The organism is Pseudoalteromonas sp. 2CM32C (genome assembly GCF_023161925.1).
In the GTDB taxonomy this organism is placed as follows: Bacteria; Pseudomonadota; Gammaproteobacteria; order Enterobacterales; family Alteromonadaceae; genus Pseudoalteromonas; species Pseudoalteromonas marina.
Genome location: NZ_JALNTI010000007.1, coordinates 115,344 through 173,014 on the forward strand (window position 1 = coordinate 115,344; position 57,671 = coordinate 173,014).

58 protein-coding genes (2 of these 58 cut by a window edge) are annotated in these 57,671 nt (G+C 39.2%); 27 read left to right on the forward strand and 31 right to left on the reverse strand.

Annotated elements, in window-relative coordinates:
• From msrA to MTF67_RS13730, 3 genes are all read left to right on the forward strand, one after another.
• A protein-coding gene (gene msrA / locus MTF67_RS13720) for a peptide-methionine (S)-S-oxide reductase MsrA (protein WP_138740961.1) crosses the window boundary here: on the forward strand, window positions 1–129 show its 3' portion. Its footprint begins 471 nt before the window's first position; 129 of the gene's 600 nt are visible here — the last part of the coding sequence; the start codon falls outside the window, past its left edge; it ends in the stop codon at window positions 127–129.
• A 177-nt stretch (window positions 130–306) separates the two neighbouring features.
• Window positions 307–1,221, forward strand: coding sequence for a 2OG-Fe(II) oxygenase family protein (locus tag MTF67_RS13725; protein WP_008133048.1), 915 nt, complete (start codon window positions 307–309; stop codon window positions 1,219–1,221).
• A gap of 134 nt (window positions 1,222–1,355) precedes the next feature.
• Window positions 1,356–2,099 carry a transporter substrate-binding domain-containing protein gene (locus tag MTF67_RS13730; protein ID WP_248519830.1) on the forward strand — a complete coding sequence of 248 codons (744 nt, stop codon included), beginning with the start codon at window positions 1,356–1,358 and terminating at the stop codon, window positions 2,097–2,099.
• A 68-nt stretch (window positions 2,100–2,167) separates the two neighbouring features.
• Here the strand turns inward: MTF67_RS13730 and MTF67_RS13735 are convergent, their stop codons facing one another.
• From MTF67_RS13735 to MTF67_RS13750, 4 genes are all read right to left on the reverse strand, one after another.
• A complete protein-coding gene (locus MTF67_RS13735; protein ID WP_248519831.1) occupies window positions 2,168–4,279 on the reverse strand; it encodes a TonB-dependent siderophore receptor in 2,112 nt (703 codons plus the stop codon).
• An 84-nt stretch (window positions 4,280–4,363) separates the two neighbouring features.
• Window positions 4,364–5,635, reverse strand: coding sequence for a DUF3526 domain-containing protein (locus tag MTF67_RS13740; protein WP_248519832.1), 1,272 nt, complete (start codon window positions 5,633–5,635; stop codon window positions 4,364–4,366).
• Window positions 5,632–7,080, reverse strand: a complete 1,449-nt coding sequence (locus MTF67_RS13745; RefSeq protein WP_248519833.1) for a DUF3526 domain-containing protein — start codon at window positions 7,078–7,080, stop codon at window positions 5,632–5,634. Before MTF67_RS13745 ends, MTF67_RS13740 begins: the two co-directional genes overlap by 4 nt.
• Window positions 7,080–7,895, reverse strand: a complete 816-nt coding sequence (locus tag MTF67_RS13750) for an ATP-binding cassette domain-containing protein (RefSeq protein ID WP_248519834.1) — start codon at window positions 7,893–7,895, stop codon at window positions 7,080–7,082. Before MTF67_RS13750 ends, MTF67_RS13745 begins: the two co-directional genes overlap by 1 nt.
• Window positions 7,896–8,129: 234 nt before the next feature.
• Between MTF67_RS13750 and MTF67_RS13755 the strand changes: the two genes are divergently transcribed.
• From MTF67_RS13755 to MTF67_RS13765, 3 genes are read left to right on the forward strand one after another with little or no spacing between them, the layout of a single operon-like run.
• A complete protein-coding gene (locus MTF67_RS13755; RefSeq protein WP_248519835.1) occupies window positions 8,130–9,392 on the forward strand; it encodes a hypothetical protein in 1,263 nt (420 codons plus the stop codon).
• A 2-nt stretch (window positions 9,393–9,394) separates the two neighbouring features.
• The gene (locus tag MTF67_RS13760; RefSeq protein ID WP_248519836.1) at window positions 9,395–9,835 is read left to right on the forward strand and encodes a hypothetical protein; all 441 of its coding nucleotides are present in this window, start codon (window positions 9,395–9,397) and stop codon (window positions 9,833–9,835) included.
• On the forward strand, window positions 9,828–11,459 hold the full coding sequence (locus tag MTF67_RS13765; RefSeq protein ID WP_248519837.1) for a sensor domain-containing diguanylate cyclase: 1,632 nt from the start codon (window positions 9,828–9,830) through the stop codon (window positions 11,457–11,459). The genes MTF67_RS13760 and MTF67_RS13765 overlap by 8 nt, the downstream gene beginning before the upstream one ends.
• A gap of 31 nt (window positions 11,460–11,490) precedes the next feature.
• On the opposite strand, the gene MTF67_RS13770 is transcribed toward MTF67_RS13765, so the two are convergent.
• Window positions 11,491–11,913, reverse strand: coding sequence for a hypothetical protein (locus tag MTF67_RS13770; protein ID WP_010556482.1), 423 nt, complete (start codon window positions 11,911–11,913; stop codon window positions 11,491–11,493).
• Between the two features lie 225 nt (window positions 11,914–12,138).
• Here MTF67_RS13770 and MTF67_RS13775 point away from each other — a divergent pair, with 225 nt between their 5' ends.
• The 3 genes from MTF67_RS13775 to bktB all read left to right on the forward strand — a co-directional run bounded on the left by MTF67_RS13775 (window position 12,139) and on the right by bktB (window position 15,223).
• Entirely contained in the window at window positions 12,139–12,843 is a 705-nt protein-coding gene (locus tag MTF67_RS13775) for a metal-dependent hydrolase (protein ID WP_248519838.1), read from the forward strand.
• Window positions 12,844–13,039: 196 nt separating this feature from the next.
• On the forward strand, window positions 13,040–13,642 hold the full coding sequence (locus MTF67_RS13780) for a thiamine biosynthesis protein ThiC (RefSeq protein ID WP_248519839.1): 603 nt from the start codon (window positions 13,040–13,042) through the stop codon (window positions 13,640–13,642).
• Window positions 13,643–14,032: 390 nt separating this feature from the next.
• Entirely contained in the window at window positions 14,033–15,223 is a 1,191-nt protein-coding gene (gene bktB, locus MTF67_RS13785; RefSeq protein WP_248519840.1) for a beta-ketothiolase BktB, read from the forward strand.
• Window positions 15,224–15,426: 203 nt separating this feature from the next.
• Here bktB and MTF67_RS13790 read toward each other — a convergent pair whose 3' ends face one another.
• From MTF67_RS13790 to MTF67_RS13825, 8 genes are all read right to left on the reverse strand, one after another.
• Window positions 15,427–15,735, reverse strand: coding sequence for a DUF6419 family natural product biosynthesis protein (locus MTF67_RS13790; RefSeq protein ID WP_248519841.1), 309 nt, complete (start codon window positions 15,733–15,735; stop codon window positions 15,427–15,429).
• Window positions 15,736–15,843: 108 nt separating this feature from the next.
• The gene (locus MTF67_RS13795) at window positions 15,844–16,077 is read right to left on the reverse strand and encodes a hypothetical protein (RefSeq protein ID WP_248519842.1); all 234 of its coding nucleotides are present in this window, start codon (window positions 16,075–16,077) and stop codon (window positions 15,844–15,846) included.
• Window positions 16,078–16,274: 197 nt separating this feature from the next.
• Window positions 16,275–16,823 carry a GNAT family protein gene (locus tag MTF67_RS13800; protein WP_248519843.1) on the reverse strand — a complete coding sequence of 183 codons (549 nt, stop codon included), beginning with the start codon at window positions 16,821–16,823 and terminating at the stop codon, window positions 16,275–16,277.
• Between the two features lie 18 nt (window positions 16,824–16,841).
• On the reverse strand, window positions 16,842–17,162 hold the full coding sequence (locus MTF67_RS13805; RefSeq protein WP_248519844.1) for a hypothetical protein: 321 nt from the start codon (window positions 17,160–17,162) through the stop codon (window positions 16,842–16,844).
• 184 nt (window positions 17,163–17,346) lie between these two features.
• On the reverse strand, window positions 17,347–17,658 hold the full coding sequence (locus MTF67_RS13810; RefSeq protein ID WP_248519845.1) for a hypothetical protein: 312 nt from the start codon (window positions 17,656–17,658) through the stop codon (window positions 17,347–17,349).
• Window positions 17,659–17,892: 234 nt separating this feature from the next.
• The gene (locus MTF67_RS13815; protein WP_248519846.1) at window positions 17,893–18,291 is read right to left on the reverse strand and encodes a hypothetical protein; all 399 of its coding nucleotides are present in this window, start codon (window positions 18,289–18,291) and stop codon (window positions 17,893–17,895) included.
• Between the two features lie 22 nt (window positions 18,292–18,313).
• Window positions 18,314–18,763 (reverse strand): cytochrome c oxidase assembly factor Coa1 family protein, encoded by a 450-nt coding sequence (locus MTF67_RS13820; protein ID WP_248519847.1) that lies wholly within the window; start codon window positions 18,761–18,763, stop codon window positions 18,314–18,316.
• A gap of 99 nt (window positions 18,764–18,862) precedes the next feature.
• The gene (locus MTF67_RS13825) at window positions 18,863–19,081 is read right to left on the reverse strand and encodes a hypothetical protein (RefSeq protein WP_006792994.1); all 219 of its coding nucleotides are present in this window, start codon (window positions 19,079–19,081) and stop codon (window positions 18,863–18,865) included.
• Between the two features lie 338 nt (window positions 19,082–19,419).
• Here MTF67_RS13825 and gloA point away from each other — a divergent pair, with 338 nt between their 5' ends.
• Window positions 19,420–19,947 (forward strand): lactoylglutathione lyase, encoded by a 528-nt coding sequence (gene gloA, locus MTF67_RS13830; protein ID WP_248519848.1) that lies wholly within the window; start codon window positions 19,420–19,422, stop codon window positions 19,945–19,947.
• Between the two features lie 76 nt (window positions 19,948–20,023).
• Here the strand turns inward: gloA and htpX are convergent, their stop codons facing one another.
• The 5 genes from htpX to bioB all read right to left on the reverse strand — a co-directional run bounded on the left by htpX (window position 20,024) and on the right by bioB (window position 24,772).
• Window positions 20,024–20,887, reverse strand: coding sequence for a protease HtpX (htpX, locus tag MTF67_RS13835; RefSeq protein WP_006792996.1), 864 nt, complete (start codon window positions 20,885–20,887; stop codon window positions 20,024–20,026).
• A 140-nt stretch (window positions 20,888–21,027) separates the two neighbouring features.
• Window positions 21,028–21,711, reverse strand: a complete 684-nt coding sequence (bioD, locus tag MTF67_RS13840; RefSeq protein ID WP_006792997.1) for a dethiobiotin synthase — start codon at window positions 21,709–21,711, stop codon at window positions 21,028–21,030.
• A gap of 25 nt (window positions 21,712–21,736) precedes the next feature.
• On the reverse strand, window positions 21,737–22,570 hold the full coding sequence (locus MTF67_RS13845) for a methyltransferase domain-containing protein (RefSeq protein WP_248519849.1): 834 nt from the start codon (window positions 22,568–22,570) through the stop codon (window positions 21,737–21,739).
• Window positions 22,567–23,718 carry an 8-amino-7-oxononanoate synthase gene (locus tag MTF67_RS13850; protein WP_248519850.1) on the reverse strand — a complete coding sequence of 384 codons (1,152 nt, stop codon included), beginning with the start codon at window positions 23,716–23,718 and terminating at the stop codon, window positions 22,567–22,569. The genes MTF67_RS13845 and MTF67_RS13850 overlap by 4 nt, the downstream gene beginning before the upstream one ends.
• Before the next feature lie 13 nt (window positions 23,719–23,731).
• Window positions 23,732–24,772: a biotin synthase BioB gene (bioB, locus tag MTF67_RS13855; protein ID WP_006793000.1), complete on the reverse strand. Its 1,041-nt coding sequence runs from the start codon at window positions 24,770–24,772 to the stop codon at window positions 23,732–23,734.
• Window positions 24,773–24,867: 95 nt separating this feature from the next.
• Between bioB and bioA the strand changes: the two genes are divergently transcribed.
• From bioA to MTF67_RS13885, 6 genes are all read left to right on the forward strand, one after another.
• Entirely contained in the window at window positions 24,868–26,175 is a 1,308-nt protein-coding gene (gene bioA, locus MTF67_RS13860) for an adenosylmethionine--8-amino-7-oxononanoate transaminase (RefSeq protein ID WP_248519851.1), read from the forward strand.
• Between the two features lie 214 nt (window positions 26,176–26,389).
• Window positions 26,390–27,202 carry a hypothetical protein gene (locus MTF67_RS13865; protein WP_248519852.1) on the forward strand — a complete coding sequence of 271 codons (813 nt, stop codon included), beginning with the start codon at window positions 26,390–26,392 and terminating at the stop codon, window positions 27,200–27,202.
• Window positions 27,202–28,242 carry an extracellular solute-binding protein gene (locus tag MTF67_RS13870; protein ID WP_248519853.1) on the forward strand — a complete coding sequence of 347 codons (1,041 nt, stop codon included), beginning with the start codon at window positions 27,202–27,204 and terminating at the stop codon, window positions 28,240–28,242. The genes MTF67_RS13865 and MTF67_RS13870 overlap by 1 nt, the downstream gene beginning before the upstream one ends.
• Complete coding sequence (locus MTF67_RS13875; protein ID WP_248519854.1) at window positions 28,242–29,741, forward strand: iron ABC transporter permease; 1,500 nt, start codon at window positions 28,242–28,244, stop codon at window positions 29,739–29,741. The genes MTF67_RS13870 and MTF67_RS13875 overlap by 1 nt, the downstream gene beginning before the upstream one ends.
• A 13-nt stretch (window positions 29,742–29,754) precedes the next feature.
• On the forward strand, window positions 29,755–30,765 hold the full coding sequence (locus MTF67_RS13880) for an ABC transporter ATP-binding protein (RefSeq protein ID WP_039037058.1): 1,011 nt from the start codon (window positions 29,755–29,757) through the stop codon (window positions 30,763–30,765).
• A 30-nt stretch (window positions 30,766–30,795) separates the two neighbouring features.
• On the forward strand, window positions 30,796–31,425 hold the full coding sequence (locus tag MTF67_RS13885) for a Vat family streptogramin A O-acetyltransferase (RefSeq protein WP_248519855.1): 630 nt from the start codon (window positions 30,796–30,798) through the stop codon (window positions 31,423–31,425).
• A 2-nt stretch (window positions 31,426–31,427) separates the two neighbouring features.
• Here MTF67_RS13885 and MTF67_RS13890 read toward each other — a convergent pair whose 3' ends face one another.
• Window positions 31,428–31,862, reverse strand: a complete 435-nt coding sequence (locus tag MTF67_RS13890; protein ID WP_008131176.1) for an ATP-binding protein — start codon at window positions 31,860–31,862, stop codon at window positions 31,428–31,430.
• Between the two features lie 297 nt (window positions 31,863–32,159).
• Between MTF67_RS13890 and asnS the strand changes: the two genes are divergently transcribed.
• The gene (asnS, locus tag MTF67_RS13895) at window positions 32,160–33,557 is read left to right on the forward strand and encodes an asparagine--tRNA ligase (protein ID WP_006793019.1); all 1,398 of its coding nucleotides are present in this window, start codon (window positions 32,160–32,162) and stop codon (window positions 33,555–33,557) included.
• Between the two features lie 140 nt (window positions 33,558–33,697).
• Here the strand turns inward: asnS and MTF67_RS13900 are convergent, their stop codons facing one another.
• Both MTF67_RS13900 and MTF67_RS13905 read right to left on the reverse strand, forming a co-directional pair.
• On the reverse strand, window positions 33,698–34,624 hold the full coding sequence (locus MTF67_RS13900; RefSeq protein WP_248519856.1) for an FAD-binding protein: 927 nt from the start codon (window positions 34,622–34,624) through the stop codon (window positions 33,698–33,700).
• Window positions 34,625–35,374 carry an electron transfer flavoprotein subunit beta/FixA family protein gene (locus MTF67_RS13905; protein ID WP_248519857.1) on the reverse strand — a complete coding sequence of 250 codons (750 nt, stop codon included), beginning with the start codon at window positions 35,372–35,374 and terminating at the stop codon, window positions 34,625–34,627.
• Between the two features lie 220 nt (window positions 35,375–35,594).
• Here MTF67_RS13905 and MTF67_RS13910 point away from each other — a divergent pair, with 220 nt between their 5' ends.
• From MTF67_RS13910 to MTF67_RS13935, 6 genes are all read left to right on the forward strand, one after another.
• Window positions 35,595–37,241, forward strand: a complete 1,647-nt coding sequence (locus tag MTF67_RS13910) for an electron transfer flavoprotein-ubiquinone oxidoreductase (RefSeq protein WP_248519858.1) — start codon at window positions 35,595–35,597, stop codon at window positions 37,239–37,241.
• Window positions 37,242–37,342: 101 nt separating this feature from the next.
• A complete protein-coding gene (locus tag MTF67_RS13915; RefSeq protein ID WP_006793023.1) occupies window positions 37,343–37,807 on the forward strand; it encodes an acyl-CoA thioesterase in 465 nt (154 codons plus the stop codon).
• Window positions 37,808–38,056: 249 nt separating this feature from the next.
• Window positions 38,057–38,626 (forward strand): outer membrane beta-barrel protein, encoded by a 570-nt coding sequence (locus MTF67_RS13920; RefSeq protein ID WP_008131186.1) that lies wholly within the window; start codon window positions 38,057–38,059, stop codon window positions 38,624–38,626.
• A gap of 180 nt (window positions 38,627–38,806) precedes the next feature.
• Window positions 38,807–39,511, forward strand: a complete 705-nt coding sequence (gene tsaA / locus MTF67_RS13925; protein WP_006793025.1) for a tRNA (N6-threonylcarbamoyladenosine(37)-N6)-methyltransferase TrmO — start codon at window positions 38,807–38,809, stop codon at window positions 39,509–39,511.
• A gap of 88 nt (window positions 39,512–39,599) precedes the next feature.
• The gene (locus MTF67_RS13930; protein ID WP_248519859.1) at window positions 39,600–41,324 is read left to right on the forward strand and encodes a proline--tRNA ligase; all 1,725 of its coding nucleotides are present in this window, start codon (window positions 39,600–39,602) and stop codon (window positions 41,322–41,324) included.
• A 160-nt stretch (window positions 41,325–41,484) separates the two neighbouring features.
• On the forward strand, window positions 41,485–42,324 hold the full coding sequence (locus MTF67_RS13935) for a UDP-2,3-diacylglucosamine diphosphatase (protein ID WP_248519860.1): 840 nt from the start codon (window positions 41,485–41,487) through the stop codon (window positions 42,322–42,324).
• Window positions 42,325–42,422: 98 nt separating this feature from the next.
• Here MTF67_RS13935 and MTF67_RS13940 read toward each other — a convergent pair whose 3' ends face one another.
• Genes MTF67_RS13940 through MTF67_RS13950 form a run of 3 tightly spaced genes read right to left on the reverse strand, consistent with a single transcriptional unit; the run spans window position 42,423 to window position 45,221 of the window.
• The gene (locus tag MTF67_RS13940; RefSeq protein WP_248519861.1) at window positions 42,423–43,631 is read right to left on the reverse strand and encodes an ABC transporter permease; all 1,209 of its coding nucleotides are present in this window, start codon (window positions 43,629–43,631) and stop codon (window positions 42,423–42,425) included.
• Window positions 43,624–44,412, reverse strand: coding sequence for an ATP-binding cassette domain-containing protein (locus MTF67_RS13945; protein WP_248519862.1), 789 nt, complete (start codon window positions 44,410–44,412; stop codon window positions 43,624–43,626). The genes MTF67_RS13940 and MTF67_RS13945 overlap by 8 nt, the downstream gene beginning before the upstream one ends.
• On the reverse strand, window positions 44,409–45,221 hold the full coding sequence (locus MTF67_RS13950; RefSeq protein WP_248519863.1) for a DUF3025 domain-containing protein: 813 nt from the start codon (window positions 45,219–45,221) through the stop codon (window positions 44,409–44,411). Before MTF67_RS13950 ends, MTF67_RS13945 begins: the two co-directional genes overlap by 4 nt.
• Window positions 45,222–45,339: 118 nt before the next feature.
• Here MTF67_RS13950 and MTF67_RS13955 point away from each other — a divergent pair, with 118 nt between their 5' ends.
• Both MTF67_RS13955 and MTF67_RS13960 read left to right on the forward strand, forming a co-directional pair.
• On the forward strand, window positions 45,340–46,965 hold the full coding sequence (locus MTF67_RS13955) for a M28 family metallopeptidase (protein ID WP_248519864.1): 1,626 nt from the start codon (window positions 45,340–45,342) through the stop codon (window positions 46,963–46,965).
• A 121-nt stretch (window positions 46,966–47,086) separates the two neighbouring features.
• On the forward strand, window positions 47,087–48,259 hold the full coding sequence (locus MTF67_RS13960; RefSeq protein WP_248519865.1) for a putative manganese transporter: 1,173 nt from the start codon (window positions 47,087–47,089) through the stop codon (window positions 48,257–48,259).
• A gap of 57 nt (window positions 48,260–48,316) precedes the next feature.
• Here the strand turns inward: MTF67_RS13960 and MTF67_RS13965 are convergent, their stop codons facing one another.
• The 7 genes from MTF67_RS13965 to seqA form a co-directional block, all read right to left on the reverse strand.
• A complete protein-coding gene (locus MTF67_RS13965; protein ID WP_008127404.1) occupies window positions 48,317–48,682 on the reverse strand; it encodes a DUF805 domain-containing protein in 366 nt (121 codons plus the stop codon).
• A gap of 415 nt (window positions 48,683–49,097) precedes the next feature.
• Complete coding sequence (locus MTF67_RS13970) at window positions 49,098–50,660, reverse strand: dihydrolipoyllysine-residue acetyltransferase (RefSeq protein WP_248519866.1); 1,563 nt, start codon at window positions 50,658–50,660, stop codon at window positions 49,098–49,100.
• Window positions 50,661–50,668: 8 nt separating this feature from the next.
• On the reverse strand, window positions 50,669–51,646 hold the full coding sequence (locus MTF67_RS13975; RefSeq protein ID WP_006793035.1) for a transketolase C-terminal domain-containing protein: 978 nt from the start codon (window positions 51,644–51,646) through the stop codon (window positions 50,669–50,671).
• Entirely contained in the window at window positions 51,646–52,860 is a 1,215-nt protein-coding gene (locus MTF67_RS13980) for a thiamine pyrophosphate-dependent dehydrogenase E1 component subunit alpha (protein WP_248519867.1), read from the reverse strand. Before MTF67_RS13980 ends, MTF67_RS13975 begins: the two co-directional genes overlap by 1 nt.
• Before the next feature lie 266 nt (window positions 52,861–53,126).
• Window positions 53,127–54,179 carry a succinylglutamate desuccinylase gene (astE, locus tag MTF67_RS13985; protein ID WP_248519868.1) on the reverse strand — a complete coding sequence of 351 codons (1,053 nt, stop codon included), beginning with the start codon at window positions 54,177–54,179 and terminating at the stop codon, window positions 53,127–53,129.
• Window positions 54,180–54,257: 78 nt separating this feature from the next.
• On the reverse strand, window positions 54,258–55,895 hold the full coding sequence (gene pgm, locus MTF67_RS13990; protein ID WP_248519869.1) for a phosphoglucomutase (alpha-D-glucose-1,6-bisphosphate-dependent): 1,638 nt from the start codon (window positions 55,893–55,895) through the stop codon (window positions 54,258–54,260).
• A gap of 9 nt (window positions 55,896–55,904) precedes the next feature.
• Complete coding sequence (seqA, locus tag MTF67_RS13995; RefSeq protein ID WP_248519870.1) at window positions 55,905–56,495, reverse strand: replication initiation negative regulator SeqA; 591 nt, start codon at window positions 56,493–56,495, stop codon at window positions 55,905–55,907.
• 244 nt (window positions 56,496–56,739) lie between these two features.
• Here seqA and MTF67_RS14000 point away from each other — a divergent pair, with 244 nt between their 5' ends.
• A complete protein-coding gene (locus tag MTF67_RS14000; RefSeq protein WP_248519871.1) occupies window positions 56,740–57,507 on the forward strand; it encodes an alpha/beta fold hydrolase in 768 nt (255 codons plus the stop codon).
• A gap of 95 nt (window positions 57,508–57,602) precedes the next feature.
• Window positions 57,603–57,671: the 5' end (the start) of a DUF2788 domain-containing protein gene (locus MTF67_RS14005; RefSeq protein ID WP_006793041.1), read on the forward strand. 153 nt of this gene lie beyond the right edge of the window; only the first 69 of its 222 coding nucleotides appear in the window; its start codon is at window positions 57,603–57,605; its stop codon lies off the right edge, out of view.

The following is a 57,671-nucleotide window of genomic DNA, read 5'->3' on the forward strand; positions in this document are numbered from 1 at the left end:
ATCAAAGGAAAAGAAAGTTACCATCAAGATTACTACAAAAATAACCCTATCCGTTATAACACTTATCGCTGGCGATGCGGACGAGACAGTCGCCTAGAAGATATTTGGGGCGACAGAGTTACGCATTAAAATTAAAGGCTGCATTTAATGCAGCCTTTTTAACGCTTAAAAAGGCATTAAACGATGCTATTATTAATTTTTTATTAATACTGTTTATTTTATTGTCCAGTTTATTAATATTTAACTCTACAATAAACTTAACTCCTAGATTGTTAAACCTGTATTAAATAACTGGAGTTACATCGTATGAAAACCAAACAATTACAATTAGCCCGTGCTCTAGATTTACCAACACGCCAAGAAATGTTAAACCGTGATCACTCGGTACAGCAGTTTTGGGCAAGCAACGACGACCTAATTTCAGACGCGTGGAAAGAATGGGAAGCAAGCGAAGTTGACGCGTCTACCTTTACGCTAGACGATTCGTTACTCGATAAAAATTTACGCGAAGCCATACAACAAGCATGGGAAAATCCATCTAAAGAGCATTTAGTAAAAGCGCTTTTAGAGGAAGTGGCACCTGATGTGTTTCAGTTTCAATTTTTTGATCCTGAGCGCCTAACCGTTTTACGTGGCTACCTTGATCAAGTATGGGACTCTAACATCCCAATGCGCCCACCGTACGGTATTGTATTAAACCGCCGCGGCGTTATGCTCGATAAACGATCAGAAGGCTATTTAGCAGCCCCTAGTTTTCAAACATTTTATAACGAAATGCTAAACACCTATATGCGCCCTATAGCGCGTTTATTATTTCCTGAAATTACAGGTTACGACACGCAAACATTTGGTTTTTCTATTTACTACGACCCAAGTACAGATGCGTCTATTCGCCCACATACTGATGCATCAGCGGTAACGTTAAATATTAATTTAAATTTACCGGGTGAGGAGTTTACCGGTTCTGAGCTTGATTTTTACGACCTAGTTACAGGTAAAGTAACTCAACTTAGTTTTAAGCCAGGTATCGCGATGATCCACAGAGGAAGTGTGGCACATGCTGCTAAACCCATAACGAGTGGCGATAGAACCAACTTTGTACTGTGGTTGTTTGGCGACCGCGGGCGTTTACCAGCTCAAGGCGCACAACGCCCAGTAATAGATGCTACAAAGCGCTGGACTACGCCAGTAACAACACCCGATGGGTACGCACCATTTTAAATACCCCTGTATAAAACTGATATCAATCAGCCCATTAAAGCTAATTAATAATTAGTTTAATGGGCTTTTTACTTGTTGCTTTACACGTTAATAACTATCTTTTAAACATTAATAGTTAATTTATTGCAGTAGAAATGACGTTAAACAGCATTTTAATAGCCGCATTGTTATTATCACCCGTCGTTAATGCATCAATCACTGAGCAAACGCTCGTAGTAGGTTTTGGTGAAAAACTTCCCCCTTTCGTATTCCCTGATTCAAATAGTGGTCTAACAGTAGATATTATTACAGCGGCTTTAACACCTTTAGGCTACACAATTGAGTCTCGATATTATCCTTACACTCGGCGTGTAAAAGAGTATAAAAAAGGAAATATCGATGTAGTAGCAGATATTAATTTAAATACTGCAAACGGAAACATCCTAAAAGGTTATTTATCATATGCGTCTTATACATACGAAAATCTTGCTTTTGCTTTAAGTAAAAACAACTTTAAATTGAGTGAAATAGCCGATTTGAAAAATTATAGTCTATTGTCATGGCCAAGTGCTGCCATTCACTTAGGAGATGAGTATGCAAATATGGCTAAAGCTAATCCATTGTATAACGAAATACACGACCAATCGCTTCAAGTTAAATTTTTGTACTTAGACAAGGTAGATGTTATACAAATGGATAAACAAAGCTTTGACTACTTTCGCGCAAATATAAAAGATATTGATACAACACAAAAAATTGATAGGTTCCCTTTATTTGGAAAAAGCCCTAATGGATATTTATTTAAGTCTAAAAAAGTACGCAATGACTTTAATTTACAACTGCAAAAACTCAAAGAATCCGGCAAGTACAAGCAAATTTTTGATGGATACTTAAAATAATTAATTTAAAAACAAATAGACTGCCTATATAAGCAGCCTATTTTTTTATATCGTTTTAATGGATACGTTTAAAACTTATAGGATGCAGAAAACTTAACGTTTCTTGGTGTACCAGGTTGTACCCACGCATCGGCAAACGAGTTTGTGTAATACGTTTCATCAAACAGGTTATTTACCTCAGCCGCAATGCCAATTTTGTCTGTCACATCGTAATTTACAAAAACACGCGCTGTTGTGTAGCTTGGTAATTCAAAGTCGGTACCAAAAAAGCCGTTACGCTTGCCCACATGTAATAAACCACCACCAAACTTAATGGTTTTACCGTAAAGCACTGTAGATTGCACTAACTGTAAACTAAGCTGTTGCTCTGGCACGTTTAATAGTGACGCGCCCGCTTCTACTGTGTAACCAAAGTTAGCATCAAAAAATGAGTTTTCGATTGTTGCATCAACGTATGCATACGACGCCCAAATTTCTAAACTATCACTAAGCTCACCCGTTAGGTCTATTTCTATCCCTTTACTTTGTGCTTCACCAATGGCGGCATAAGTAAACGCGGTTGGGTCGTCTACTACTAGCATGTTGTTTTGCTCTACTTTAAACACGGCAACAGTACCAAATAAGGCGCCATCGTTTAATGTAAATTTAACACCAACCTCTGTAGAGCTAGATTTGTTTGGCTCAAAACCATCGCCATTAGCATCGGCCCCCGAAAGCGGACGGAAGTTTTCACCGTAAGCACCATAAACAGATACATTATCGCTTGCTTTATAAACCACACCAAACTGCGGGCTCACGCGTGACTGCGTTTGTTTAGTTTTGGTGTTAGCTAAGCGGTTATTTAAGCGCTGCTCGTAATCATCAAAACGTGCACCAATACGTATATCTAACTTATCGGTTAGGCTTATTTGGTCTTGAATGAATACCCCTACCGATTCTTGAATTTCTACGCGGTCAGTATTTGATGTAGGCGTTGGTAATGCGTACGCGCCGTAAACGGGGTTAAATACATTAATGTATTGATCGCCACGTACACGCAGTGCAAATTGATCATTTTCAAATTTATCGGCATCTATTCCGATTATTAAACGATTTTCAAAGCCTGCTACGTTAACGTTACCGCTCACTTCAGCTCTCAGTACTTGATAAGTAGAATCGTAATCACGATAGCGTCTAAAGCGGTTTACTTCGCCATTTACTACACCACCAAAACCGGTTTCGGTTGCAAAGCCTTCTAAAGAAGTATCACGGTAGTTTGCACCAAATAAAATGCTCCAGTTATCATCAAAGTCATGAATATACTCTAACTGGTGCCCTAGTACATCGGCTTTAATTGGGCCATCGCCCGGCTCACCTAAAAAGCGACTTTCAGGTATAAGGCCAAGCTCGCCATCTATGGCTAATACACCTCTATCAAACGGTACTTCTTGGTCGCTATATTCAAGTTCGTATATTAATTGGCTGTTATTATTAATATTCCACACTATTGACGGGCTAAAGCCTTGCTTAGTGGTTTCTATGGTATCTCTAAAGCTTTCGGCGTCTTCGTAAAAACCAACCAGTCTAATGGCTACGTCGTCGTTAAGCGCGGTGGTGTAATCAACATCGGCGCGGTAAGTATCAAAACTACCTACAGAGAGCTTAATTTCGCCTGCGGTGTCAAACGTTGGGCGTTTAGTAACTAAGTTTACGGTGCCACCTGGTTCACCACGGCCAAATAAAGCCGCGCGCGGACCTTTTAAAACCTCTACCGACTCAATACCCGACAAATCACGTGAGCCACCAAAGCCACGTCCTGCATTAAAGCCATTTACTAAGTAATTACTTGGCAGGTTTTCATCGCCTACAAAGCCACGTAACGAAAAACTATTCCACAGCCCACCAAAGTTGTTTTGGCGCGCAACCGAGGCTGATAAATCAAGCGCTTGATCAAGGCTTACTGCGCCTGCGTTTTCAAGGGCTTCTAAATCAATTTTAAGCTCTGACTGCGGTGTTTCTAAAGGGCTAAAGTTACCTTGATAAGCCTGGCGAGATGCAACAACGGTTACTTTTTCAATTGCGTCATCCTTTACGCTTTTACTTTGCTGGTTTTGCTCAGCGGCCATAACGTGGCTGCTAAATAAGCTTACTAAGCAAGTACTTAAATAGGTGAGCTTAAGCCCTTTTGTATTGGTTTTCATTGTGAACCTTGTGAGTAATGTAAGTATTTTATAGTTATGTAGTAATTTTAATCGCGCTAAACAGCTACGTTTAGCGCTGTATTTTTAGTTGCCGCTTTGCGTGGTGTTTTCAAAGCGTGGCATGTTTTCAAGGGCTGCTTTAGTTGGGTCGCCTTGGTAAAATAACCACGGGTAATAAAACTCGCGTAATTGTTTATGAAAATCCCTAATTTGCTGCTCATATGCATACGCGGCAATTGAATCGGTATTGGCAGCACGGGTTAAGCTGCGCTGCAATAACGACGGTGGCGAAATCCAAGATACAAAACCGGCTAACTCGTATTTTTTAGCGGCTGCGTCGCGATAGGCCTCTGAAAGCTCTGCCGCTTTTAAATCGCCCATTTGTTGAAATGCGTAATACCACTTCCATTCAAATTCGCTGTTCATATCTATATATGGTGCAAGCGCTGGGTACTCTCTAATAAAAGGCTGCATAGTGGCAGATTTTGGTAAATCCCACGCATCATTTACAGCCTCGCGTTGAGTAAGCATAATGTCGCCACCTTTAGGCGAATGCACTGACTTGTTTATAGCAAGGTCGCCTAAAATAGGAATAATAAAAGCAAACAACACCCACAAACCAATTAAGCTAGAGGCAACACGTGGCGCACTGGTTGCATTTTTACCCCACCACACGCTTAGTGCAGTCCAAAATGCAAGGTAGGCAATACACAACAGCGATACATACGCCACTTCATACGCGCTTGCCCCAGCTATAAATCCGCCTACAAAAAATGGCAGCATTAAACACACTGTTATTGCTACAAACCTTACGGTTATACGAGCGCCCCACAAAGCAAAGTAAGACTTAGCTGTAGTGACTAATAAATCGTGCCTACCGCTGGTACGCTCGCTTGCAAATAAATCATGAAACAGCAAAATAATAACCAGTGGCGCTAGCGCACTAATTACAAACACAAAATCTATTTTACCGGCTTGAGCCAGCTCAGCATTTTGTGCATCGCTTTCGTAAATTTGCCCCTCAAGCGCTAATAAATTAATGCGGTGTTTCCACGGGAATATATCGCGCTCGCCTAAAGCAGCAAATGCCAGGTTAGATGGCTGCGAGTACGTTAAATGAAAGCTGTAATAAGCCAACATGCCTGCATCGCTTTGCTTTTTCTGTACTTTAGCGCGGTCGCTTTGATCTGCTGCTTTTAAGCGCTCTATTGTTTGCTGCTGTGAGCTTACTTCGCTTAACCCGCTGTAAATAGCAAAACCCGATAAAATAAAGCTACACAGTAGTAATACCACTACGTATTTTTGGCGCAGTAAAAATCCCCATTCACGCATAAGTTGTGTAATTAAATAGCTCATAACAAACGTTTTCCTAAAAATTTAATACCGCCGACAAGTACTACAATCCACAGTAATAACTGTAAAAACGCAGGTACACTTCTTTGTGCTCGAACATCTGCACTGTCCACATTAAAATTAAAGTCTTGAAGTATTTGCCAGTTTTGAGCGCTTACACGTGCTTTTTTAGTGGCTGCAGCATTGGCGTTTCGGTTCATGTCATCTTTGTAATCAAGCTCTTCAATATGAATTTTGTTAAGCCCTTGCACAAAATCAAAACGCAGCTGTTCGGTTTCACGTAAAAAACGATGATGCGTTTCTATGCTTGTGCCCACCACAATCATTGAAAGCGTGCGAATAGCCACCATAGGCGATACCCAACCAAAATAACGCGATACCTGAGTTTGCTTAAGTTCACTTTGCATACGTAGCTCAGCAAATTGGTTTAGTACGTTGGCTTGTTTAGCCTCTGATTCACTGGCTACTAAACCTCTAAAGTTTACCGGCAGCTCATCAATGCTATTTACGTTGTACTTTTTAAGGAGTGATTGTTTAAATTGCTTAAATGCAGGGTCGTTCGTGTTATGGCCATCGCCTAGTTTTCTAAGCTCGGCTTTAACAGCAAAATCGGTTTCTATTTTACCGGCAGATGGCACAGCCGTTGAGGCCGAAGTACTTGCTACGCGCGGCATAACAATACACAGTAAAATCCATACAAACGCAAGCGCCGTAAAACTACCACTGTTTTTACTAAACACGCTCGATGCGAGTAAAATCAGTAATACCCACACAGTTAAATATAAAGCGTAACCTACAACAAAACTGGCAACTGCTAATAAGCTTTCACCCGCAGATACCGTAAACAAAGCCGATACAGCCAGTGGCGCAATAACTAAGCCCACTACCGAAAGCAGTGCTAAACCTTTACCGGTAATAAGCGTAATACCCGACGTGCCTTGCGCTAATAAGTACGTCAGCGTTTGCGATTCACGCTCACGACTAATAGAGCTGTAGCCAATTAATATAAGCAGTAACGGCGCTAATGTTTGCACTATAAAAGCAGGCGTTAAGCTACCTAATTTAGTAAGCGCTGTACCTTGGCGTTGATCGGCGAACATTGCACTGTTTTGCCTATGTCCTTCTAAAAATATTGAGTTACCTGTGTATGCGTCAATACCTGGGTCGAGGGTGCTCAGTGGTGAAGGCGTTCTAAAGGCATAGTGCCCATAGTGCACCATTCTGTGTGGGTGACGATCGGGCTGATCAACAAAACTTTGCTCGGCATTTGATTGAAGTTCATGGCGATCATGGCTAAGTTCAAGCATAGTAATTGCGGTCACCACAACCGATGAAAGCGTAAGCAATAAGCCAATGGCTAAAACGGTCATTGCTAGTTTTGAGCGAAGCCAATAGCGCCATTCATCTTTGGCAACTATAACCACCTTTGAAAAGTTATTTATACTCATTACGCGCCTCTTTGCGCAAAGGCTGCGTGCACTTGTTCGGTGTCAATGCGGCAGTTTTCTGGCGCGTCAAATTCGCCCACCAGCTCGCCGGCTCTTAGTAACCCAATACGGTTAGCTACTTGGCAGGCGCCGTATACATCATGCGTAACCATTAAAATAGTAGCGCCGGTTAATGCAAGCTCGCGCACTAGCTGGTTAAACTCATCTATGGCAACAGGGTCAAGGCCCGATGTAGGTTCATCAAGTAAAAATATCGGTGCTTCACGTAAAATAGCCAGTGCAATCGCGGTTTTTTGCCTCATGCCTTTAGAATACGTTTGCATAGGACGCTCCCATGCAGCTTGTTGCAGCGCTACACGGTTAAATGCGGCATTAATTTGCTCATCTGTTTTATTAATATCAGCAAGTGATAAAAAGTATTTTACGTTTTCGCGGGCGGTCAAATGCGGGTATAACGTTGCAGACTCGGGTAAATACGCCGTTTTGCCGCGAACAAAGTCAAGTGCTTTACTCACCTCTTTACCCGCTACTTTTACCCAGCCTTGCGTTGGTTTATTAAAACCCAGTAACGTTTTTAACGTGGTTGACTTACCCGCACCGTTACCGCCAAGTAGTGCATAAATTTCGCCTGAGCCCACAGTAAAATTTAAGTTTTTTAAAATGGCGTTATTTTTAATACTAAAACTTAGCGAGTCCACTTCAATAATGGCTTCACCTTTATTTTTATGAGTACCATTTAATAAAAAATTGCTATTATTTTCAGCTCGTTGAGGTTCTATTTGTGATGTTTGATTAATTGCAGTAGGTGTTGTCACATTCACACTCTATTAAAGAAAAATTCAATGCGCAGGATGTTATACTATAACAATACTTAATTGCAACAATATAACATTGTATTTTTAATCAATATTTCAAGCAGCTGAGCGTGTAAAATAATATGGCACTAAAAGCGTGATCACAGTCCGTCAACCCTAGCATTCTGGCGAGTTGGTAATTTAAGATATTGTGCTATCTTTTTATTATGTTTAATTAAATAAATACCGGATAACATGCGGATCATAGGCTTCATTATCATCGTATTAATGGCAATATCTGCAACTGATAAAAGCTATGCAAATGACATTGATGTTCAATTTAGCGGATTTGCATCTTTTGCCCTTAGTTACACTGACGACTCAGATATTGGCTTTGCATCTAATTATTCAAATGTAAACAAGTCTGGTTTTTCAGCTACGCGTGATTCAATTTTAGGTGGCCAGGCAAATATATCTTTGTCAAATAACTGGGATTCTGTAGTTCAAATAGTGATACAAGATCATGCATTCAAAAGCTTTGATAATTTTTTAGAACTTGCATTTGTACGTTACCGACCATCACGTAACTGGGCCATCCGCGCAGGTAGGTTAAACAGCGACCTTTACTTACTTTCTGAGTACCCTTACGTTGGATACGCTTACTTGTGGGTGCGCCCGCCTCATTCGTATTACTCGTTTGCAAACATTGCAGGTAATTTTGATGGAATAGACGTTGAATACAGTAAAGCCATTAACGATGGCTTCTTACGCTTAAAACTCGCTTATGGTGGCTCTACAGCAAAAATACACGCTTATAATGACGATTTTTTTATTGATTTTGATAACTTAACAACCCTCAGTGCAACATACTCTTTAGATGCATGGACAATGCGCTTTTCGTTATCAAGGTCCGCTTTTGGCGATTACAAACTAACCGCATTGGATGAGTTTATATCTTCACTAGATTCAGTACCACAAATAATATGGCCACAAGCACAAACAATATCGAACAAATTTAATACCGAGGGAAATAGTATAAAGTACGCTGCATTTGGGCTTACTTACGATTATGATAATTGGCTTATTCAATCTGAAATGGGTATTTCAGAGTCCGATTGGATAATTGCACCATCAGTTCTCAACAGTTACATTAGCGCAGGTTACCGAGTAAACAATGCAATATTTTACACTAGCTTTTCTGCAGCAAAAAACCGCCACAATGTAATTAAAGTAATTGACCCTGTTTTCTCACCAGGTACACCTGAACAAATATCAAAACCAATACAACAACTGGCTCTAGCTGCTCAAGCTTCAATTAAGATTCCCTATGTACATCAGCATTCGATAAACGTAGGTGTAAAATGGCAACTGTCAGAACGGTTAGCTCTAAAAGCTCAACTAGATCGCTTTGATATAAAACCAGTTGGGGCGGGATTATGGAGCTTAAGTAATCCTGCAGATGTCGATAAAGGTCACAAAGTACATGTACTCAGCTTAAATGCTAGCATGGTTTTTTAGTTATGATAATCGCTCGTAACCTTTACTTTAATTTAATACTTTCCATGTTTCTGCTAGTTGTTAGCATGTATGCCGAGTCTACTGAATTTGTTGTAGTGGTAAACAAAAACAATGCTATTAATGCCTTATCGAAACGGGAAGTAATAGATATTTATATGGGCCGATATTCAACTTTCCCTGATGGTGAAATATCAAAGCCACTCGATCTGCCCGCGAAATCAGCATTCAAAAACGATTTTTACTTAAAATTGGTCAATAAAGATGAGCAGCAAATAAATGCGTATTGGGCCAGGTTATTATTTTCGGGCAGAGGAAAGCCCCCCACACCATCAGCCTCTTTGGAAGATGCATTAAAAACAATTGCATCATCGCAATATGCAATTGGCTATATCCCCTTGTCGCACGTTACAGATACAGTAAAAGTGGTATACACGTTTGATTAAAGTTATTAGCCAAAAACTCTACTTACGAGTCGCTTTATCTATTGCCTTAGTTGCTATTGTTGTATCAATAGTGTCGGCAATGCTGTCGTATTACTCAGACCTTAAAGAAAAGAAAAACACCAACTATCTACTGGTTCAGCAGTTAGCCCATACCGTTGAAAAAGCAGCGACTATAGCTGCTTATTTAAACGATCAGGAATTAAGCCAAGAAATAATTAACGGCTTGCTAAGTAACGATATTGTGAAAGGCGCAAGCATAGAGGGTAAATCAAATACAAAAGGAGAAATGGAGTTATTTATTGCAAATGGAACTACTAATAAACAAAAAGAAGCAGTATTAGTTAAGCTTGTTCACCCTTTTCTAGATGACACTTTTATAGGCGTTTTATCAATATACCCCGACGATAAATTTATACAGCAACAAGCACAAGCCGCACTAAAAAAAGAATTCATATTAATGCTAATACAATCTATCGTCATTGCTTTTTTTGTGTCGCTTGTTGTACAAAGGTGGCTTACGAAACCTATTCAAAACCTTACTGATAGCTTTGCTAAAATTAATCCATCTAAACCTGAAACCCTTAAAATGTTAAGCTTTAAACAGGGTAAACGAGATGAAATAAGTCGATTAACACAAAATATAAATGCTTTAATGCATGAGTTGCATTTAACTATTAGCAATGAACAAACCCTACGAAAAAAAACACAAGAACTGGAAGCAAAATTTAGACTTATATTTGAACAAGCCAGTGCTGGCATTTGTTTACTGGATGATAAAAATACTATCACTACCTTTAACCCTGCGTTTAAACATTACTTTACCCTACCCGGTGAAGAAAAGTTATCAACCTTGCACTTCCCTGAATTATTAAATAACGTTGAAAAATTACAAAGTCTACTGTTAGATATTCGAAGTGATATAAATCCACCTCAAACAACATTAGATGTTGAGTGTAAAATAGGCTACAAAACGGTTTGGTTTCACTGCTTATTTGTAAGGTTAACAGACCAAAGACAAAACAACCGGAGTCCCCAGCAAGAACAATTAGTAGAAGTAATTTTACATGACGTGACCGAACGAGCAGAACGTGAATTTCAAACCCAATTTGAAGCCGATCACGATCCACTCACTGACCTATTTAATCGCCGTGCCGGCGAAAAGCGCCTAAAAAAAGCAATGCGTGAATGCGCTAAACACGGCCAACATCTTGTGCTTATGATGATTGATTTAGACAAATTTAAACCCATTAATGATACCTATGGTCACGAAGCCGGCGATAAAGTATTAATAGAGATAGCAAACCGCTTTAAAAAGCGATTTAATAACAATACTGACCTATGTATACGGCTAGGCGGTGACGAATTCATTATTGCGCAGCAAATTAATACTTACGATAAAACCGCAACACAGAACCAAGCCATAGCTCTGATCGATGAGCTACAACAACAAGTTAGTATTTCAAACACTAGAACATGCGCAGTGGGTGCAAGCATAGGTATTGCAATAGCACCTACTGATGGCACTGAACTTCATGAATTAATGCACAACGGTGATAAAACCCTTTATCACGTAAAAGAAACAGGCCGAGGAAAAGTCGCCTTTTACGACGATATAAAAAATTAGATAGCGTGAATGAGCATCTATATAGTAAATGCTATAACTTTTTTGTGGCTTTTAAATAATCTTTATTATAAAAATACGCCGCTAAACCAAAATACGAAATAGCACCTAAATAAGCGATTGGAAAGTGGCTATATACGCTAAGGTAGATAAGCAATAATATAAAGAACAGGCTAATGCTAAAGCACATCACTGCCAAAAGCCTGCCTAACCAAGATATAGATTGGGCTGCAATATTTAAAACAAACAAGACAATAGCGCCAAATATTACATACCCTAAAGTGTTTAAATCTTCCCCATGCGCTAAACCGTCTTCGCTGTAGTACATCATGTAATGAGCAAGCGGAGTCATTGCTAATAAAGCCCAGAAACCATAACTGCTCCAAGTTGATGAAACAAAATAGTTATTACCAATGTTAGGCGCAGGAAACGATGCTTTATATCTATTTTGATTCATCAAAAGTGACCTTTTATTTAGTGAATTCAGCTACTATAGCTACGCTTATTATTGATTTTTATAAAAATAATTACAACTTACCTCATTGACCACAAATAACCACACTAGTAAAAAGTGATAAATCAGCCCCCTAAACCCATATTTCCATCCAAACCTTTAAAGTAAATTGAACAATTAAGTTTTCAATTGATAGAATGCCAACCTATTTTTTTATCAAGAGATACAATGGCAAATTTCAATACTCATCTTAATACTGCAGTCATCATCACCGGCTTAAGCTCAGCCACTTTATTAACTGCAGGCCACATTGATTTAAACGGCGCACTTTGGCTGTGGTTTTTAGGCTCCATTGGCGGCTTATTACCCGACATAGACTCTGATAACTCCACATCACTCGATACTATTTTTAACTTATTTGCGCTAAGTACAGTATTAATAGTAATGCATTACATTACCACGGAGCTAACTATTCAAATTAGTTTTGTCGAGTTAATTGTAGTGCCTTTGTTAGTGTATGGATTTATGAAATATATTGTCAGGCCCATTTTTGAATGGATCACAGTACATAGAGGCAGTTGCCATTCTTTATTATTTATACTATTTTGCGCGTTGTTAACAACACAAGTAACATGGCAATTTAATGACCAATCAACCCTTTATTCGGCAACTTTTGCCTGGTTAACAGGTGGGTTTATTTTACTCGGCGGCTTCATTCATTTATTGCTCGATGAAATTTACAGCGTAGATTTAAGTAATGTGGAAATAAAACGGTCATTTGGATCGGCTCTAAAAGTGGCTGAATTTGATAATAAATTAATTACATTGGCTTCGATTATAGCTATTACATGTTTAATCTATATTGCCCCTCCTACAGCGCAAACTATATCGGCCTTGAGTGACTGGTCTCATTTTAGGCTTTTATCTAGTTAGTTTAGTATTAAGGCAGTTTGCAATGTTACTAACTTTAACTAGTTATAACATTGCCAAATTAGTTGCCACTATTTGATACAAAATATTTTTATAATTTTAAACGAAATAATTAAATAGTTTCACCTGTCTTATACCTGCAAGTTCGAAAGCTTTTGCATCATTTAAAGCGTCAAATATAAATTATAAGAGGTCCTTAATGGAATTTACGAATAAACGCACCACCCTAATTGCAGCATCTTTATTGTTGGCGTTAGCGATAACACAGGCTATTTTTACAGCGCTTTACAGTGGCGGAATTAGCTTTTCAAGGCAGTATGCATGGGGTCTAGAAGCGGTGCTGTTCACAGTACTTGTTGCATTTTCAGGTGCAGCTATGCTGCAAGCAAAAAATTCTCAACTAGGCTGGTCGGCAATCACATTTAGCGCTGTTCTTAACATAATACAAGTAAGTATTGGCCTAACTTTATTTTCAACATTTGGAAAAGTAGCGGGCGCAGTAGAAGGCGCACAGCCATTAATTGGTGGTGTAGTGTCTTTATCATTCATGATTTACTATGCAGCTAAATTATTATTAGGCTTAGCAGCCCTTGTATTTGGCCTATCTTTTATTGCTAAAGGTGGCAAAGCCATTGGTAGCCTTACAGCCCTTGCAGGCGGTGTTGCAATGCTTGCCAATGCTATATTAATTATTTTTGGCCGTGATGGATTTTTACCATCAGGCGTTGCTGGTGCTTCAGGCATGGTTGCAACATTACTTTTATCAATATGCTTAATGAGCCTTTACCGCAAAGTAGACTGAGGCCTAATACCTTACAAGCAAGGTATATATTTTATAGGTTATAAACATCGGCTAATATTTTATATAGGCCGATGTTTTACCTTTAACCCACTCGCCCAACGTATTCCAAATTGTTTATCTCTAAACCTATTTATCCAATTGACTAAAAAACAAAATATACCAGCCCTCATGTTTATTTAAATCGCCTGTAAAAGAGACCTTGAATCCATTAAATAAAAATTGCACGTAAACAAAGCTATATTTCTGTATGCTTTAAATTGGTACCACTATTTATTATTTATAACTTTGCTTTTTTACCCACCTCATTAGCATGCTAAAGTGCCAATACAAGCTAAATTTAATTATTTAGCATACCCTACTTCGCTAATAGATTAATAATAAAGAGAAAAAATGACAAAATCTAACACCGGTGTTGTTGTATTAAGTGCCGTAAGAACAGCAATTGGCAGTTTTGGCGGAACCCTTAAAAACTTTACCCCTGCAGAGCTTGGTACACTTTGCGCAAAAGAAGCCATTAAAAGAGCACATATTCCCTTAAACCAAATAGGTTCATCCGTAATTGGTAAGGTAATACATAATGGCCCAAAAGATGCCTACCTATCTCGTGTTATCGGCTTAAATGCCGGGCTACCTATCAGCAGCCATGCAGTTACACTTAATCGCTTATGTGGCTCGGGCCTTGAAGCAATAATACAAGCAGCGCAACAAATTCAATTGGGTGATGTGGACGCAGCCCTTGCTGGTGGTTCAGAAAGTATGAGCACATCGGCTTATACACTTCAAAGTAACCGCTGGGGACAAAAAATGGGCAACAGCGTAATGTTAGACGAGCTCACAACGACATTACAAGATCCGTGGGATAACAATCCTATGGGGATCACCGCAGAAAATGTCGCAGAAAAATATAAAATCAGCCGCGAAGAACAAGATAATTACGCAGCGCAAAGTCACAATAAAGCAGCTAAAGCAATTGAAAAAGGTCTTTTTAAGTCTCAAATAGTGCCAATCGAAATTAAATCGCGTAAAGGGAGCCAAATATTTGATACAGATGAACATGTTCGTGCAGACACATCAACTGACAAACTTGCCACACTTAAGCCCTACTTTAAAGAAAATGGCACAGTAACAGCTGCTACATCTTCAGGTATAAACGATGGCGCAGCTATGCTTGTACTTATGTCTGAACAAAAAGCCCACGAACAAGGGCTTCAACCTATTGGACGACTTATTGGCTATTCTCGTGCTGGTGTTGAACCCTCATTAATGGGAACTGGACCTATTCCCGCTGTACAGCAAGTATTTGAAAAAACGGGCTTAACAATCGACGACATTGATATAATTGAGTCTAATGAGGCCTTTGCAGCGCAAGCCTTATGCGTAGCAAACGAGTTAAACTTTCCTGCACATAAGGTGAACCCGAATGGCGGCGCCATTGCCTTAGGTCACCCAGTTGGTGCAACAGGCGCTATTTTATCAACAAAATGCTTATACGAACTAAAACGCATTGACGGTAAATATGGGCTAGTTACTATGTGTATTGGCGGCGGGCAAGGCATAGCCGCCATTTTTGAAGCGCTTTAGTTAGTTTAATAAAAAGCTGTATTCACATAGAGCAAAAAAACACTTTGCTTTTAGAGGAAGTAAAAACGTGTAAGGCTATATATTTGCGCGAACTTCCTCTTGAGTCTTTATTTGCGAAAATTAATTATTTAAAAACTCTTTAAATAGAAAATAAGAGTTACCTGATTTTATAGTTTAACTATTATCGTTGAGCAAAACTCGATTTATAAAACGTGTTTACAAGTTAACTTTCTTACCCCCAAAAAAGCACCACCAAATGATATTAAAAATAAAATCGGTAAAAACAGTAATGTATTGTTGTTAGCAATGTTTATAGCCGGGCTGCCAATAACTGCCAACGTATTAATTAACAATAATATCAAACTTGATTGAAGGTAGCCTTTGTACCCTATAGCCCCTGCAAACAACAACATAAAAAATGAACCTAAAATCGCAGGCGTAAATGGTGCAAAGGCGAGTAACATGCAAACGAATGAAAATATAACAGCACATCCAATTATTATTTTAAACATAATAACCTCAATGATAAGTGGCGTTTAATCCAAGTAATTAAAAGAAGATTAAACCAAATTAACTTTGCCGGGTCTGCTTAACATCCGCAATTTCCAATGTTAACGAACTCATTTTTTAAAAAATCGTATTTTGGCTTCTTTTATTGTGGTTAAAAATATAGAAAATGCACAAATTCCACCAGCCATAAACACAATTTGAAAGCTAGATAACGAAGAAAAGCTATATTGCGGCGAATACACATACTCCCCTAATAACTGTGCAAAAGTCGCTACACCTAAAATTATTAATAATGGGCACACAACTAGCGTAAACCAAAACCAAATACATTTAATGTCTTTCATATAAATTTCCTTTGTATTCCTTTAAATTTAACTTAAAAATAAATTAGCCTTTAGGCTGTCTGTATTTTAAAAGGCTACTCGTTTTTGAGCTCGAACAAAGTCTCTAACGCATCAATATACAATAAGCAGCAATGACGATAGCTTTAAAAAATCTTAATATGAGTTCCTTACTGAGCTTCTATGAGATCCCTAAACATTTATATGTACTCTGTTTTTAATAACCCAAAGCATTTAAGATCGTGAAATTGGTTTTTCCAATAGCCACTTTGACGCCTTATACCCTCTTCTTTAAAACCTACTTTTAATAATACCGCCTCAGACGCAGCATTACCTAAAACAGTATCGGCTTGTATTCGGTGTATGCTACACGGTAATTTACCTTCAAAAGCTGCTTTTACAATACAATTTACCGCGTCTGTTACATACCCTTTCCCCCAATAATCGGGCTGTAAATCATAACCAATAACAGCACTTTGCATTTTGGCATTCCATGAGTTAAACCCACAGGTACCAATTAGTTTATTAGATTTTTTTAACCGAATAGCCCAGCGTATTCCTAATTTTTCACTAAAACGAACATTAAATAACGTGATTAAATTGCTAGCTTGGGTTAATTCAGTCATAGCTTCTAAATCGTAATATTTTATAACCGACTGGTTTGAAAAAAGCTCAAACAGGGCCATAGAATCTGCTGCTGTTACTTGGTCAAGCACAATGCGTGGGGTGTTTAATATTGGAAAATCCATTTCATTCCTATTCAATGCTTATAATTGTGCGTTTATTAATACAAACCTAAATTTGAACTCGTAATATGCCAAAATACACACAAACACAGCTTCTAATATAATAAACACAACGCCAATTAAACTTGCTGTTTGTACATAATATAAAGCAATAAAAATGCATATACATACCCATACCGCGTTAGCTATTGCCAATACAGTGATTGAGTAAACAGGCTTAGTGACTAAAAAAGCAAGGGTTAAAGCGTAAATTCCATAAATAACATTGGCACTGGCAAGTAAAATTACAATATTTACTGGTAGGTTATACAAAACCGAAACCTGATCTAATAAAGCAAACAACAATCACCCACGCTAAAATCAGCCGCGCCATCTAGATGTAATATGTTTATAGCTAAACCCTCTATTTAGTAATTAACGACGAGTAATCAAGCATAAGCTAAAGCGAATACTATTATATCTAGAAGTAAACTTCATATAATCATTAAGCCTTTAACTTATACGGTAAGTTTAGGTTTCACATTTATTAAAAAAACAACCTCAATGCAAATCCAAATGCGCATAGCAATGTACCTGAAAACATAATACATTGCTGTACTTTGGGAATACCTATAGATGGTGTTTCTTTTGATTTAAAAATATCAGTAAAAGGTAAGAAAAATATTTTCGGTATTAACGCTAAACTAAGTAGCAATAAGAATGCCCCAATACTAATTAATAAATCTTGTGCATTAAATTCGATAATCCAAAAATCGTAAATGCCGCTAATTAATAATAAAAAAGCAAAACTAATACATAGCGTAAACGCTACTTTTTCTCTCGTAGATGAATTACTCATAAAAATCCTTCTTACATAAAATTTTAATCCATAAACTAAATGACTTACGCTAATAAAACCAACTTTAATTTGTAACTATTTATTAGTTAATATTAATACTTGGCTTAAAGCAAATGACTTATTTGCTCTTTTTTGGCTGGCTTACATTTATTGTAAACAGAATGACGTGATTTGCTTTCCTGTAATTGTTTTGAAGAGTGCGTGTCTAATAGAATATAAAAAGTCGTACTCGTTCTAATTAAGTAAATTTTGCAAATCATTAGCACAATTATAGTTTTTACTATGCTTAGTGAGTTCTAGCATTTCCTCGTTAAAAATACGTGAATAAGCAATGGCGTGTTTTTCCAGCTCAATTTGTGCAGAACAATTACCGCTGTCTGCACCAACCCACAAAACATCCCATCTAGTTTTCAATATAATACATGCTGTCATTTGAATATGCTCAAACCCAGGGCGAGCAGGAACTAAACCATTAGCGACGGCGATAAAAGACACTCCTTTAGTCTCAAAACTTTGTTTTGCATCAATCTCTGCACTTTCAGTAATTAAGTCATTACGTAGGTGTTCAAAAGAGCAATCATCTGCAAAAACAGAAGGGGGAAAAAGAAAAATAAAAAGTATAACTATCTTCATGAGACCCTTAATAATTACCGCACTAAAACGGGTGAGGAACATTGTCCTGCTCTAATGATTGTTTTATGCCAATTAGCACAATTGGTTCTTCGTTATCCATGAGCAAGTTTAGTTCTTCGATTTTCCAGATACCTGCAGATTTGTACATTACAACATATGCGAGTCCTGATTTTTCATTACCTATTATTTTGATAGCAAAGTTTGCTTCACCCTTAACCCCACTATCGGAAATTTCAAATCCATTTGCGTAATCAAATGAAAAATCTGGGGATTGACCAAAGTTAGCCTGAACAATAGGATTAGTGGATAGTTTACTTACTGCCATCTTGAATGCGCGGCTGTCAGTAAAGTTAACTATTACGGAAGCCATTATTATTGTAAATATTATGATAAAAGCACAAAAGAACATTACTCGTTTATGGAATTTACTTTTACTATTCCACCATGCGAACCCTACATCAATAAATGACATTTAACTCTATACTCCCTTGGCACATAAAGGCCCAATATGCCGACGAAACGAGCTCAGAGAATTGAGGTCGGAATAATTGGATTGTTATGTGATTACAATTTAAAGCCCAGTGCTTTTATTTTTAGACTTAAACAGACCTTTACCAGTTAATAGCGACAAATAAACACCCACGACAATTATCATTAACATTGAGCCAATAAAAAGCTCTCTTTGAATTACAAAAGTAACTGGAATTACAGAGGCTATAAATAACATAAAAGTGGATGAGATATTCTTCTTAGTAATATAACTCGCATTTTTAATTCTAAATAATTTCATTATTAAACTCCTTTTTAGTTTTCAGCAAAAATTACATTACGTTGCTTAATAATTCCACTAAACAACTTTAATGTAAACAGGTAATTACGTAGGCTTTAAAACACCCGTTATTAAAATCCACCAAAACGACTTTTAATAATGTTATGGGATAAAACACAAGAACTGTATAAATACACAGTACCGGTAAATATTTCATTCCTCGGTTATAAAACACTTAACTCACTGGCTGTTAATTTAGCTAGGTGGTTTTAATTTTTGCGGCTGTTGATTATGATAATGCAAAGTCTGCTTTTATAAATTCATTTAAATTTTTCATTCATTTCATTAAGGATCACCGCATGTCTCAGTATGACGAATCTCCAGAGCAAATTGCACAGGCCACTGAAGGCTATGTAATGCAGCAAACTATGTTACGTATAAAAGATCCAAAACCGTCGCTGGCATTTTATCAAAATGTATTAGGTATGAAGCTATTAGGTAAGTATGACTTTCCTGAAATGAAGTTTACGCTGTACTTTTTAGGCTACGAGCCAACACAGCCAGAAGGTGATGATAAGACAAAAGCAAAATGGGTATTTGGTCGCCCTGCTCTTATAGAGCTCACTCATAACTGGGGCACTGAAAACGACGATAGTTTTAAGGGCTACCACAGCGGTAACGACGAGCCAAAAGGGTTTGGCCATATTGGTATTAGTGTACCCGATGTGTACGCTGCCAGTGAGCGCTTTGCAAAATACGATGTTGAATTTGTAAAAAAGCCAGACGATGGTTCAATGAAAGGCTTAGCATTTATTAAAGACCCTGACGGCTACTGGATAGAAATACTCTCACCAGATGGTATAACCGATATTATTTTTGGTAAATAATCTCAACTCTTGATAAACCGGTTACCACATACTAAAAAGCCAGCTGTTACGCTGGCTTTTGTATTTTATTGTAAAATTACTTACTCAGAGCACTTATTCGTGTTTCAAGCGGCGGGTGAGATGAAAACAGCTCAGCCATGCTTTTACCACCCGCAATACCAAATGCCATCATTGAACCTTGCAATTGTGAAGGATGGTTTTGCTTTAACCTTTCTAGGGCAGAACGCATTTTATCTGCACCAACTAATTTAGCGGCACCGCTGTCGGCTGCAAATTCACGCTGTCTGCTGTAATGCGCTACAACTATACTTGCCAACACACCAAACAGGACTTGGAATAACATATCGAACAAAATGTAGGTCCAGCTTATTCCGCCCTCTTCTTCATCGCCATTAAGAAAATTATCTACAATATTTGCCAACACTTTTGCAGCAAATATAACAAAGGTATTAACCACACCTTGAATAAGCGTAAGCGTTACCATATCGCCACTAGCAATGTGTGACACCTCATGAGCAAGCACTGCTTCGGCTTGATCTTGGGTCATGCTTTGCATTAGCCCTGTACTTACAGCAACTAGTGAATTGTTTTTACTTGGGCCTGTTGCAAAGGCGTTCATTTCAGGGCTGTCGTAAATTGCAACTTCAGGCATTGCAATGCCAGCTTTTTTAGCTTGTACTGCCACAGTGTTTACAAGCCATTGTTCGGTTTGGTTACTTGGTTGAGTAATAACCTGCGCACCCGTTGATTTTTTAGCAATCCATTTAGACATATAAAGTGAAATAAACGACCCACCAAAACCAAATACGGCCGCAATAAGTAATATACCACCTAGGCTACGATGACTTAAGCCTAGCGCGCTCATTATAATTGAAAGCACCACACCTAATACCAACATAACCGCAAGGTTAGTTAATAAAAACAAAAATACACGTTTCATTCGCGTTCTCCAAAAATAACATTTATTGCTGAGCGATTTACTAAAATTTGATCGGCTGTAAGCAACACTACCGTAATGACACACTATGTCATTGCGATAGTGTTATTCTGTGACAAACTATGTCACAGCGCAAGTACTATTTATGGATTTATTGATAAATTTTCAAGAAGTGTTTTATAGATTTGTAATTTTGGTGTTTGTTCGCTGTACGGGCTAATAGCAAGAATGGGAAACGGTAAACGTGCCTTTAAACTATCAAGGTTTGCTTGGTATTCATCCATGTGTTCATCAACCTGGTTGGCTATCCAACCTATACAGTTAATGCCTAAGCTTTGTATGTGTGCTGCGGTTAAAAGTGCATGATTTAAACATCCCAACTTCATACCAACCACTAATATAACCGGTAGTTTCTCAGCTTTTACCCAATCGTATAAATACTCGGTATTATTTATAGGCAAAGCCCAACCACCAGCACCTTCTGTAAGCAGGTAGTCAGCGCCTTGCTGTTTTACCGTTTTATAGGCTGCAGTAAGTTTGTTTACATTAATAGTTACACCCGCCTGCTCTGCGGCTATGTGGGGGGCTATGGGTGGTGCAAAAGTAAAGGGATTTACCACGTCATACTTTGCGCTTACTGTTGCACTTTCCATTAGCATAAGTGCATCAGCATTAACAAGTTGGTCAAACGCCATTTCAGACCCAGCAGCTAGTGGTTTATACCCTATTGCCTTTTTTTTATGTTGGGCAAGCAGTTTTAACAATAAACTGGTTACATGTGTTTTTCCCGCATCGGTGTCGGTACCAGTAATAAAAAATTCTTTCATAGCTTTGCCTTGTAACAAACGATGTTTACGCTTTAGTTAATGATAACAATACTACATGATAAGAAACACAGGCTTTTTGGTTTATTACTGGATACGCTGCACACGCCGTTTTGAGCGCCGATTTTGTTAATAACCCTGGGCGTGTTTTTCCTGTATTCTGAGTGGTTGCACCAATTGCTTTTATTGAGCGAATTGCTTGCAGCGGTGTCGAGTATTTATCTGTATAAATTGTGCTTTTAGAGCTTGTAACATTAAAACCAGAACTTTGGACCGATTGGTTTATATAATCAACCGAATTAAATGTATTAATATGGCTGTGGCTATCTACCGCAGCAAACGCTGTTTTTATTTCGTTTAGTGAGCCTTCAACTACAGTGCTAATAAAAGCTTGCCCGCCAGGTTTTAATACCTCATAAAGTGACTTTAAAAGCACCTTAAAGTTAGCTGACCATTGCACCGCAAAGTTACTAAAAATAATATCTACACTGTTTGATTGTAATGGTAAATTGTCCATATCTGCGCATACTTTGTAATCGCCTTTATTACAACTATTGAGCATATTAAAACTTAAATCCATGGAAAGCACATTACCGTAAAGGCTTTTAAGCTGATCGGTGTTTACAAGTGGGCCTGCACCTAAATCAACACACACTTTATTTTTATTACATGTTGAAGGCGTTATTAATTTGAACAAATCATCCGCTGCTTTTTTTTGAACATGTGCATGCGTATTGTAATCACCCGCCGCTTTTGAAAATTTAACCTGCGCTCCTTTTTTAAGGGCTGGGTTAAACCTTTTTAAATGGCACATTGTTGCGGGCTTTGTAACCGGCTTACTATCAAGTGCATGGGCTATCATAATAGTGCCTCTGCTAAATGTTTAACTAGATAAGTAATATCATCAAGGGTGTGCGCTGCCGTTAACGTCACTCTTAAGCGTGCAGTATTGTACGCAACCGTAGGTGGGCGAATAGCGGTTAGCCAAATTCCTTGTTGCTTGAGTTTATTAGCCGCTTTTAATGTTTGCTCTGCACACCCTAATACAATAGGTTGAATAGCCGTATCGGACTCCATTACCGCTATGTTGTGCTGTTGTGCAAGGTGTTTAAAAGTAGCAATGTTTTTATTTAACATTACTCGTTGCGTGTTAGCTTTTTTAATGTGCTTTAAGCGAACTAATGTATTATCTGCCAATAATGGCGACATAGCCGTTGAGTATGTGTAATCGCGGTTATATTGCAGCATGTAGTCTATAAATGCGCGTGAACCCAACACACACGCGCCACTACTAGCAACAGCTTTACCAAATGTGATGATGAGTATATCGGGTAAAATATCGCCAATAAATGTTTCGCAACTACCCAGCCCTGTATTACCTAACACGCCAAAGCCATGTGCGTCGTCTATCATCAGCCATGCATTGTGCTGTTTTGAAAGGCGCAGTAGGTCTTTGATAGGGGCCGTATCGCCATCCATCGAAAAAACACCTTCGCTAATAATTAACTTATTTTGTGCTTTTGACTTTTCGAGCCGAGATCGTAAGTGATTTAAATCGTTGTGGTTAAACCGTATTAAAGCCGCATTTGAATGAAGTGCCCCATCTATTAAGCTAGCGTGGTTTAACTTATCTTGAAAAATAGCGCTGTTTTGCGCTGCTGCTTTATCCTGAAACAACGCTTTAATTATACTGCTATTAGCACTAAACCCAGAATTAAAAAGCAACCCAGCTTGATAACCTAACTGAGTGCATAAGTACTGCTCTAACGCTTGTTGCTGTAATTGATACCCTGTTACTAATGCAGAGCTATGGCTACCTAAAGTATTAATATTTTCACTCTCAATAGTTAAATCACCAAAGCCCAAGTAATCATTACTGGCAAAATTTAGGTAGGTTTTATCATTTACCATAATGGTTCGTGCTGTGGCGCTTTGTACCACGTGGCGTTTGCGTAAAAGCAATTGCTCTGCCCGTTCATTAAGGTGTGTGCTAATAAATTCAAATGGCATGAGTAACGCTTAATTAGGCTTCGTAAAATAATTCAGACGTTGCTTTATCTGCAACTTGCGATGAAAGCGACGCTGCTACTGCTTCGTCTGAGTAATCTTCACGCGTTTCTGGGTTCATGCCTAATTTTTTAATGAGGTTCATGTCGGCATCCGCTTCTGGGTTTTCTGTGGTAAGCAGCTTGTCGCCATAAAATATAGAGTTAGCACCTGCAAAAAAACACATTGATTGCATTTGCTCGTTCATGGCGTTACGCCCTGCAGACAAACGTACATAGCTGTGTGGCATCATTATTCGTGCAGTAGCAATAGTGCGTATAAACTCAAAATGGTCTAAATCGTCAACGTTTTCAAGTGGGGTACCTTTTACTTTAACTAGCATATTAATAGGTACACTTTCTGGCTGTTGTGGCAAGTTAGCCAATTGCATAAGTAACCCATAACGGTCGGCTGCTTGCTCGCCCATACCGACTATACCGCCTGAACAGACTTTCATACCGGCATCGCGAACATGATCTATGGTGTTTAATCGGTCTTCAAAGGTACGGGTTGATATAATTTGCTCGTAGTATTCAGGTGATGTATCAAGATTATGGTTGTAGTAATCTAAACCTGCACTGCTGAGTTCGTGTGCTTTTTCGTTTGTGAGTTTGCCCAGCGTCATGCAGGTTTCAAGACCAAGCTCTTTTACTTCTTTTACCATTTTCGAAATGTAAGGCATGTCTCTGTCTTTTGGATCTGACCACGCAGCGCCCATACAAAAACGTGTTGCACCTTTTTGTTTAGCTAAACGCGCTTGCTCTACTACTTTTTCTACTTCAATAAGTCGCTCGCGCTCTAGGTCGGTTTTATAGTGCCCTGACTGTGGGCAATACTTGCAATCTTCTGGGCATGCCCCAGTTTTAATTGATAACAGGGTAGAAATTTGCACTTCATTTGGGTTGAAGTTAGCACGGTGTACCGACGCCGCCTTAAAAAGTAAATCGTTAAACGGCATTTCAAATAATGCTTTAACTTCGCTATGGGTCCAATTGTGGCGAACAGGTGCAAGTTCCATAATTCTCTCTTTATTTTTTTCATATCGGTGATGTTGGATTAGTCTAAAACTTCACGTACCATTGTCAACGAAGCCCACCCAGTTAAAGTTTACATATGAACAATAAACACTCAATTGATTTAAATTTTGATCGTGAACACATTTGGCATCCATACACATCAATGACAAAGCCTATTCCCGTTTACCCTGTAACCCACGCTAAACACAATATAATTTATCTCGAAACAGGCGAGCAACTTATAGATGGCATGGCATCGTGGTGGAGCGCTATTCATGGTTACAACCACCCTGCTATTAACAAAGCAATGGTTAATCAAATTAATCACATGAGCCACATTATGTTTGGAGGTATCACACATTCAAGTGCAGTTGAGCTGTGTAAAAAACTTGTAGATATCACCCCCCCAAGCTTAACTAAAGTATTTTTAGCTGACAGTGGCTCGGTAAGTGTTGAAGTAGCTATTAAAATGGCTCTGCAATACTGGTTAAGCCAAGGTATTAAAACAAAACAAAAATTAATGACCCCTTATAAGGGTTATCATGGCGATACGTTTGCTGCAATGAGCGTATGCGATCCTGTTAACTCTATGCATAGCCTATATAAGGGGTTTTTACCTGAGCACGTATTTGTACCAGCCCCTGCCAGTAAGTTTTCAAGCACTTTTGAGCAAAGTGAAGCGCTTGAGCTTGAACAGTACTTTAAAAATAACCACCAACACGTAGCTGCTTTTATTATTGAACCCATAGTACAAAATGCGGGAGGTATGAATTTTTATCATCCCGATTATTTAGCCTGCGTAAGGCAGCTATGCAATCAATACAATGTACTTTTAATTTGCGACGAAATAGCCACTGGCTTTGGCCGAACGGGTAAGTTATTTGCGGTTGAACACGCTAATATCCAACCCGATATTTTATGTATAGGTAAAGCACTTACCGGTGGCTCAATGACATTATCGGCAACGATTACAAGCGATAAAATTGCCACAGGCATTAGTGAAGGTGAAGCCGGAGTTTTGATGCACGGACCTACCTTTATGGGTAATCCGCTAGCGTGTGCAGCTGCATGTGCCAGCATAGACTTATTACTTGAGCAAAACTGGCAACAACGCGTAGAAGAAATAAATAATCAACTTCAGCAATTACACAAATGTATGGAGCATAAAGACGTAGCTGATGTAAGAGTGCTCGGCGCGATAGGTGTTGTAGAGCTTAATAAAGAGGTTAGCAATATCGATGTTGCGACTATTCAGGCCTTTTTTGTAAAACAAGGAGTATGGATCCGCCCTTTCGGTAAACTAATTTACCTTATGCCACCGTATATAAGTGACGAAAACAGTATTAAAACGCTTTGCGATGCAATTTATAGTGCAATTAAAGGCAAACATTACGCTAAAGCATAGTGATTTTTTAAAGTTTAATAGTGGTATTAATTAGTTAATAGCTTCATTAATTTTAAGCAAAAAGCGGATTTAACTTGATATAGATCATTTGTATTAATTAAATTCGTCCTCATGCCTTCAAAAACGTGTTTAGCAGTTTTAGTATATTGCTCTTCGTAATATTTACGGATATGATAATACCTATCATTTACAATTACCTTTTTGGACTTCTTTCATGAACTTATTTTTTAAACCAGCCAAAACATTAGGTGCCTCTTTATTAATAGCGTCTGCGTTTATTGCGCAACCTGTATTTGCTAACGGCCCTATTGGTGAACATGTAAATCACCTTCAAGCTAACCTTAAAAGTTATAACGAAGAAGTTGAATGGATGGTAGGCAAAGTAGACACACTTGTTAGCACATACGAAAATAAGGGCGCTAAGGCCGTAAATACCGACGATTTAATTGAATATTGGGAATCGGTAAAATTTCACAGTGCAATTGAAACTAATTTAGTGCCTGTTTATGCCTCTATTTGGCAGGGTTTGTACGGTGTAAAAATGGCAATTGACGGTGGTAAATCAGCCGCTGAGGTTCGTGTACAACAAACCGCAATGAATAATGCTTTATGGCAAGGTTTAGGTGCTGTTAAATTAGCGGCTAAATTTCAACAAAAAGGTTTGTTAGAGTCTGTTACAGCTACAGCAAGTAAAGAAATGACACAAAGTGCAACAATAGACGAAATAAAGCACAAACTAGACCGCGTCATCGCAAAACTTGCTGAGCGCCTTCAAGACGAAGCCACTGAAATTGTTCACGATACTTACCTACATTTATTCGAAGGCGTTGAAGGAAAACTTATCGAGCAAGATGCAAATTTAGTCGAGGCACTTGAAAAAGATTTTAACGTCACGCTTCCAAAAGCAATCGCAGATAACAAAAGTGTTGATGAAGTACGCGATGTAGTTACCAGCATGCAAACAAAATTAGACCGCGCCAAACGTTTAATTGAAAAAGCAGAAAAAAACCGTAAGGACGTTTTTTAGTGGAACGCAGAACCTTTATACAAGGGTTAGCAGCATTAGGGGTAATTGGCTCATTGCCATTACCTCTATCGCAAGCTTTTGCTAATACAGTAACCAACCCTGTCTCGGTTGACGATTTACCTAAGCTTAAAGGTGATTTAACCTTATATTTAGGCCGAGGTGAAGGTGGTTTATACGAAAACGTATTACAAGCTATCCAAAAAAATAACCCTGATTTTAATTTAGCTATTCGCCGTGGACCAACAGCTGCACTTGCCAACACAATTGTTGCAGAAGCCAAAGCGGGTGTTAAACGTGCTGATTTATTTTGGGCTGTGGACTCAGGTGCAATTGGTTTAGTGACCGATGCAGGTCTAGCAAAACCACTGCCAGACGATTTATCGGCTCAACTGCAGCCGCAATTTAAATATAAAGACTGGGCGCCAGTAACAGGACGTATTCGTACATTGCCTTTTAATACGTCGCGTTTAACTAAAGATCAAATTCCAACCAGCATTATGGAAATTGCTGACAGCGACTTGAGTATTGGTTGGGCCCCTGCTTATGCGTCTTTTCAATCGTTTGTTACAGCAATGCGTATTTTACAAGGCGATGATAAAACGGCTAAATGGCTCAAAAAAGTTAAAAAACGTGCAAAAACATACGCAGGTGAATTAGGCGTTGTAATGGGTGTGGAACGGGGTGAAGTTGATATTGGCTTTGCTAATCATTATTACACTTTACGTTTAAAATCAGGCAAGCCGGATGCAAATCTTGATTTAGCCTTTACCCAAAACGATGCAGGCTGTTTAGTAAACGCCTCGGGTATATTAACGCTTAACAGTGACCCGCTTGCAACTAACTTTATGCGCTATTTACTCAGCAAAGAAGTTCAAGGCTATTTAGCACGTGAAGCCTACGAAATCCCCCTTGTAAACGGTATTGCTCAGCCTGATGGTTTACCTTCGCTTTCGAGTGTTTCACCACCTAAAATTGATTTAACACAGCTTGCAGATTTGCGACCCACTATTGACTTAATGCGCAGCAACGGCGTTTTATAATGCGATTACCCCCATCTTACCCAATGGCGCTGCTCGCAGCGCTCATTACGCTTACCCCTATTTGTATATTAATGGTGCTTGCTAGTGACTCAAGTTCCTATTTTGATAGCCATAATTTAACCATATTAGGTAATACACTGGCTTTAATGGGCTTAACTGTTTTAGGCTCAATTTTAATCGGCGTACCACTAGCGTTTATAAGCGCCTATGTACACTTACCATTTAAAAAAGCATGGCTTGTATTATTTGCCGCTCCCCTTGCTATACCTAGTTATATTGGTGCGTTTACGCTTTATGCTGCATTTGGCCCTGGGGGTGAAATAAATAATTTACTCGGATTTGAAACACCGTCTATGTATGGGCTATCCGGCGCTGCAATAGTTATGACCTTGTATACATTTCCATTTGTAATGATGACTACCCGTTCATCTTTACTCAGTTTAGACGCCAGCATGGTAAACGCAGCTCGCACATTGGGTATGTCGATGACGCAAAGTGTATTCAAAGTTATTCTACCCCGCGTGGTAAATGGCATTGCTGCTGGGTCGTTATTAGTGGCACTTTATACTTTATCTGACTTTGGCACCCCAGCCATGATGAGACTTGATACGTTCACCCGTGTTATTTATGTTGAATACAATGCGTTTGAACTGGGTCGCGCAGCGATGCTGTCGCTTCAATTAATGGTTATTGTAGGCTTTTTATTACTTATAGAGTCGCAAATAAAAACAGCGAGTGAGCGTCATGGCCGCCCCCTTATTTTATTCCCAAGTAAACTTCAATTGAGTGCGTTATTTGCTCTGTTCGCCCCTGTGCTGTTTCTAGCGATTGGCTTACCCTTGGCAATATTTTTTATATGGCTTGCACGAGATGGCTTAAGTAATTTTGATTTTACCATTGCGTGGCATTCTACCTATGCGTCTGCACTTGCTGCTATTGTTGCCGTAATAGTAGCAGTACCTGTTGCGCACGCGGCACTCAGTGGCAAAGCAGGCAGAATTATGGAGCGCGTTACTTACTTTGGCTTTGGCATACCCGGTATTGTAATGGGCACAGCGCTGGTTTATGGCGGGTTGCAATTACCATTTTTGTATCAAACTTTGGGGTTACTTATTATTGCCTACATGCTACGTTTTTTGCCTCTCGCGGTTGGTTCAATTCGTACTAGTACCGAACATTTAGACCCTAGCTTAGTAAAATCTGCTCGAGTGCTTGGTGCAAGCCCGCGCGAAGCCTTCACACGTATTACTTTGCCTTTAACCATGCGTGGTATCGTCGCTGGTGGTGCATTGGTGTTTTTAGAGTCAATGCGTGAACTTGAAGCCACTTTATTGCTAGGCCCTACTGGGTTTGAAACCCTGTCTACTTATTTATGGCGTGTTTACGAAGCTGGCTATTTTGGCCGTGCCGCTATACCTGGGCTGTTATTAGTGGTGATCTCTGCTTGTGGTTTAGCTATTATGATGTCTGGCGAAAAACGTAATCAGTTTGAACATTAAGGATTTGAAGTAAATGCTATCTGTAAGTCAGTTGTCTATAGATTATGGCAGTAATCGCGTTGTGAGCGATTTGAATTTAACGCTTGGTGAAAACGAAATCCTAATGCTTGTTGGCCCCACCGGTTGCGGTAAAAGTACAATATTACAAGCACTCGCAGGCTTAATACCTATTTCTGAAGGTGAAATAAACGCAGATAAATGGCGTGCAACCCGTAATAAATCAGTGCCTCCTGAGAAGCGCAGTGTAGGTATGGTTTTTCAAGACTTTGCGTTATTTCCGCATTTAACGGTTGAGCAAAATATTTGTTTTAAATTAAAAGATCACAGCGTGGCAGATCAATGGATTAACCTACTTGGTCTTGAAGAGTTTAGAACTAAGAAACCTGCGACCCTGTCTGGCGGTCAAAAGCAACGTGTTGCATTAGCACGTACTCTTGCTCACCAACCTGACTTTGTATTACTTGATGAGCCGCTGTCGAATCTAGATGCGGCGTTAAAAGACATGCTGCGTTGGGATATCCGAAACGCACTAAAAAATGCAGGTGTACCTGCTATTTGGGTTACCCACGACCAAGAAGAGGCACTATCGGTTGGGGATCGTGTTGGTGTTTTAAAAGGTGGGCAAATACAACAAATTGACACTCCCGAAAAATGCTTTAGCACCCCAGAAAACCGCTTTGTTGCGCGTTTTTTAGGTGAAGCTAGCTTTATAAAAGGCACATTAAATAACGGCCAAGCACTTACCGATATTGGCAATGTGCCCGCGCATGGTGTTGACTGCGCTCAAGGCAATGTTGATGTATTGCTTCGCCCCGACGATGTTTTATTAGTACAAAGCAGTATAGGTAATAATGGTGAGGTTATTTGGGTCCGCTTTGAAGGCGGTAGTCGATTATGCGCTATAAAACTTGCCTGTGGTACAGTAGTCACTAGCCGCGTGAGTCATGAACTGGTTGTACACCCTGGTGACAACGTACATGTTTCGCTAAGTACCTCTCATCCGTTGGCTGCTTTTAAAAACTAGCGCATTAAATATTTTACTTTAGAGGAAACTATGAACGGACCAAATCCAAATAACCCATCTCCAATGCAAGGGTTTCCTCAAGTAGGTTATTTAAAAAATTTTATTACGTCGCCTAATATAGAAGTCGGTGATTATACGTATTACGACGACCCTGATGGGCCTGAACACTTCGAAAAAAACGTACTTTATCATTTCGATTTTATTGGCGACAAACTTATTATTGGGAAGTTTTGTGCCATAGCAAAAGATGTAACTTTTATAATGAATGGGGCTAATCATAAAAGTACTGGTTTTTCTACCTACCCATTTTTTATATTTGGTAACGGATGGGAAAAGTCTGCACCTCAACCAGGTGACTTACCATTTAAAGGAAATACAGAAATTGGCAATGATGTGTGGATAGGCTATAACGCCACTATTATGCCAGGGGTAAAAATAGGAAGTGGCGCTATCATTGCTAGTAAATCGGTAGTGACCAACGATGTGCCTGCTTATGCTGTCGTTGGTGGTAATCCAGCAAAAATAATCAAACAGCGGTTTGACGATAAAACGATTGATGCACTGCTATCTATTGCATGGTGGGATTGGAGCAGTGACAAAATCACTGCTCATTTAGATGCTATAACTCAAAATAATTTAGACTTACTGTCTAAACTATAACACTACCATTCAAACATATACGCCATTTTACTTATGGTTTTAAGCGGCACGTTATGCGAATTGCGTTTAGCGTATAAGTGCTGCATGGATTTATCTTTTACTTCACCCACTATCACTTCTTTAACTTGGTAACCTAATGCAACAGCTGCTTGAGTGTATGCAACAAACTCCCATTTTTTTATATTGGTGTTGTCTACAATCACGAGCGGAATATCTTGTGCGAGCGCTTGTATAAAACGCGCTAAATTTAAATTATGGTATTGCGGTAATTTAAATTTATCAAAATGATATTCGCCCTGCTCATTTAAAAAATAATCGTCTGTTGAGCAAATTAAGTATTGGCTTTCATCTGCAGTCGCTAATTCGTCTGCTAAATTTTGTGCATAATACGACTTACCGCTTCCAGGTAGTCCACGTAAAATAAAAACTTGTTTCATAGCATCCATTTCTAAAGTAATGGTCAGTATTGAGAAATCAAAGAATATATAATGCCACAAAATCGCTAAACTTCAGAGCAGCAAATTACAAACTTAGTCATTTGTGCCTAAAAATCGACTAAAAATAAACCGCATTGATAAAAACTTATAAAGAGTTGCCCGCAATAGTTTTTTTATTTTACTTTACTAGGTAAGATACAGGGTTCTAGTACAGCACCATCTATCAATAAATTATGGTTTATATACTGTACATATTTAAATAAATAAAGTTAGGCAACTTATATCATTGGAGTGAAGATGAGCCATTTAGCGATTTCAGAGCTATTAAAAGGCAATGTTGCGGTAGACAGCCAAGTAACAATTAAAGGCTGGATCCGTACTCGCCGCGATTCAAAAGCAGGAATATCATTTTTAGCCGTTCATGACGGTTCGTGTTTTGATCCTATTCAAGCGGTAGTTCCTAATTCACTAAATAATTATGATGAAGTTACTAGCTTAACAGCCGGTTGTTCTGTATCGGTTACTGGTGTTTTAGTTCAATCTGCGGGCAAAGGCCAATCGTTTGAAATTCAAGCGAATACGGTCACTGTATTAGGTTGGGTAGAAAACCCAGATTCATACCCAATGTCGGCAAAACGCCACAGCATTGAATACTTACGTGAACACGCTCACCTTCGCCCACGTACTAACATGATTGGCGCAGTAACACGTGTACGTAACTGTTTAGCACAAGCCATTCACCGTTTTTATCACGAGCAAGGTTACTACTGGATCAGCACACCTATTATCACAGCAAGTGACTGTGAAGGCGCTGGCGAAATGTTCCGTGTATCTACACTTGATATGCAAAACCTACCGCGTACAGATAAAGGCGATGTTGATTACAGTGAAGACTTTTTTGGAAAAGAAGCATTCTTAACTGTATCTGGCCAGTTAAACGGTGAAACTTACGCGTCTGCAATGTCAAAAATTTATACGTTTGGCCCTACTTTCCGTGCAGAAAACTCAAATACTTCACGCCACTTGGCCGAGTTTTGGATGGTTGAACCTGAAGTAGCATTTGCAGATTTAGAAGACATTGCAAAGCTTGCTGAAAATATGCTTAAGTACGTATTTAAAGCGGTACTTGAAGAGCGCCGTGACGACATGGAGTTTTTTGCTCAACGTATCGAAAAAACTGCGATTAGCCGTTTAGAAGAATTTGTTGAAAAAGATTTTGCACAAGTTGATTACACAGACGCAGTAGAAATTCTTAAAAACTGCGGTAAGAAATTTGAGTTTGATGTTGAATGGGGTGTAGATTTACAGTCTGAGCACGAACGTTACCTAGCAGAAGAACACTTTAAAGCACCGGTAGTAATTAAAAACTACCCACGTGATATTAAAGCATTTTACATGCGCCAAAACGAAGACGGCAAAACCGTTGCTGCTATGGACGTAGTTGCACCGGGTATTGGTGAAATCATTGGTGGTTCTCAACGTGAAGAGCGCCTTGATGTGCTTGATGCACGCCTTGAAGAAATGGGCTTAAACAAAGAAGATTACAGCTGGTACCGCGACCTACGTAAATACGGTAGTGTGCCACATTCAGGCTTTGGTTTAGGTTTTGAACGCTTAGTTGCTTATGTAACAGGTATGGGCAATGTACGTGACGTAATCGCCTTCCCTCGTACGAAAGGCAGCGCAACTTACTAAACAATTACTTAGTAAATTGTTTACATATCAAAAACCAGCCAATTGGCTGGTTTTTTTGTGGCTAAAACTTAGCGTATAAAAAAAGCCGCAGCACCCATCAGGCACCACGGCTTTCAACCAGAATAAGGTTTAATAAATGGTTATAGTGCGTTTTCTAATTGCGGTAACACATCAAATAAATCGGCAACGAGTCCATAGTCTGCAACCTGAAAAATAGGTGCATCGGGGTCTTTGTTAATTGCAACAATCACTTTTGAGTCTTTCATACCCGCTAAATGTTGAATGGCACCGCTAATACCCACTGCGATGTATAAGTTAGGCGCTACAATTTTACCTGTTTGACCTACTTGCATATCATTAGGTACAAAGCCTGCGTCTACCGCAGCGCGCGATGCACCAATAGCGGCACCTAGTTTATCGGCAATGCCATTTAATAACGCAAAATTTTCGCCATTTTGCATACCACGACCGCCAGATATAACCACCTCAGCAGCGGTAAGTTCTGGGCGCTCTGACTCAGTTTGCTCAACGCTTACAAACGTACTTAACTGTGAGTCCGATACTGTATCTAAAGTATTAATACTTACAGCGGCTTGATCGCCTTGCAAATCAAAACTACTTGCGCGTACGGTAATCACCTTTTTAGCATCAAGTGATTTAACAGTCGCAATAGCGTTACCGGCATAAATTGGGCGTTTAAACGTATCGGCATCTATTACATCAATAATTTCCGATATTTGCGCTACGTCTAAAAGGGCCGCAACACGTGGCATAAAGTTTTTGCCTGTGGTAGTTGCACTTGCCACAATATGACTGTAGTTGTTAGTTAACGACATAACTAAATCGGTCATGCTTTCTGCTAGTTGGTGTGCATAAGCTGCATTATCTGCAACAAGCACACTCGCAACGCCTTCTATACTTGAAATAGACTCGCTCATACTGGCGATGTTTTCACCGGCCACTAATACATCAACAGGAAAACCCATTTGAATAGCCGCATTAATTGTTTTTGAGGTTTCTGGTTTTAAGGCACCGTTGTCGTGCTCTGCAATTACAAGTGTTTTCATTTAAATCACCTTTGCCTCTGTTTTTAATTTTTCTACAAGTTGTGCAACGTCTTCTACAATAATGCCACCACTACGCTTAGCCGGTTCTTCTACGCTAACAAGCTGAATACGAGGTGTTAAATCTACACCTAAAGAGTCTGCAGCTATTACATCAAGCGGCTTGCGTTTTGCTTTCATTATATTGGGTAGTGATGCATAACGTGGTTCGTTCAAACGTAAATCTGTAGTGATAATGGCTGGCAATGAAAGTGCGACCGTTTGCAAACCGCCGTCTACTTCACGCGTAACATTTACTTTTCCATCAGCGATGACCACTTTAGACGCAAACGTACCTTGCCCACGATTAGTTAATGCTGCAAGCATTTGACCCGTTTGGTTATTGTCTGAATCAATCGACTGCTTTCCTAAAATAACAAGTTCTGGCGCTTCTTGCTCTACAATTTTTGCGAGTAATTTTGCAATGTGTAATGACTCTAATTTTTCATCGGTTTCGATGTGGATTGCTTTATCTGCACCCAGTGCAAGCGCTGTGCGTAATTGTTCTTGCGATGTTTTAGCGCCAATAGTAACAGCTACAACTTCAGTGGCTGTACCGGCTTCTTTTAAGCGAATAGCTTCTTCAATTGCAATTTCACAAAATGGGTTCATCGCCATTTTAACGTTCGTTAAATCTACATCGCTGTTGTCACTTTTGACACGCGCTTTTACGTTGTAATCTATAACGCGTTTTATTGGTACAAGAACTTTCATAGGAACTCCATAATTATTTAAACCTACAACCTAACGTGTACGTCAACCTATTTATTTTATGAAATCAGACTACTTCCTGTTGACGTAAACGTCAACCTAAAATAACCTTTAACTATTCACAGCCTGTAACGAAAAATTGGCATTGTAATAAATAGGCTGAATACCTTATTCAAATACTGAGGCAGTATTGAGTGAGTCCGTCATAAATAAAGAGGTTATTATGGTCGAACGTGAAACCATGGAATTTGATGTAGTTGTTGTAGGCGCTGGACCTGCGGGACTTGCTAGTGCAATAAAACTCGCACAACTTGCACAAGAAAAACAACAAGAGTGCATGATTTGTGTTGTAGAAAAAGGCTCAGAAGTTGGCGCGCATGTTCTATCGGGCGCTGTATTTGAAACAAAAGCATTAGATGAATTACTACCAAATTGGCAAGAGCAAGGTGCGCCAGTAACTACGAAAGTTACAAATGATGAAATTTATTGGTTTAATAACGAAGAAAAAGCAACATCAATCCCCCACTTTGCTACGCCTAAAACATTTCATAATAATGGTAACTACATTGTTTCAATGGGTAACGTATGCCGCTGGCTTGCAGAGCAAGCTGAAAGTTTAGGCGTAGAAATATTTCCAGGCTTTAGCGCACATTCACTTATTATTGAAGACGACACGGTAAAAGGTATTGTTACGGGTGACATGGGCGTTGATAAAGATGGTAATGAAAAAGATGGCTACATGCCAGGCATGGAGCTAAGAGCTAAATATACTATTTTTGCTGAGGGTTGCCGAGGCCATTTAGGCAAACAACTTTTAAACCAGTTTGCACTTGATGCTGACTCATCGCCTCAACATTATGGCTTAGGTTTTAAAGAAATATGGCAAGTAGATGAGTCTAAGCATCAACAAGGTAAAGTAGTTCATGGCACAGGTTGGCCGTTAAGTGGCGATACGAGCGGCGGTGCATTTATGTATCATAGCGAAAATAATCAGGTCGTTGTTGGCTTAATTGTTGATTTAAATTACACAAACCCGCATTTAAGCCCGTTTGATGAATTCCAGCGAATGAAACATCATCCTGTTTTTAAACACGTACTTGAAGGCGGTGAGCGTATTGCTTATGGCGCGCGTGCTATTGCAAAAGGTGGATTACACTCTTTACCTAAAATGCATTTTCCTGGCGGATTATTAGTAGGCTGTGATGCAGGCACATTAAATTTTGCAAAAATTAAGGGAAATCACACAGCAATGAAATCGGGCATGATAGCCGCTGAAGTCATTTTTGAAGCATTAGAAAATGAACAAGCTAATACTGATTTAGTAAATTACCACACGCAGTTTGAACAATCTTGGGCTTATAAAGAGCTTTATCAGTCTCGTAATTTTGGTCCGGTGATGCATAAGCTAGGTAAATTTTTAGGGGGTGCATATAACACGCTCGATCAAAATGTATTCAACGGTGCTTTACCATTTACCTTTAAAGATGATGTACCAGATTACTCTACGCTGGTTGATGCTAACATTGCTGAAAAAATAGCTTACCCTAAGCCTGATGGTTCACTTAGTTTTGATAAACTTTCAAGTGTGTTTTTATCAAACACTAACCATGAAGAGTCTCAACCTTGTCACCTAAAACTTAAAAACACAGCAATACCAATAAAAGTTAATCTTGTGAAATTTGATGAACCTGCGCAGCGCTATTGCCCAGCAGGTGTTTATGAGGTGCAAGAAATAGAAGGTAACAACGAGTTTGTAATAAATGCACAAAACTGTGTTCACTGTAAAACCTGTGACATTAAAGATCCGAGCCAAAACATCACGTGGGTTACCCCAGAGGGCGCTGGCGGCCCTAATTACCCCAATATGTAATATCTTTTACATATAAATTATAAACATATCCTAAATTGCAGGGGCTTCGGCCCCTTTTTTGCGCTATGCTGACTGTATAATTAATAAAAAGAGTAAAGCTTATGCCGTCGTCAAATGTTGTTTTTCGTTTTTTAGCAGAACCTACCGACGTTAATTTTGGTGGGAAGGTACATGGTGGTGTGGTTATGAAGTGGATTGACCAAGCTGGCTATGCCTGTGCTGCTGGCTGGAGTGGTCATTATTGTGTAACCGTATCGGTGGCAGGTGTTAAATTTAGACGCCCTATTCTGGTTGGTCAAATAGTAGAAGTGGAAGCTAAAATTGCACATACCGGTAAAACAAGTATGCAAATATTTATACAAGTTCGGTGTGGCGACCCTAAAACACAGAACATGGTTGAAACAAATCACTGTGTAATAAGCTTTGTTGCCATGGATGAAACAGGTTACCCCGTTGCAGTGCCAGAGTTTAAAGCAGTCTCCAATGAAGATATAAAATTAGAAAACTACGCAATTAAAATGAAAGAAATTGCGATTGAAACCGAAAACTTACTTCATCAAGTGTAATTAGACATTAGCTAATTTTTGTACTGTAAAAATCACCTAATGCTTTGTAAAAAATACAATTTATTTAAAATCGCTAAATCTTAGCAGTTAGCGATTTGTTTAATAAAAAACCTAAACAACCCAAATAACTAATCCAAAAATACTAGTTCAGCTGTTTTAGTAATCAATTTAATCATTGGCATGTTCACTGCAAATAAGTAATTGAAGTTTGAAAAATCAAACCATTTTATTTTTTAAAGGAGCTATTTAATGATTAAATCACTTTCACTTTCAGCACTAGCGCTAGCAACACTTGGTTTTAATTCTGCGGCGCAGGCAGATATTTCCGATTTTGATTCTCCACGTATTTATACCGGTATAGGTTACGGACAGTACTCTTTTGAGTTTGAAGACAGTGAAAACGATACTGATTTTGATGATGACGCACAAATGCTCAAAGGGTATGTAGGTACGCAATTTAATGAATATTTAAGTGTAGAGCTGGCTTATCAAAACTTTGATGAAGTTAGCGATATTGATAGCAAAGCTGAAATTGACGGTGTGTCATTGGCCGCGCGTTTAGGTATCCCATTAACTGAGAGCTTTTCGGTTTATGCCAAAGGTGGTTGGTTAGAATGGGATGCAGATATAAAACAAGAACTCCCTGTTGGAAGCGTTTCTACTTCACAAGACGGCGGTGATGCATTTTATGGTGCTGGTTTAGAATTTGCTTTTTCTAGCAATGTGCAAATGCGTTTAGAGTACGAGCGTTACAAACTAGACGACGATATTGATCCTGATATGGATGTAGCATCAGTGTCACTGCAATACATGTTTTAAACTATAACAGGTTGTTTAACAAAGGTAAGCTTAGGCTTACCTTTTTCTGCTTTATATAAACCACTCAGTCTAAAAGCAATTTTAAACCTATCAGTCTAATTAAATAAATTGCTATGCTGTGATGCCATGGCCTGCAAATAAAGGTAGAATGTCAGCCTATTCTATTTGTACTTGAGTGACATGAGCGACTACAGCATTTCGGCCGTTGGCCACATACAATCCCCTTATAAACAAAAGTTTGCCATACCAAGACAACCTCGTTTAGTACCTGAAGCCAAAGCAAAACTTATTTTTGCGCCTGATTTTAACCGCGAAGAATTTGTACGCGGTATTGATGAATTTACCCACATTTGGTTATTGTTTCGCTTTCATGAAACCGCAGATAAAGGCTACTCGCCCATGGTACGCCCTCCTCGCTTAGGCGGTAATGAACGCAAAGGTGTATTTGCTACTCGTGCTACTTTTAGACCAAATGCCATTGGTATGAGTGCAGTAAAGCTTGAGGGTATAGAATATAAAAATGGCCAACTCAGTTTATTACTTGCCGGAATCGACCTGCTTGATGGCACGCCCATCATTGACATAAAACCCTACTTGCCTTACTCAGATGCTATGCTTGACGCAAGTGCTGGTTTTGCAGATACACGCCCAGAAACACAAATGAGTGTAGAGTTTACCCCCGAGGTGACTTTATTCATTGAGCAACAAACTCAATACCCTGATTTATTAAACTTTATTAGTAATGTTTTAAAACAAGATCCACGCCCTGCTTACAAAAAACAAAAAGACGGCGAGCAGAGCTATGGAATGACATTGTATGATTACAATATACGCTGGCAAGTTAATGGCGAGCACAACCTAGTAACAAGTATAGAAAAAAGCTAAATAACTCACTTAGCGCTTTTGTGTAAAAGCAACCGCTGGTAAACTTAAGCTCTATTAAAAGAACATATTACTCTATTTCGGAAAAATAATGCGTACCAGCCAATATATACTCGCAACACTTAAAGAAACGCCTTCAGATGCTGAAATTGTATCGCATCAGTTAATGCTTAGAGCCGGTATGATCCGTCGCGTCGCTTCGGGTTTATACACTTGGTTACCCTCTGGTTTACGCGTTTTGCGTAAAGTTGAAAACATTGTTCGTGAAGAAATGGACAAAGCAGGCGCAATAGAAATGCTGATGCCTGTGATACAGCCTGCTGATTTATGGGAAGAGTCAGGCCGTTGGAGCGAGTTTGGTCCAGAGCTAATGCGCTTTACAGACCGTCATAATCGTGAATTTGCACTTGGTCCAACACATGAAGAAGTAATCACCGATTTTGTTCGCAAAGAAGTGAATAGCTATAAACAGTTACCACTTACTTTATATCAAGTACAAACTAAAGTACGTGACGAAAGACGCCCTCGTTTTGGTGTTATGCGCGCACGTGAATTCACCATGAAAGACGCTTATTCATTTCATTTGAGTGAAGAATGTTTAAATAATACGTATCAAGCAATGCACAAAGCATACTGTAATATTTTTGAACGTTTAGGCCTAGATTATCGCCCAGTAATTGCCGATACAGGGTCTATTGGTGGTAGCGTGTCTCATGAATTCCATGTTTTAGCCGAATCAGGTGAAGACGCTATCGCATTTAGCGATGGTAGTGATTACGCCGCTAATATTGAAAAAGCCGAAGCCCTTGCCCCAACAGAGCCTCGTGCTGATGCTACAAAAGAATTAAAAGCGTTCCCGACTCCAGATGCTAAAACAATTGAAGAGCTTAAAAAGCATTACGGTGTTAAACCACACAGTAGTGTTAAAACGTTAATCGTTTATGGTGCCCCAGATGAAAACGAACAACGTGGTTTAGTTGCCCTTGTTATTCGTGGCGATCACGAATTAAACGAATTGAAAGCGGAAAAGCACCCTCTCGTTGATTCACCGCTTGAAATGGCAAAAGAAGCAGACATCATTGCTGCAATCGGCGCAAAACCTGGCTCACTAGGTCCTGTAGGATTAACAATGCCAATTATTGTTGACCGCACAGCCAACGTAATGGCTGACTTTGTAGCCGGTGCTAATAAAGACGACGCACACTTTAGCGGCATAAACTGGGACCGTGATGTAACTAACTACGACGTTGCTGATATTCGTAACATTGTAGAAGGCGATCCTAGCCCTTGCGGCCAAGGCACATTACAAATTAAACGTGGTGTTGAAGTAGGACATATATTCCAACTTGGCACAAAATACTCAGAAGCCATGAAAGCTGGCGTATTAAACGAAGATGGCAAAAACCAAGTAATGACCATGGGTTGTTACGGTGTAGGTGTATCGCGTATTGTGGCTGCTGCTATTGAGCAAAACAACGATAAATACGGTATTATTTGGCCACAGTCTATTGCGCCGTTCGACCTTGCTATTGTACCAATGAACATGCACAAGTCGCATCGTATTCCTGATATTGCAAACAGCCTTTACCAAGGTTTAAAAGATGCAGGTGTGGATGTGTTATTTGACGATAGAAAAGAGCGCCCAGGTGTCATGTTTAATGATATGGAGCTTGTAGGTGTGCCTTTCACACTTGTAATTGGCGAACGTAACCTAGACGAAAATAAAGTAGAGCTTAAAAATCGTCGCACAGGTGAAAAGCTAATGATTGACATAGATACCGCTATTGAAAGCATTAAAGCAGCTATGCAAGCCTAAACTCTTATTCGTTATTCAATAACGTGAATGCAAAAACCGCTATTTAAGCGGTTTTTTTATGCCTAAATTTTGTGTCATATAGCTTTACTAAAAATGTCGTATCACTGTCATTTTTTCTCTCTAAAGTAATTTATAGCTAACAAAACTAACGAGGGACAATATGAAAAGTGCTGAACAAAAGGCTAAATACCCTGCTATATGGATATCAGATGTTCACCTAGGCTATAAAGATTGTAGAGCTGATTATTTACTCGATTTTCTAAGCACTGTTGACACTGACGTTTTATATTTAGTTGGCGACATTATTGACTTATGGTCTATGAAGCGCCAATTTTATTGGCACCCCTCTCACTATCAAGTACTTAATTGCATTCAACAAAAAGCGGCCAACGGAACACGCGTAATTTATATACCAGGAAACCATGACGAAACCTTTAGAAACTATATAAATCAAACCCTGTTTGGCATAGAGGTCCACCAGCAGTATATTCATGTAACTCAAGCCGATAAACGCTTTTTGCTCGTTCACGGCGATGACTTTGATAGCGCAACTCGTTATAACAAAATTATTAGCATTGCAGGCGATGCAGGCTACGATTTGCTTTTATTTTTAAATCGTTGGAGCAATAAAATAAGAAAGTTGTTTGGGGGTAATTATTGGTCGTTAGCGTCGTGGATAAAAGCACGAGTGCATAAGGCACGCGAAGCAATAAATGCATTTGAAGACGCAGCTATTCATGAGGCAAAAAAACAAAACGTAGATGGGATTATTTGTGGGCATATACACCACCCTAAAATAAAAGTGTGTGACGGCATAGTGTATTGTAACGACGGCGATTGGATAGAAAACTGCACCGCCTTAGTGGAACAAGCCGATGGAAAAATAGAACTGCTTCACTGGTCAGATACACACACAGTTTTAGACAGCGCCGACATATCTAACATTTCATCGCCACTAATGAGTAATGACGATGCGAAACCTAAAAAGTCGGCAGCCTAATTGCTGACTTTAAACCAAGTCATAGATTTTAACCCTTGTTGACGGTCTTAAACAAAAAAGCATCACTTAAGTGATGCTTTTTAAAGATGAGTAGCACACTATCTAAATAGTACATCTTCTCGGTTAAACCATTTAACGCAAAATGCTAGTAACGCACCTGCAATAAGAGCGGTTGCTAAAAATATGAGCCCTACAAACGTGTAATCTACAGTGCCTTTAATTATGTCTTTAATGGCTAATGCAACGTTGGTTACCGGAATAAACGCGGTTTTAGCAGTCAATTCCATATTTGGCATTATTGAAATAATAATAGGGAAAAACACCCCCATATTTAAAGGAGCCAGGTAGTTTTGTGCTTCTTTAAACGTACGCGCATAAATAGATATAGCTAACGCTAAAGAAGAGAATATGGCAGCCAATGGCAGTAATAATACAAAAATCATCAGCAAATCGGTAACCGCCAAGGTACTAAATGCCGTTTTTATAAAGTCTAAGTCTGCGAACGCCAGTGCAACAGCAACCCAACACCCCATACTCACAACCGTAATAGCGGTTGATGCAATAGAGGTGGTCAGTAATGTTATAAATTTACCTAATACCAGCTCTGTGCGTGTTATGGGTGTAAGTAAGAGTGTTTCTAGTGTGCCACGCTCTTTTTCACCGGCCCCTAAGTCAATTGCAGGATATGTAGCGCCCATTAACACCAATGGAATAAGTAAATATGGTAAAAGGCCACCTATTTTTTCACCTAAGTTTTCACGTTTATCGGCCGTATCTACTTTAACAACTTCAATAGGGGTAAGGATAGCTTTGTGCGAAGACTCTTCTATCCCAAAGCTTTTTAATTTTTTGGCTTGCAATACGTCGCTGTATTCTTGAGCTAGTTCTTTGACCCGATCAAATAAAAAATTTATTGATTTTGCGTCGTTAAATACCACTTCCCATTTGCTTTGTTCACCACTGTCGAGTGTATCTACTGCGTTACTTGGCAAGTAAATACCCATATCTATATCGCCGGCAGTAACACCTGCTTTGAGCTCTTCTATTGTATTAAAGGTTTTACTGCCCTTATAAAGTTCAAAGCTTTTGTGGTAAAACACTTTGTTGGTAAATTCTGGTGCGTATTCACCATTAATAATTACGTAAGTATTAACTTTTTGGTCAGCTTCAAGTGCCGCTTGCGAACTAATAAAAGCCATAACGGCAAAAATTATTGGGAAAATAAGTACTGGCAATAACACAACAAACATAAGCGTTTTTTTGTCGCGAAGGAGTTCTTTTAATTCCTTTTTATATACCTCAAACATGATGCTTCTCCGTTAATATGTTCATAAACGCTTGGTTTAACTCTTCACTGTTTCCGGTTTGTTTAAACTCTTCAACTGTGCCATCAAAGCAGCTTACGCCTTCGTTAATTACCGCTACACGGTCACATAACAATGCAACTTCATCTAAATGATGGGTAGAAAAAATAACCGGTGTGCCTTGTGCTTTTAAACCTTTGATAAATTCGATCACTGTTTGTGTGGTCATGATATCAAGGCCTGTTGTAGGCTCATCGAGCACAACTACTTTTGGGCGATGTACAACTGCACGGGCTATATTTGCTTTTTGTTTCATACCAGTTGATAAATTTTCAGCGCGTTTATCTATAAATTTATGCATATCGAGTAATGTAAAAAGCTCATCACAACGTGATGCTATATCGCTTTTTTTCATCCCGTGAAGTTTTGCAAAGTACTCTATGTTTTCTTTAACGGTCAGACGACCATACAAGCCAGTAGAGCCTGATAAAAACCCAATCGACTTTCGCCCTAAAAGAGGTTTTTTAACAATATCGTTGCCATCAATTGTAATAGAGCCTTCATCGGGCTTTAATGCTGTTGAGATCATTCTTAAGGTGGTTGTTTTACCTGCGCCATTAGGGCCTAGCAGCCCTAATACTTCGCCTTCAGCGCAGCGAAAACTGACATCTCGTACTGAATGAAAGTAGTCTTTATCTTCACGTGGGTCGATATCATCTACTTTATTTTTTTTATGGTCTTTCGTCAGCTTAAAACGTTTTTTAAGCCCGGCAACTTCTATCATGCGCATATCCTTCGTTTGGGTCTAAAGTAATCCGTATTATTGTAAAATGTGTCGTTTTTATTATCTTCATGCCAGCCAGGCACACCTAATAATGGTAAAGGCGAAAGGTGTGAGTTATCGGCTAAGCAATGTTCTATTTTAATCTTCTCATAAAGTACTTGATCAAGGTACTGGTATTGCATTGCTAAATCTTTACAAAATATTTCATCGGGCACATTTATGAATAATGCTTTTCCTGTTAGCCCTATATAGGGGCGAGTCAACATTTCGTAATTGGCATGCCCAAACATAAAAGCCTGAATTGACTCTCCCCACTCATGGCGGTGCTCTGCAAATGCTTTGTGCCATTGATGATCGCGCAGCCAGGTTTGCCATTTACTGTCACTAATGGCCAGTACAACACCACATTCATCAAATAGTGTGAGTGCGTTTCTGTGTTTGGTGCGCTTAGTTAAACCATATTCGGCAATGTCCTGAACATGCCGATGATTTATAAGTGATTTTGTTTTAGGAAATAAGCACCAAATAAAACCACCGAATAGATCGTGCCAATTTTCTGTCCGTGTGGGTACTTCACCCGTTTCAAAAATTACTTGTTCGTAATAGCGCTCCGCAAAGTCTATTTGTGCATCGTCAACAAACTGTATCGGTAAATTATTCTCGTTCGTTGCATTTAAATATGGAGTAAACCATTTTGGTGAAGGCCATTGAGTTTGCTCATTAAGTTTAAACAAGCTGTTTAGGTGATTAAATGCACCCGTTTTTAGGCAATTGGGTTGCCATTGTTCAGGAGGAGTAAAACGCTTCATTATTATAAATTTCTAACTTGTATAGGCCTTTAATTTTGTAACAGTTTACCGCAAAAGCTAGCCCTACTTAATAGAAGTTAATATACTTATTTAATCTTAAAACAATAATCGAGTTAATATGAAACGCAATTTATCTCTCACACTTCTTGCCAGCGCTGTTTTAGCTGGCTGTGCAGCAACAAGCATAACTCCTTCAGATGTAACTAATGGCTATAACAGTATTAAAGCCGATGAGTTAGCAAAACACATAAAAGTATTGGCATCTGACGAATTTGGTGGCCGAGCGCCTTCGTCACCTGGCGAAAAGCTAACATTAGATTATTTAACAACCCAATTTAAAGCATTGGGTTTTGAGCCTGGCAATGGTGATAGCTTTTTACAAGAAGTCCCCCTTGTATCACTAGAAGCTGATTCAAACATGGTTTTATCAATTGGTGGCAAAGATTACCAATACAAAAAAGACATGGTTATGGGCAGTAGCCGCATTAGTGAAAAAGAAGGCATTGAAAACTCTGAGCTAGTATTTGTAGGCTACGGCGTTAATGCACCAGAGTATAACTGGAACGACTACGAAGGAATTGATGTTAAAGGTAAAACCGTGGTCATGCTTGTGAACGATCCTGGTTTTGCAACTAAAGATCCTGCTTTATTTACCGGCGATGCAATGACGTATTACGGTCGTTGGACCTACAAATATGAAGAGGCAAGTCGCCAAGGTGCTGCAGGCGCTATAATTATTCACGAAACAGCACCCGCTTCGTATCCTTGGTCGGTTGTTGAAAATTCGTGGAGTGGCGAGCAATTTGGTTTTCAAAAAGAAAACAACAATATGGACCGTGTTGCTGTAGAAGGCTGGGTTACTAGTGATATGGCAAAAGAGCTTTTCAGTAAAGCTGGTTTAGATTTCGATACCATTAAAGAAAATGCCGCAAAAGGTGCTTATCATGTTGATATGGGTGATTTAACCGCCTCTGTTAATGTGACTAATACAATTAAAACGTCAGTGTCTTACAACTTTATTGCGACCTTACCGGGCAGCGAATCGCCAGACGAACATGTAGTATATTCAGCGCATTGGGATCACTTAGGCACAGATACAAGCCGCAAAGGTGACCAAATTTATAACGGTGCTCACGATAACGCAACGGGTACTGCAGGCTTAATAGAAGTTGCAGAAGCATTTACTAAATTGCCAAAGCACCCTAGCCGCTCAATGACATTTTTAGCAGTAACCGCTGAAGAGCAAGGGTTACTTGGCTCTAAGTATTACGCCGCAAACCCTGTTATTGCAGCTAACAAGACGGTTGCTAATATCAATATGGATAGCTTAAATTTATTAGGCAAAGTAAAAGATATGAGTGTGGTAGGCATTGGTAAATCTCAAATGGATGAGTTTTTAGCTAATGCAGCAAAAGATCAAGGTAGAACTTTATCAGGCGATCCTAAACCATCGTCGGGTGGTTATTACCGTTCGGATCATTTTGCGTTTGCCAATATGGGCATACCTGCAATGTACGCTGGTGGTGGTACTCAAGCAGCGGATGAAGAAACAGCCAATTATCGCAAGCGAATGAGCCTAGTATTACGCGGTTGTTACCACCAGCCTTGTGACCGTTACCGCGATGAGTGGGATTTATCGGGCGCTGTTCAAGACTTACAATTATTTTATAAAGTAGGTTTTGATATTTCTGAGCAAGAGCAATGGCCTACTTGGAATTCAAATTCAGAATTTCAACGCAAATAGCCAAGGTTTTAATATCGAAAATCTCAATGTGAGTAATCGATTTAAACACAATTAAATGATATTGATTATCATTTACTAAAATTATACAGTGTTACCCTGTTTATTAATTTGGTAACACTGTATGAACTCAATTACACAAATAGGACTAATTACGCCCGCTTCAAAACGCTTTGTTAGCCAAAATAAACGCTTATTACTCCCTCTTTTTTTGTTGGTATGCTTTGCTGTGCCATCACTTCGTGATATTGCAATTACCGCACTAAGCGACGCGTTTTTTCAAGTCAGTGTATTTGTTGCTGCTACGTTACTGATTTATTACTACGCTATTGAGCGTTTACCTCAGTTGGAGCTTAGTTATCTAAGTGCCAAGTCACCGGCTTTAGAGGTCTTTTTTGCGGCTTTACTAGGTGCCTTACCCGGCTGCGGGGGCGCTATAATAGTGGTTACACAATTTACCAAAGGCCAAGCAAGCTTTGGTGCTATTGTTGCCGTACTGACAGCAACAATGGGCGATGCTGCATTTTTACTTTTAGCTACACGCCCTACTGAGGGAGCTGTAATAATGGCTATCGGATTAGTTGTTGGAACTATATGTGGTGCTTTTGTAAATACAGTTCATAAACACGACTTTTTACGCCCTTCTTTAAAAGAACAAACGCACCAAGTTAAAATATTGCCTACCCGCATTATTAGAGTCAGTAAACCTGTTTGGATGTTAGCGATTTTTCCAAGTTTAATTATCGCGTTTTTAATCGCATTTAACGTGGACTTTAACCAATTTGGAGAGTACACAAACACTGGAATACATTTATTTGGTGCGGGCATGGCTCTATTTATCGTAACGGTATGGGCTTACTCGTCTAAGGGCGAAACATATAAACAAATTACCAGTGAGGAGGATGAATGTAATCCACCATCTAAAGTGGTTAAAGTGCTCCAAGACACACACTTTGTGACTGCATGGGTAGTGGCGTCGTTTATGTTATTTGAAATACTCGTGAATGTAGCCGGACTTGATTTAAAAACATGGTTTGCCCACTACGCTTATTTAGCACCGCTGATTGCTGTAATCATAGGTTTTTTACCCGGTTGTGGGCCGCAAATAATAGTTACCACGCTTTATATACAGGGCATTATTCCATTTAGTGCTTTAACAGCCAATGCTATTTCAAACGACGGAGATGCGTTATTCCCTGCAATTGCTTTAGCCCCTAAAGCCGCAATAATAGCCACTTTATATACCGCACTTCCTGCTCTGGGGGTTGGCTATGGGTTGTATTTTATTTCGTATTAAATTTTAGGCATAAAAAAGCTCAGCGAACACTGAGCTTTTTCAGCTTAAAGCTTTACTTTATACAGCAGCAGGTTCTGCTGCTAACTCTTTTGGATTAGGGCCATAATCGTTCTCGCCCTCGTGTGAATCTTGTGCAAGGAACACAATTAAAACAATCCAACCAATAATTGGCACTAACCAAAGAAGCTGCCACCAGCCTGAGCGGCCTGTGTCGTGTAAACGACGTGCGCCAGCGCTTAATTGAGGGATCAATAAAGCCAAGCTATATATTGTGCTTACAAACATCGTGTTTGTAATACCATCTACAACACTTGTTAATAGTGAAAAAATAATATTAATTAGCATAAACATCCAAAATGCTTTGCGGCGATTACGTCCTGAAAAATCTGCGTAGCTACGCAGTGCGTTCATATAATGTTCCATAATATTTCCTTAGTGTTATTTTTTATATTCCCTAACGGGCTCTTTAAATTACTTATTAGTAACATTTGTATCTTAATTAAAAACGGTTTGCTTTAAAACAAAAAACCAGCAAATTGCTGGTTATTTATTAGGGCGTGTTGACCTTTGCGGATTGAAATTTGTTCAATCTAGGGTCGATTAAATCGCGGCGCGAGGTTTGTAACCTAGTGGGCTAAGTAAAAACCGAGTGACAAAGAGTTTATCGCCCCTAGGCAGAACCCGAAGGGCAGCGCATGTTTGGCATTTATGCTGCGTTATCGCCTATTTATGGGGAATAACCACACTTCATAGGCTCTGCCTTGCCTAAAAACCAAACATACTGCTGTAAATTCAACCATCAAAGATCAACACGCCCTAGGTTTAAACAATTATATTTTTAACTCATTGCCATCATCATTGCCGATGGATTTTCTAAGTACGATTTCCATAAGTTATTAAAGCGAGCAATTGTTCCGCCATCAATAACACGGTGATCACCAGACCAACTGACTTGCATAATGGCCTTACTTACAACATGACCGTTTTCATCAAAGCGGGGGAGATGTTGCAACTTACCTAGCGCAACAATAGCTACTTCTGGTTTATTAATAATTGGTGTGGCAATTGTGCCGCCAATTGCACCAATATTCGAAATGCTAATTGTACCGCCTTTTAAGTCTTCAGGTAGTACTCGCCCTTCGCGAGCGGACTCAGTAAGGCGTGTAAGTTCATTAGCCACATCAACAATATTTTTACTTTGGCACGACTTAATATTTGGTACCAATAAGCCAATTTTAGAATCGACTGCTATACCAATATTATGGTCGTCAAAATAAGTGAGCTCAGAGCAATCTTCATTTACCTTAGAATTAAGAACCGGGAATTCTTTCATCGCAAGCGACAGTGCTTTAACAAAGAAAGGCATCATAGTGAGCTTAACGCCTTGTGCTTTGTATTGTTCTTTCATTGAAGCTCTTAGGGCAATAAGGTCTGTTAAATCTATTTCATCACAAAATGTAAAGTGTGGAATGGTTGAAACAGAGGCAACCATTTGTTTTGCCATCGCCGCTTTTATGCCTTTAATTGGCTCTACACGTACGCCAGAGCTCTGCGTTTTACTTTGTGTGTTGACTGCACTGCTATTAAGCGGTGATGTATCAATACTGTTAGGTACTTCACCTTTAATAAACTCTTCTATATCTTGTTTATAGATACGTCCATTTTTACCACTACCCGGCACTTGTGTTAAATCAACATCAAGCTCACGTGCTTTACGTCTAACAGCCGGTGATGCAACGGCCTTTGTGTTAACCACTTTTGCTGTTTGATTAACTTTTACTGGTGCTGCTTGCTCTGCTGCATTTGTTTGCGCTTTTACTACAGCTTGGTTTACATCTATGTTTTGTTTAGGTGCACTTCCAGCAATAGTCATTTGAAACAGTGGGCTATGTACTTTAGCTATTTCGCCTTTCTGGTAATACAGCTTTTGCACGGTACCGGTGTACTTTGCCGGTATTTGCACAAGGGCTTTATCAGTCATTACATCACAAACAGCTTGATCTTCTTCAATTTCATCGCCTTCGGCGACTAACCAGTCGACTATTTCGCACTCAACAATCCCTTCGCCAATATCTGGTAAAATAAAATCTTCTAATTGTTCAGCTGTATTGTTGTTTTGTGGTGCACTGTCATGCTCTTGCGTTTCAACGTCAGCCGCTTCGCCTGCTACATCCATTGCAAACAAAGGTGCATGCACTTTAGCTATTTCGCCTTTTTGATGGTAGAGCTTTGTAATTACTCCATCGTGCACAGCAGGTATTTGTACTAGGGCTTTATCAGTCATCACGTCACAGATGGGTTGATCTTCACAAACGCTATCACCTTCTTTTACTAGCCATTCAACCACTTCGCACTCAACAATGCCTTCACCAATATCGGGTAATATAAAATCTTTAGCCATGGGAACCCCTAAAAATCCATTGATTGTTTAATTGCAGCTAATACTTTGAGCGCATCAGGCACGTACTCTTTCTCAAGCGCCAGTGGGTAAGGTGTATCTAAACCACACACACGTAAAATAGGTGACTCTAAATGGAGGAAACACGCTTGTTGAATTGAGGCAGCAATTTCTGCACCAAATCCATTTGTAATAGGTGCTTCATGGCTTATCACTAAACGGCCAGTTTTAGTGACTGATTTAGCAATTGTGTCTATATCCCACGGCAAAATACTACGTAAATCTATAACCTCACAATGTATGCCTTGCTCGCTTGCTAGTTTTGCAGCATCTTCAATAATTTCCATTTGAGCGCCCCAGGCAAGTACTGTAATGTCACTGCCTTCTTGCACGACTTCAGCTTTACCTAACTCTATTGAGTAATCTTCTTCAGGTACTTCACCCGTCGATGCGCGGTACAAACGTTTGGGCTCAAAAAATATAACAGGATTGTCATCTTTAATACTTGCACGCAGTAAGCCTTTAGCTTGATATGGATTACGTGGCACCACTATTTTTAAACCTGGCGTATGTGCAAAGTAAGCTTCTGGTGATTGCGAATGATATAAACCACCAGCAATACCACCACCATATGGTGTGCGTACAGTTAAGTTACCTACATTAAACTCATTACCACTACGGTATCTGAATTTTGCTGATTCATTTACTATTTGGTCAAAGGCCGGGAATATATAATCTGCAAATTGAATTTCAGCTAATGCGGGGGCACCAAATGCCGCTAAACCATTTGCAAAACCTAAAATACCTTGCTCAGTTAGAGGCGTATTAAATACACGGTGTTTTCCGTATTTTTCTTGTAAACCTGAGGTCGCTCTAAATACACCACCAAAATACCCAACATCTTCGCCAAATATACACGCTTGCGGGTGTTCATTCATGGTTATATCAAGAGCAGAATTAATTGCATGTAGCATGTTCATTTTAGCCATTACTTAATTCTCCCTGCAGTAACTGGGTAAGCATCTGGGTGCTTTTGTATATGTTCTTTTAGTTCATTGTATTGACGAACAAGTGAAGGGATTGGCGTGTCGTAAACATCTGATACTAGCTCTTCTAGAGCAGGCTTTTGTACTACTTCTGCACGCTTTAATGCCGCTAATATATCTTCACGTATAGACTCTTTTGCTTTAAAATCGTCCTCTTCGTTGAGCCATTGCTGTTTTACTAGCCACTTTTTAAATTTTTCTATTGGGCATGTTTTGTAATTAGCCTCTTCGTCTTTTGAACGATAACCACTTGGATCGTCTGAGGTTGAGTGAGCACCTAAACGATAAGCTATTGATTCAATTAAAACAGGTTCGCCTTGTGTTGAGGCAATTTCACGTGCTTTTTGCGTTGCCGCAAACACAGCAAGTGCGTCAGTGCCATCGACCCTAATTGTTTTAATGCCATAACCCACACCACGTGAAGCAATACCATCACCTTTAAATTGCTCATCTGCCGGGGTCGAAATCGCATAGCCGTTGTTACGTGCAAAAAATATCACGGGTGCTTTATGCACTGCAGCCATGTTTAATCCTGCATGAAAGTCACCTTCAGAGGCAGCGCCTTCGCCAAAGTAACAAATAGTAACGTTATCAATAGTGCTTGCAAGCTCGCCTGTTTTCGCATCTATGTGCTTTACTTTTTGTCCATATGCATACCCTGTAGCTTGTGGTATTTGTGTGCCAAGAGGAGAAGAAATAGTCATATAGTTTAATTTGTTCGAACCATAATGAATTGGCATTTGACGACCTTTGCCTAAATCTAATTCGTTTGAAAACATTTGGTTCATAAATTGGTCTAGCGTAAAACCACGGTAATGCAGTGCAGCTTGCTCACGGTATTGCGCCATTATCATGTCTTCTTGGTCAAGCGCAGCAGCGGATGCCGTAACGGCAGCTTCTTCACCTAAACATTGCATGTAAAAGCTTACTCGGCCTTGGCGCTGAGCACCTTGCATACGTTCATCTAATAAACGTATAAAACGCATAGTCTCATAAAGTTTAATTGCGGTATGTTTTGAAATAGCGGGTGCTGTCGCACTTGGGTGAATGTCGCCATCCTCAGTTAAAATACTAAGGGTTGGAATATTAAGCGCATTGCCGTCAATAAATTCTAGCGCATGGTTAATATTCAGCGATACGTTATTTGGATTACTCATAACCTACCTTCTGTTGTTGTCAGTAACATAGTGCCCCTTTTACATTATTATTATGGGTGATCATTGCTGAATAAACTTTGCAATATCTGCACTATATTTAATTAAAGCTGCCAACACTTTACGTTAACGTAAAGTGTTATTCAACAAATCTGTGACGAAACAAAAGTAAATATTGGTTAAATAAGTGGCAAGTTAACAATACAGCTACTTAAATTATTAGTAATCAGTTAGTTAACTTGCAGGGCAAAGAGGTCTAATGAGTTGAATTATACAAAGTTACTGTCTATTGCCATTGGAACAACGGTGAGTAATGCACGTTGCCCTAAGGCTACTTTTGCATTTGGGAATATGATTGCTTCTCCTTCAACGTCCGCATAATAAGGAGTATTACCATCGGTTGCGAGCAGTTCTCCTTTTGCAAAGCCAGTAAAGTTCTCTGCATGATCAGAAAATGGAAAACTAAAATCCTCTTGAGTACGATTAATTGTACGGTGAACAGCGAACAGCTCAAAGTCGCTTGCATTAAATTGTGGGTATTCAACTTCTTTTTGACTAATTAATGCAGTTAACGTTTGTTTTGTTTTTTCAAAACGTGTCATATCGTTTTGGCCAAATGGTTTTACTTGCCCAAGCTCAACTGTAAACGAATCTGCACCATGAACAAAGGATGAGAAATAACTAAACGTTGTCGCTGGCGACTTCATCATTAATACAGTATTTACACCACAACTTAGTAAAAATTGTAGCTGTGATTTTTTCCATGGTTTACCGTGCAAAAATGGATACACAGCAAATTTTTCATTTTTTGAACCACGAATAGCCGTGTGCAAATCGTAATGACTGCGCTCACTGCCCTTTTCGCCTCTGGCAAAAAAGTCAGTTACGTAGCGTTCAAGTTTTGCCGCTCGAACGCGCTCGTCATTCATTTCAACACCATCAACAGTGTGGTGTCCATTAAATAAACGATTAAGGTTTTCTTCAACAAAGCGCAAACCAATATTAATTGATTTAGGGTTACCGTATATAAACAGGACTCGCTGATTAAGCTCAAGGCTTTGCGAAATAATTTGCTTTATTAGCTCATCACAAATTTCTATAGGCGCTGTTTCGTTGCCATGTACGGCACTTGATAACACAATATCTTTTGAGGTAGTAACCGCTGGCTGAAACTCAATAACCCCAGTATCGTGTACATTAACTCGGGTTCCATTGTTGAGCGTAAACTGGGTCGGTTCTAAGTGCCATTCGTTATCTCGGCTAATGGTTAGAAAATCACCGGTTGATTGCAATAAATTTAAATAATTGGGTGTGGCTGACATAATAAAAGCCCTTTATAGTGTGAGAGATACAAAAAAACGGCTGAATAATTCAGCCGTTTTTAGATAGTTTAAGCAGGTTTAGCTAATAACTGAATCAACTAATTTTTTAGCTTCTTTTTCTAAAAGAGCTAAATGTGCTTCGCCTTTAAATGATTCTAGGTATATTTTATAAATATCTTCAGTACCTGATGGGCGAGCAGCAAACCAGCCATTTTCTGTAACAACTTTTAAGCCGCCAATCGCTGCATTGTTACCAGGAGCATGAGTTAATTTTTGTAAAATCGGCTCTCCAGCTAACGTTTCGGCTTTTACGTCGTCAGCACTTAAAGCTTTTAAACGCGATTTTTGTGCACTACTTGCTGGCGCATCTAGACGTTTATAAAGTGGCGTTCCAAATTCTTGTTCTAGCTCTTTATAAAGCGCTGATGGTGTTTTGCCCGTTACTGCTAGTATTTCAGCTGCAAGTAAACCCATAATAAAGCCGTCTTTGTCAGTACACCATACGCTGCCATCAAAACGTAAAAACGCAGCACCTGCACTCTCTTCACCACCAAAAGCAAGATTACCTTTGTTTAGGCCTTCAACAAACCATTTAAAGCCTACCGGTACTTCTTTTACCTTTCGCTCATTACGCGCAACAACACGATCAATCATCGAACTCGAAACAAGCGTTTTACCAATCTCTACGCTACTATTCCACTCGCGGTGGTTTAATAGGTAATCAATAGCAACAGCTAAAAAATGATTCGGATTCATTAAGCCATCGGGTGTAACAATGCCGTGACGGTCGTAATCAGGGTCGTTACCAATCGCTATATCAAAATCGTCTTTTAATTTAATTAAATTAGCCATCGAGTAAGGCGATGAACAATCCATACGTATTTTGCCATCTTTATCAAGTGGCATAAATGCAAAACGCGGATCAACACTGTCGTTTACTACGGTTAGATCTAAATTATATTTTTGCGCAATAACTGGCCAAAAATTTATACCTGAACCACCTAATGGATCAATGCCTATTTTAACGCCCGCATCACTAATTGCTTTTAAGTTAACGATATTCTCTAAATCGTTAATATACGGAGTCATTAAATCTTCGTAGCGGATAAACCCTGAGCGAGAAGCTTTAGCGAATGGGAAAAGCTCAACCTCGACTAAATCTTCAAGTAATAACTTGTTAGCCCTGTCTTCAATCCAGTTAGTTACGTCTGTATCAGCAGGCCCGCCGTTAGGTGGGTTATATTTAAAGCCGCCATCTTCAGGAGGGTTATGTGAAGGCGTAACAACAATGCCATCTGCAAGCTCATTAGGATTACGTTTATTGTGACAAACAATTGCATGGCTAATAACAGGAGTTGGAGTAAAGTCGCCATCTTGCTGAGTAATTACTTGCACTTCGTTAGCGACAAGCACTTCAATTGCAGAGTTAAAAGCAGCTTCACTAAGCGCATGGGTATCTTTACCTAAAAATAATGGCCCAAAAATATCGTTTTGTTTACGGTAATCACAAATGGCTTGTGTAATTGCTAAAATATGGGATTCATTAAATTTTACATCATAAGAGCAGCCGCGGTGTCCAGATGTACCAAAGGCAACGCCATGCTCTGGGTTTTGCTCTAAGTCTGGCTCATTTAAATAATAAGCCGAAACTAATTTAGGAACATTAACAAGTGCTGATTGTGGAGCAGTTTTGCCTGCGCCTGAGTGAATAGCCATTATATTTCCTTACAGGTAATCGCGAATTTTTTCAGCTTGCTCTGCACTGTAACCTAGGCAAAGAGCTACTTCATGAAGCATCATTTTTTTACGTGTTGTATTAGAGTTAGTCATTACCCAATATTCACTGTCGGTGATATTTTTAGGGTTCATGCTACTTCCACTATTTACTAAATCTTCTTTGCTCGTTGCGAAATAAACACGGTCACGGCCTTTAATATCCAACACAGCAGAAAAATCAGATTTATGAGTGCGATAAAAAGCACTTAAAATAAATAAGAAGCGACCCACCACGCCTTTTTGCATTGCTAGTTCTTCTTTATTTAATACATTAAAAACGTTAGCATTTTTTTGCTTCACTGGTGTGACAGTTTTTGGAACTTCAGCCTCTGCTACAGCTTGCATTGATTCTGGCACAGTAGATGGCGCAGATGTAGTTGTTATTTGTTGATTTTGTGTTATTTCTACGTCAGCGGTTAATTGTTTTTCGCCGCTCATGTTTAATAAACGACGCAAAATTGTGGATGCACTTTCACCAATACTTTGCGTGTTGCTGGCAATGTATTGATATAACTCGTCGTCTATGTCGATTTGTTTCATGGTCTTCCTGTCATTACGGGTCACATTTTTTTCTCACGCCTGATTATACCCAATCCAATAATAAATGCGAGTTACAACAAGCACTCGCAGACATTTCGAAAATCTATAACTAGTTAGGTAAATTTTTAGTCAATCAATTTCTCTAATTTTCGAATATCATTTAATAAAATGGTTAATTAGACACTATTTTTTGCTTTTTTAATTATTGCTCGGCAAACTAAGGCGAAATTTTTAGGAGCAACGTATGCAGCTAAATTATAAGCAACTAGGACAAGGTCCAAATGTTATTTTAATACATGGACTATTTGGTTCATTAGAAAACCTGAACGTAATTGCTAAGCCGTTAAGTGAGCATTTTACAGTTACCAATGTAGATTTGCGAAACCATGGCCTCTCCCCTCACAGTGATGAGATGAGTTATCCTGCTATGGCAAAAGACATTGTTGAGTTACTTCGACACTTGAATATAAAAAAAGCACATATAATTGGTCATTCTATGGGTGGTAAGGTTGCTATGGAGCTTGCATTAACTCAACCCGAGTTAATTGAAAAATTAATTGTGCTTGATATAGCACCCGTTACCTACCCACCGCGGCATACTAAGATATTGCAGGCGCTTAACGCAGTTGCATCTGAGCATATAGAAGACAGAAAGCATGCTGATGATTTAATGCAGCCTTATATTGACGAACTTGGCGTTCGTCAGTTTTTATTAAAAAGCCTAGCTAAAAATGAAGCAGGAAAATTAACGTGGCGATTCAACTTACCTGTTCTAGATAAGAAATATTCAAATATACTCTCAAACGTTAATGAAAACAATTCTTGTTTGTGCGATACTCTTTTTATCAAAGGTAACGATTCAGATTATATTTTACCCGAGTACCGCACTGCAATTGTCACGCGTTTCAAGAATACGAAAGCAAAAATCATTCACGGTGCTGGTCATTGGTTACATGCGCAAAAACCTATGGCTGTAAATAAGGCAATAAGTGACTTTTTAATTCAAAATTAAAGTAATTTTAATCGCTTGTTTTTGATTGCACGTACTAAATATATGAATATTTTTGTGCTATAGTACGCGCCGTTTAATTTAAAGGTTATACGTTGATGGTCAGTCAGTTAATTAACGAATTTGATACCCTAGGGTTGTATTTTGGCTTAGCCGGTATTTTGATA

Excerpts from the sequence above, each read along its gene's own strand:
- MTF67_RS13725 (WP_008133048.1), top strand. The coding sequence starts at position 307 with ATGAAAACCAAACAATTACAATTAGCCCGTGCTCTAGATTTACCAACA.
- MTF67_RS13730 (WP_248519830.1), top strand. The coding sequence starts at position 1,356 with ATGACGTTAAACAGCATTTTAATAGCCGCATTGTTATTATCACCCGTC.
- MTF67_RS13735 (WP_248519831.1), bottom strand. The coding sequence starts at position 4,279 with ATGAAAACCAATACAAAAGGGCTTAAGCTCACCTATTTAAGTACTTGC.
- MTF67_RS13740 (WP_248519832.1), bottom strand. The coding sequence starts at position 5,635 with ATGAGCTATTTAATTACACAACTTATGCGTGAATGGGGATTTTTACTG.
- MTF67_RS13745 (WP_248519833.1), bottom strand. The coding sequence starts at position 7,080 with ATGAGTATAAATAACTTTTCAAAGGTGGTTATAGTTGCCAAAGATGAA.
- MTF67_RS13755 (WP_248519835.1), top strand. The coding sequence starts at position 8,130 with ATGCGGATCATAGGCTTCATTATCATCGTATTAATGGCAATATCTGCA.
- MTF67_RS13760 (WP_248519836.1), top strand. The coding sequence starts at position 9,395 with ATGATAATCGCTCGTAACCTTTACTTTAATTTAATACTTTCCATGTTT.
- MTF67_RS13770 (WP_010556482.1), bottom strand. The coding sequence starts at position 11,913 with ATGAATCAAAATAGATATAAAGCATCGTTTCCTGCGCCTAACATTGGT.
- MTF67_RS13775 (WP_248519838.1), top strand. The coding sequence starts at position 12,139 with ATGGCAAATTTCAATACTCATCTTAATACTGCAGTCATCATCACCGGC.
- MTF67_RS13780 (WP_248519839.1), top strand. The coding sequence starts at position 13,040 with ATGGAATTTACGAATAAACGCACCACCCTAATTGCAGCATCTTTATTG.
- bktB (WP_248519840.1), top strand. The coding sequence starts at position 14,033 with ATGACAAAATCTAACACCGGTGTTGTTGTATTAAGTGCCGTAAGAACA.
- MTF67_RS13790 (WP_248519841.1), bottom strand. The coding sequence starts at position 15,735 with ATGTTTAAAATAATAATTGGATGTGCTGTTATATTTTCATTCGTTTGC.
- MTF67_RS13795 (WP_248519842.1), bottom strand. The coding sequence starts at position 16,077 with ATGAAAGACATTAAATGTATTTGGTTTTGGTTTACGCTAGTTGTGTGC.
- MTF67_RS13800 (WP_248519843.1), bottom strand. The coding sequence starts at position 16,823 with ATGGATTTTCCAATATTAAACACCCCACGCATTGTGCTTGACCAAGTA.
- MTF67_RS13810 (WP_248519845.1), bottom strand. The coding sequence starts at position 17,658 with ATGAGTAATTCATCTACGAGAGAAAAAGTAGCGTTTACGCTATGTATT.
- MTF67_RS13815 (WP_248519846.1), bottom strand. The coding sequence starts at position 18,291 with ATGAAGATAGTTATACTTTTTATTTTTCTTTTTCCCCCTTCTGTTTTT.
- MTF67_RS13820 (WP_248519847.1), bottom strand. The coding sequence starts at position 18,763 with ATGTCATTTATTGATGTAGGGTTCGCATGGTGGAATAGTAAAAGTAAA.
- MTF67_RS13825 (WP_006792994.1), bottom strand. The coding sequence starts at position 19,081 with ATGAAATTATTTAGAATTAAAAATGCGAGTTATATTACTAAGAAGAAT.
- gloA (WP_248519848.1), top strand. The coding sequence starts at position 19,420 with ATGTCTCAGTATGACGAATCTCCAGAGCAAATTGCACAGGCCACTGAA.
- htpX (WP_006792996.1), bottom strand. The coding sequence starts at position 20,887 with ATGAAACGTGTATTTTTGTTTTTATTAACTAACCTTGCGGTTATGTTG.
- bioD (WP_006792997.1), bottom strand. The coding sequence starts at position 21,711 with ATGAAAGAATTTTTTATTACTGGTACCGACACCGATGCGGGAAAAACA.
- MTF67_RS13845 (WP_248519849.1), bottom strand. The coding sequence starts at position 22,570 with ATGATAGCCCATGCACTTGATAGTAAGCCGGTTACAAAGCCCGCAACA.
- MTF67_RS13850 (WP_248519850.1), bottom strand. The coding sequence starts at position 23,718 with ATGCCATTTGAATTTATTAGCACACACCTTAATGAACGGGCAGAGCAA.
- bioB (WP_006793000.1), bottom strand. The coding sequence starts at position 24,772 with ATGGAACTTGCACCTGTTCGCCACAATTGGACCCATAGCGAAGTTAAA.
- bioA (WP_248519851.1), top strand. The coding sequence starts at position 24,868 with ATGAACAATAAACACTCAATTGATTTAAATTTTGATCGTGAACACATT.
- MTF67_RS13865 (WP_248519852.1), top strand. The coding sequence starts at position 26,390 with ATGAACTTATTTTTTAAACCAGCCAAAACATTAGGTGCCTCTTTATTA.
- MTF67_RS13875 (WP_248519854.1), top strand. The coding sequence starts at position 28,242 with ATGCGATTACCCCCATCTTACCCAATGGCGCTGCTCGCAGCGCTCATT.
- MTF67_RS13880 (WP_039037058.1), top strand. The coding sequence starts at position 29,755 with ATGCTATCTGTAAGTCAGTTGTCTATAGATTATGGCAGTAATCGCGTT.
- MTF67_RS13885 (WP_248519855.1), top strand. The coding sequence starts at position 30,796 with ATGAACGGACCAAATCCAAATAACCCATCTCCAATGCAAGGGTTTCCT.
- MTF67_RS13890 (WP_008131176.1), bottom strand. The coding sequence starts at position 31,862 with ATGAAACAAGTTTTTATTTTACGTGGACTACCTGGAAGCGGTAAGTCG.
- asnS (WP_006793019.1), top strand. The coding sequence starts at position 32,160 with ATGAGCCATTTAGCGATTTCAGAGCTATTAAAAGGCAATGTTGCGGTA.
- MTF67_RS13900 (WP_248519856.1), bottom strand. The coding sequence starts at position 34,624 with ATGAAAACACTTGTAATTGCAGAGCACGACAACGGTGCCTTAAAACCA.
- MTF67_RS13905 (WP_248519857.1), bottom strand. The coding sequence starts at position 35,374 with ATGAAAGTTCTTGTACCAATAAAACGCGTTATAGATTACAACGTAAAA.
- MTF67_RS13910 (WP_248519858.1), top strand. The coding sequence starts at position 35,595 with ATGGTCGAACGTGAAACCATGGAATTTGATGTAGTTGTTGTAGGCGCT.
- MTF67_RS13915 (WP_006793023.1), top strand. The coding sequence starts at position 37,343 with ATGCCGTCGTCAAATGTTGTTTTTCGTTTTTTAGCAGAACCTACCGAC.
- MTF67_RS13920 (WP_008131186.1), top strand. The coding sequence starts at position 38,057 with ATGATTAAATCACTTTCACTTTCAGCACTAGCGCTAGCAACACTTGGT.
- tsaA (WP_006793025.1), top strand. The coding sequence starts at position 38,807 with ATGAGCGACTACAGCATTTCGGCCGTTGGCCACATACAATCCCCTTAT.
- MTF67_RS13930 (WP_248519859.1), top strand. The coding sequence starts at position 39,600 with ATGCGTACCAGCCAATATATACTCGCAACACTTAAAGAAACGCCTTCA.
- MTF67_RS13935 (WP_248519860.1), top strand. The coding sequence starts at position 41,485 with ATGAAAAGTGCTGAACAAAAGGCTAAATACCCTGCTATATGGATATCA.
- MTF67_RS13940 (WP_248519861.1), bottom strand. The coding sequence starts at position 43,631 with ATGTTTGAGGTATATAAAAAGGAATTAAAAGAACTCCTTCGCGACAAA.
- MTF67_RS13945 (WP_248519862.1), bottom strand. The coding sequence starts at position 44,412 with ATGATAGAAGTTGCCGGGCTTAAAAAACGTTTTAAGCTGACGAAAGAC.
- MTF67_RS13950 (WP_248519863.1), bottom strand. The coding sequence starts at position 45,221 with ATGAAGCGTTTTACTCCTCCTGAACAATGGCAACCCAATTGCCTAAAA.
- MTF67_RS13955 (WP_248519864.1), top strand. The coding sequence starts at position 45,340 with ATGAAACGCAATTTATCTCTCACACTTCTTGCCAGCGCTGTTTTAGCT.
- MTF67_RS13960 (WP_248519865.1), top strand. The coding sequence starts at position 47,087 with ATGAACTCAATTACACAAATAGGACTAATTACGCCCGCTTCAAAACGC.
- MTF67_RS13965 (WP_008127404.1), bottom strand. The coding sequence starts at position 48,682 with ATGGAACATTATATGAACGCACTGCGTAGCTACGCAGATTTTTCAGGA.
- MTF67_RS13970 (WP_248519866.1), bottom strand. The coding sequence starts at position 50,660 with ATGGCTAAAGATTTTATATTACCCGATATTGGTGAAGGCATTGTTGAG.
- MTF67_RS13975 (WP_006793035.1), bottom strand. The coding sequence starts at position 51,646 with ATGGCTAAAATGAACATGCTACATGCAATTAATTCTGCTCTTGATATA.
- MTF67_RS13980 (WP_248519867.1), bottom strand. The coding sequence starts at position 52,860 with ATGAGTAATCCAAATAACGTATCGCTGAATATTAACCATGCGCTAGAA.
- astE (WP_248519868.1), bottom strand. The coding sequence starts at position 54,179 with ATGTCAGCCACACCCAATTATTTAAATTTATTGCAATCAACCGGTGAT.
- pgm (WP_248519869.1), bottom strand. The coding sequence starts at position 55,895 with ATGGCTATTCACTCAGGCGCAGGCAAAACTGCTCCACAATCAGCACTT.
- seqA (WP_248519870.1), bottom strand. The coding sequence starts at position 56,495 with ATGAAACAAATCGACATAGACGACGAGTTATATCAATACATTGCCAGC.
- MTF67_RS14000 (WP_248519871.1), top strand. The coding sequence starts at position 56,740 with ATGCAGCTAAATTATAAGCAACTAGGACAAGGTCCAAATGTTATTTTA.